Below are 53573 nucleotides of genomic sequence, written 5' to 3'. Positions count from 1 at the left end.
GTCACGAACAGAACTTTTCTTCTGTGGGTCAGGGTAATACTTGGCTGTGAAGTCGGCAGTTGCAGCAGTGGAACGCTAGTCGAAGCGAAGACCGGCAGATGGGTCAGCTCGCTGGCCGGCTGGTTAAAACTCTCTCCCTTCTGGGTTTTGGCAGCGGCGCTAATCATCTTTTTCTCCCATTCAATTCAGTGTTGGTGCAGCACTTGAGTTGTTATGGGCCATGTCCTATGGCCGGGCACACAAGCACTACGCAAGATCGGTACCTATTTACCGGTTGCGTGGTAGTAGGACGGGTGGTAATGCCCAAACTCGGGTTACGCCAATAGCTTAGGCTCTCTTTAATGATGACCCCATGGCAGAGGGCAAAGTTTCGACTTTTTTTTTACGCAGGTGTCTGGATTGCGGATCAGCGGCATTTGATTAACCACTCAAAGTGGCAGATAACAACGCATTTAACCGTCGAATCGCGCTTTTATGGGGCACGCAAACGTACAAAATCGACGCCATACCGTCCGTCTGATTGTTCGACAATCTATCCACGCGGTTCGGTTTCCAGACAAAATCACTCGATTTCAAGGACATTTAACCCAGGAAAATAGAAGTGCCTGCGCCATTTCTCGGTGCGCCGTGGGTGCTTATTGGGGCGGATATGGTTTGTTTTTTGAGCGCGGAAGATTATTTCGCTCGTGACTCAGGTCGAGCCGGCAAGGAAATGAGCGTGTATGGGGAATATAGAATTGCCTGCCGGATTGGCAGGCCTTTGGACAGTATTACTGCTGGACCACTTTAGGTACGATCGACGCAGGGGGATTGCCCCGCATCAGGCTGAAATCGTTCAAGCCTTTTAGGGGGCGCCGATGAGCCGAGGGCGCTCTTTGAAATCGAAACTGACCAGGCTTTTAGTGCAGTACAACTCATCGAAGCTCTGACCTGCCAGGTGAGTATCAAACCAGCGCTTCAATCGGGTGGTGCGTGGCTTACGGCGAGCCTGCAAAGTGATGTCATTTGCAGGCTTGCAGACCGTGAGTGGGTCCAGCCAGCAGAGGCTGAGACTCTTGCAGCAGCAAGATCAAATGGGCGACTTTATTCTGCAGTTGATCGCGTTCATCTTTCAGCTGCTTGAGCTCATCACGACGGATGCTGACATACAGGGTCTGGGGTGGACGTGCTGCTAGTAATGTACCCATTGCTCACCTCGCAAATGGTGTGTTTCAACAACGTTAGCGGGAGGGGGGCGGTAATCATCCAAGCCTTAGCCACCTTTGCCAACCACTCTCGCTGCCGATTCTGATTTCTTTTTCGCAAGAATGGAACTTTTTTATTTTTTATTGTCATGAGTGTTTCCTGATCGCGGAAGCGCGCGTTATCAGGCAGGCTCATCCCGACACCCCAGCCTGTTGCGAACTATGTCCGAGCCCTCTGGACTAACCTTTTATGTACTGCCGGGTTATCAGGTGAGGCATTCCCTTTTCTTTGCATTAAGGAGCACCACCACATGCAACTTGGAATTATTGGACTGGGCCGCATGGGCGGCAATATTGCTAGACGGTTGATGCTCAAGGGCCATTCAACCGTGGTTTACGACTGGGATGAAGCCTCCCGCACCACCCTTGCCAAAGAAGGCGCTACCGCTGTTGCAGATATTGCCGCGCTGGTGGCCGCTCTGGAGAAACCGCGCGCAGTGTGGGTCATGCTGCCAGCCGGCGAGCCGACGGAAGAGACCATCGACGTCCTCAGCCAACTGCTCGAAGCGGGTGATGTGATTATTGATGGCGGTAACACGTTCTATAAAGACGATATTCGCCGGGCCCAGGCCCTCACGCAAAAGCATTTGCACTATATCGACGTGGGTACGTCCGGCGGCGTCTGGGGCCTCGATCGTGGTTACTGCATGATGATCGGCGGCGACAGTGCGGTGGTCCAACGTCTCGATCCATTATTCGACAGCCTCGCCCCTGGCTATGGCTCGGTGGCGCGGACCAAAGGCCGCGACGCTCCCGATGATCGGGCTGAACGTGGCTACATTCACGCCGGCCCCGCAGGCTCCGGGCATTTTGTGAAGATGATTCACAATGGCATCGAGTACGGGATGATGCAGGCGTTTGCCGAAGGTTTTGACATTCTCAAAACGAAAGGCTCCGACAACCTTGCGCCTGAACAGCGCTTTGATCTGAATGTGGCTGATATCGCCGAAGTCTGGCGCCGCGGCAGCGTTGTATCCTCCTGGTTGCTGGACCTGACCGCCGATGCGCTGGTTAGCGATCCGCAACTCGAGGCCTATTCCGGTTCAGTGGCTGATAGCGGCGAAGGACGCTGGACCATTGATGCGGCCATGGAGCAGTCGGTGCCTGTGCCCGTATTGTCCGGCGCGCTGTTTGCACGTTTCCGCTCACGCCAGCAGAGTACCTATGGTGACAAACTGCTTTCTGCCATGCGCTTTGGTTTTGGCGGACATAAAGAAGGACCAAAATAATGGGGCTGCTGCACTCCAAGTCAAAACAAAAGCCTGAGGTTGCACCACCTACGACCTTGTTTCTGTTGGGCGCTCACGGTGATCTTGTCAAACGTTTATTGATGCCCGCGCTCTACAATTTGAGCCGGGACGGGTTGCTGGGCAGTGGCATTCACATCGTCGGCGTGGACCACAACGCAATCAGTGACATCGACTTCGCCAAAAAACTCGAAGACTTTATCCGCCAGGAAGCATCGGGCAAGGTCGCCGAGGGTGGGGCTGAGCCACTGGACCCGGAACTGTGGCGTCAACTCGCCTCGCGGATCAGCTACGTGCAGGGAGACTTCCTCGACGACTCCACCTATAGCGATATGGCCGAGAAGATCAAAGACACTAACACAGGGAATGCGGTGTTCTACCTGGCCACGGCACCCCGTTTTTTCAGCGAAGTCGCCAAGCGCCTGGGCTCGTCCGGGTTGCTGGAGGAGCCCGATGGTTATTTCAGGCGTGTGGTGATTGAAAAGCCATTTGGCTCCGATCTGCGTAGCGCTGAAGCCCTGAACGCCTGCCTGCTCAAGGTCATGACGGAAAAACAGATTTATCGAATCGATCACTACCTTGGCAAGGAAACGGTGCAGAACATTCTGGTCAGCCGTTTCTCCAACGGCTTATTCGAAGCCTTCTGGAATAACCACTACATCGACCACGTACAGATCACCGCTGCGGAAACCGTAGGCGTGGAAACCCGGGGCAGTTTTTACGAACATACCGGGGCGCTGCGGGACATGGTGCCCAATCACTTGTTCCAACTGTTGGCGATGATCGCCATGGAGCCACCGGCCGCCTTTGGTGCTGACGCGGTGCGTGGGGAAAAGGCCAAGGTCATCGGTGCGATTCGCCCATGGTCCGAGGAGGAGGCATTGGCTAATTCGGTGCGCGGTCAGTACACCGAAAGCACGATCGGCGACAAAAGCATTGCTGGCTACCGGGAAGAGCCCAACGTGGCAGCTGACAGCACTACGGAAACCTTTGTTGCCTTAAAAGTCATGATCGACAATTGGCGCTGGGTTGGCGTGCCATTCTATCTGCGTACAGGCAAACGCATGAGCGTCCGCGACACCGAAATAGCCATCTGCTTCAAGCCGGCGCCTTACGCACAATTTCGCGACACCGACATCGAAAGGCTCAAACCCAATTACCTGAAAATCCAGATTCAGCCTAACGAAGGCATGGGTTTCGATTTACTGGCGAAACGCCCGGGTCCGACGCTAGAACTGGAAAGCATCCGGCTTGGCTTTGCCTACAAGGATTTCTTCGAAATGCTGCCCTCCACAGGTTATGAAACGCTGATCTTTGATTGCCTTGCGGGGGATCAAACCTTGTTCCAGCGCGCCGACAACATTGAAAATGGCTGGCGTGCGGTGCAGCCGTTTCTGGATGCATGGAGCAAAAACAGCAACGTCGAGCTGTACAAGGCCGGTGAGGATGGGCCCTCTGGTGCCGATGACTTGTTGACCCGCGACGGACGTGAATGGCACAGCATCGGATGAACAGTCAACGACGACCCCTCATCCAGTTTGTGTTGTGCGATATCGACGGCACCTTGTTGCGCCCCGATCACAGTTTGAGCCCGGCAAATATCGAGGCCATCGGGCAATTACGAGCGGCTGGTATCCAGTTCACCCTGGCCAGCAGCCGTCCGCCCAGGGCGATGCGTCAGCAGGTTGAAGCATTGGGTATCGATCTGCCGACCGTGGCGTTCAACGGAGGTTTGATTACCCACCCCGATGGCCGTGTGATGTCGGCCCACCGCATTCCGCAGGCGGCAGCTATCGCCAGCCTGGCAATGTTTGCCGATCACGCGTGTGCCGTTTGGGTATTCGCCGACGATGAGTGGTTATTGCTCGATCCGAATGGCGCTTACGTTGATCACGAACGTCGTACGCTGGGCTACGACCCAATCCTCGTGCCCAGTTTCGAACCCTACCTGGACCGGATAGACAAAATCGTCGCCGCCAGTGCCGATCACGCGTTACTCAAACGTCTCGAAGCACAAGTGAATCCACACATCGCCGGGCTCGCGCTGGCCTCGCGCTCACAAGTGTATTACCTGGATGTCAACGCCGTGGCGGCGAACAAAGGCGCGGCGCTGGTGACATTGGCTGAGTATGTGGGTGTATCGCTGGCACACACGGCCGCCATCGGAGACGGGGGCAACGATGTCGCGATGTTTCATAAGGCGGGACTGTCGATTGCCATGGGCCAGGGCGAGGAAAGCGTGCGCAGCCAAGCTGACTACGTCACCGGCAGCAACTTGGAGGACGGCGTGGCGACGGCAATCAAACGCTACATTCTGCCAGCCTGAATTTTTGGATACCTACTATGGCCGCACTGATTGAAGACTATGCATTGCTCGGCAATTGCAGGACTGCTGCGCTAGTCACAAAGGACGGTTCGCTGGACTGGCTGTGCTTCCCTCGATTCGATGCGCCAGCCTGTTTCGCCGCTTTGCTCGGTGATAGCGATAACGGCCGCTGGAAAATCAGCCCGAAAGATCCGATCAAGCACACCGAAAGGCACTACCGCGAGGGCACGTTGATTCTCGAAACCTTGTTCGAGACCGACACCGGGCGCGCCATGCTGATCGACTTCATGCCCACGGAAACCGCCAGCAACGTGGTACGCATCGTGGTGGGACTGGAAGGGTGCGTGGGGTTCGAGCTGGACCTGTCCATACGTTTTGATTACGGCAGCAGTGTGCCGTGGGTTGAAATGCGCGATCCGCATACCCTGACGGCTGTTGCCGGGCCTGAAATGTTGGTGCTGCGCACGCCGACAGCATTGCATGCGCTGGATCACCGCACTGGCAGCGACTTTCTGGTCGAGGCTGGACAGCGCAAGGTGTTCGTCCTCAGTCATCAAGCGTCGAATCATCCAGTCCATACCGTTATCGACGGCGAAAAAGCGCTGAAAACAACTGAGCAATTCTGGCGGAAGTTTTCTGATCGATGCCCGGAGGTCGGCCAGTGGTCAGCTCAGGTCAAGCGTTCGCTGATCACCCTCAAAGCACTCACGTATGAGCCTACCGGCGGCATCGTCGCGGCGGTGACAACGTCACTGCCAGAGCAGTTGGGCGGAGAACGGAATTGGGATTACCGTTATTGCTGGCTGCGAGACGCAACAATGACCCTCCTGGCATTCATGAACCTGGGTTATTACGAAGAGGCCAGCGCATGGCGGGAATGGCTGTTGCGCTCCGTGGCCGGCAATCCGGAACAGATACAGATTATGTACGGCCTGGGCGGCGAACGGCGTCTGCCGGAATACGAGCTGCCTTGGCTCGGAGGCTACGAAAACTCACGTCCGGTGCGAATCGGCAACGCTGCGGCGACGCAAATGCAACTGGATGTGTATGGCGAGGTCGCCGATGCCATGACTCAGGCCAGTAAAGGTGGTTTGCCAAGGCCGCCACGCAGCACGGCCATCATCAAGGTGATCATGCCGTTTCTGGAAAATGTCTGGCACCTGCCTGACAAGGGCATATGGGAAATTCGTTCTGAGCCAAGGCACTTCACCCATTCCAAGGTCATGGCCTGGGTTGCCTTCGACCGCAACGCGCACTTCGCTGCCCAAGTGGCTGAAACCGAAGAGGACCACGCATTGGCGCGCCATTGCCGTGCGGTTGCCGATGAAATTCATGCGGACGTGTGCCTCAATGGCTTCGATCCGCAACTGGGCAGTTTTGTACAGACCTATGGTTCGACAGCGCTGGATGCCAGCCTGTTGCAGATCGCCTTGACCGGATTTTTGCCGGCAAATGACCCTCGGGTAATCGGCACCGTTGCCGCGATAGAAAAGGCCCTGATGCAAGAGGGTCTGCTGCTGCGCTACGACAGTGATCGGACGCAGGATGGGGTCTCCGGTAGCGAGGGGACCTTCCTGGTGTGTTCGTTCTGGCTTGCCGATGTATATGTGCTGCTGGGCCGTCATGCTGAGGCCCGCGCGTTGTTTGATCGATTGTGCGGCTTGTGCAATGACGTTGGGTTGCTGGCTGAGCAATATGACGTCTTGGGGAAGCGCATGCTCGGCAACTTCCCTCAGGCGTTCAGTCACATCGGCATTATCAACACGGCGCTGAACCTGCACCGCACGGCGTGCCCGGCCAAGGCACGAGCCAGCGGTTGTGCTGCTACAACCAATAGCTGACCGCGTACCAACCCAAAAGGCCCATGACCACGGTGTAGGGCAGGGCCATCCAGACCATGCGCCCGTAGGACAGGCGTATCAGGGGGGCAATCGCCGAAGTCAGCAGAAACAAAAACGCTGCCTGACCATTCGGTGTGGCAACGCTGGGCAGGTTGGTCCCGGTGTTGATTGCAATAGCCAGTGCCTCGAAGTGTTCACGGCTCATGTGCCCGGAAATAAACGCCTGCTTCACTTCGGTGATGTAAATGGTGGCAACGAACACGTTATCGCTGATAGCCGACAGCAGGCCATTGGCAATGAATAGCATGCCTGGCTGTTGCTCGGGCGGCAGGCTCAGCACCCAGTGGATCAGCGGCGTGAACAGTTGCTGATCGTGAATCACCGCGACGACAGCAAAGAACGTGACGAGCAGGGCCGTGAAGGGCATTGCATCCTTGAATGCCTCGCCGATGCGGCTGTCTTCGGTGATCCCGGTAAACGCCGTGATCAGCACAATTACCAGCAGGCCGATCAGTCCCACTTCGGCGATATGGAACGCCAGCCCGCCAATCAGAATCAGCGCTGACAGCCCCTGCACGATCAAGGCTGCGCGTTGGTCGTTGGTTCGTTCGGCATTATCTTGAGCTGCGTAGTCAGCCAGCACCTTGCGCACGCTGACGGGCAACAAGGCGCCGTAGCCGAACCAGCCCAGTTTTTCCAGCAACACACAGGTCACGAGTCCGGCCACCAACACTGGCAGTGAAACAGGTGCGACATACAGGAAAAACTGGCTGAAATTCCAGCCCATTTCATGCCCGATCAATAGATTCTGTGGCTCGCCAACCAGGGTGCAGACACCGCCGAGTGCCGTACCGACTGCGCCGTGCATTAACAAACTGCGCAGGAACGAGCGGAATTGGTCCAAGTCGGCATGGTGATCGGTGTGCAGGCTCTGATCATCGTTGAATGCAATCGGTTCGCGTGGATTGTTGCCCGAGGCGACCCGGTGATAGACCGAATAGAAGCCAACCCCAGCGCTGATGATGACTGCCGTCACGGTCAGCGCATCCAGAAATGCCGAGAGAAACGCTGACAAGAAGCAAAACATCAACGCGAGGATGCTTTTCGAGCGCACACCGAGCAAGAGACGGGAAAATAGGAACAACAACAGGTCTTTCATGAAGTAGATGCCTGCGACCATGAACATCAACAGCAGGATCACCGGGAAATTGTGCAGCAGTTCGTCATACAGTGCCTGCGGGCTGGTCATCTTCATCAGCAAGGCTTCGATCATCAATAACCCGCCGGGCAGCAGCGGGTAACACTTGAGCGCCATCGCCAAGGTGAAAATAAACTCACCCACCAGCAGCCATCCTGCTGCAACCGGGCCAGCCACCCACAGTAACAGTGGGTTGACGACCAAAAACAGCAGCAGACAAAGCTTGTACCAGCGCGGTGAATGTCCGAGAAAATTGTGCGCGAAGGCGCTGGCCAAAGAGCGGAGCATGGAAAGTCCTTGAGGTAAGACGTGCCGGCAAAGTGCCGTATGCGATGGTCAAGATCAAGCGCGGGGTTTAGTTACAGTCTTTCGGGGGCGGCGCGCTTTACCCGGCCTTGCGAAAGGTAAAGTTGATACGCTGTTCACCCAGCAGCGGATGCTCAGCGTGTTTGAGTGGCAAGACGCCATGGTAGCGCAGTCGGTCTTCTCCGCCCCACACCACCACGTCGCCATGAAACAGCGGGACGCGTTGGGCTTTGTCGCTACGCGCCATGCCGCCAAACAAGAACATGGCCGGGATGCCCAAGGACACCGAGACGACCGGCCACTCATAGTCGAGTTCGTTTTTGTCCTGATGCAAGGACATTTTTGCCCCAGGTGCATAGCGGTTGATCAGGCAGACATCGGGCACGAAGCCTGCAAATCCGGTCTTGCTCGCCGCCGCCTGGGCCAGTTGCATGAACACATCAGGCAAGCCTGGCCATGGGTTGCCGGAGCCTGGATCGATTGGGGTATAGCGGTAGCCGCTGCGGTCAGTGACCCAGCCGAGACTGCCGCAATTGCTCAAGGCCGCCGACATAGTGAAACCACCAGGGGTGACCATATGCCTGAAAGGGGCCTCGCTGAGAACACGCTCCAGCGCAGGCAATAGGTGTTCGCCCCGCGACAGAGCGAATCCCCTGAGGACAAACGAGCGCGGGCCGATGTGTTCAATGCAGGGCGCCGGCAGAGTGTCATCGGCGAACAAGTCAAGGGTGGCAGGCACCGAACGCTCACTTCGAATCATGGGAAGTCTCTGCTGATTCGTCTGTGTGCCCGTCGCTCAAGCGCGACTCAGAGCGCCTTACTGACTTTGACGTCGGTCACTTTATCGTCGCTGCCGTTGTGCATTTTTTCGAGAGTCGCCTTAGCTTCCTCGGAGGAGGCTGATTGCAGCTGAGCAAACTCAAACCGGCGTTCGCCGTTGAGTTTGTAGCTGATAGCGTATTTGGTGGTAGCGGTGGGAGTGCTCACAAGGGATTCCTTTTCTGACACGATTCAAGCGTTATCAGCTCAGCCGGGTTGCCGAACGACGAACAATCTTGATGGTGTGAGTGAACGACGGCTTGCGGCCACCGCCCGTATCGACTTTTCGCCCCGCGGTATCAATGGTGATGTTCCAGAAACCGGTGCTGGGTGCCACAATCTTCGCCGGGAATCTGTCGAAAGCACCGCCGTGGTAAGTGTGGCGGCCGCCGTTCTTGAAACTGCGGAAATTCGCGTCATTCATCAAGCGGATATTGCAGAGCTGGGAACACTCAATGACGACGATGTCGTCTTCGTTGAGATGCTCGCGCTGGTGTACAAATTTCATGGTGTCTCCGAAAAAGGCTTTTTCTGCAAAATCAAAACGATAGCATGAGCGCGCAGGCATTTAATCGCCGATACCCATTTTATTACGTTAATACTCGATAAAAAGTGCCTAAACCCGGATCTAATCGTTCTCAGGCTTGTCGTAGGATTCTAACTGGAGGGATTGTATGAAATTGGCAGTAGTTTTTTTGGCTCTCGCGATGACCGGCTGCGCGACTCTTGAAGAGATTGAGCATACCCCACCTACCATGAGCGTAATTTCCGGCAAGAGCCCGAAAGCCTATGCCGATTGCTTGGTGGGTAAGCTAGCCAATAGCCGCAAGCCGCCGTTGATCGAGGCAAACAATGATGGCTTGCGCGTCATCATTGCGCAAAAATTCAGCTCGGACCCCGCAGCAGTGGTGATGATCGAAAACCGTTCCAGTGGCAGCTCAATCAAGGTCTACGAACGTATCGCGAACATGCCGCTGCGGCCCATGGATGTCCAGAAAGCCGCCACAGATTGCATCTCCGGCTGAAGCCGGAAGCAGGTCTGACGGGGTGGAGAGTTTCGATTGTTTGAGGGATGTATGAAGCGAGAGTTGGTGACGCTGCGGCATGCAGAAGGGAATATTTCGACCACTCACATCATTCAGAATCCGGCCACTGCGGGGGAGTGGATCGTATTTTTCAAGACAAGCGCGGGCACAAGCTTTTTTCTGGTAGATGATGACGACGAAGTCGAGTCTTTCTACCAGTTGGACGAGTTGGTGGTAACCATCCGCGGGCTGGGTATCAAGTTTGCGGAAATTCACCTGTAAAAGCCCTGTCAGTTCAAAAAAACAGTCGACGGGGCATTTTCTGGTGGACGTGAAGTCAGTGCTACTTACAGGTCACGATTACGTTGCGGCTTTTGTAGTTGCCTACGTCGACGCCTAGCGTTTTGTCGCTTTCTTTAGGTTGCGCCGTCCCATTAGTCGCAACAATGTTGTAGCCCGTGCCTGCGCAGGAGGCGTCCGCTTTCTCGTAGCAACTGCTCCAAGACATGGCTTCTCCTGAACAGTCGATGCTCAGGCCCTGCTGGCCGTTGTTCAAGTAGGTATTAGACGCGGTCGCACAGCCGGTGAGCCCCAGTACAGCGATAACTGATAAAAGTTTGTTCATGGTTTCATGCTTCGTGATGAGCGCTATCGAGGAGTGTCTGCCATTTTTTCGACCGACTGATGGCGTAATAGTTGCACGCGAATCATGCGAGATTTACGTCCCGCACACATCGGCATCGCGACCATCGACGATCAGGGTTTAGGGTTGGAGCGGCGGCGCGGGGCTTTGGGTTGGTCTTGCAGGACTGCGGCGACTTCGATGGCTGCGCTTTCCGAGGCGAACGGACCCGCAATAGCTTCGCCAAGGGCATCAGACACCCACCATTGGCCGTCCTGCAATTTGTTGATCAGGTATCCATTAACGCTTTTCACTTCCGACATCATCAATCTCTTTGGATGTTCCAGGCCGTGCATGATAAAGCGCATGTCCACACGCTGCACTTTATTCCCGCACAACCAAGCGGGGTCAACTACGCTTGAGCGAGTCACGGCGCACCGTGTTCAAGGTGTAGGGGCCTTGGCTCAAGTGATTGAATGTGCGCCGTCCGGCAGACAGATTTCGATCATATATGTGATTTGAAGCGTGGACCAACAGTCTTTGAAGCGTGCAATATCTACGATGTTGCGGAACTATATGTGCTGAAATTCCTCTACCAAAGCAGCGGACGGCCAGTGACGGGGCATTGTAAGGTTGCCGCCGCCTGATTAGACTGCGCCGCAAACAGCCACAGCCTTTTTTATTAGGGACTTATATGATCAAGAAATGCTTGTTCCCAGCAGCCGGTTACGGCACTCGCTTTCTGCCAGCGACAAAAGCCATGCCCAAGGAAATGCTGCCGGTGGTCAACAAGCCACTGATCCAATACGGCGTGGAAGAAGCACTTGATGCAGGTCTGAATGAAATCTCCATCGTCACGGGTCGTGGCAAACGAGCTCTGGAAGACCACTTTGACATCAGCTATGAGCTGGAAAACCAGATCAAGGGTACCGACAAGGAAAAATACCTGGTCGGTATTCGTCGCCTGATCGACGAATGCAGCTTCTCCTACACGCGCCAGACCGAAATGAAAGGCCTGGGCCACGCAATCCTCAGTGGTCGCCCTTTGATCGGCAACGAAGCGTTTGCTGTCGTACTGGCCGATGACCTGTGTGTGAACCTTGAAGGTGAGGGCGTTCTGGCTCAGATGGTCAAGCTGCATAAGCACTATGGCTGCTCGATCATTGCGATTCAGGAAGTCGATCCACAGGAAACCAACAAGTATGGTGTGATCGCTGGTGATGAAATCAAGGACGGTCTCTACCGCGTCACTAACATGGTAGAAAAGCCGGCTCCTGAGGACGCACCGTCCAATCTCGCGATTATCGGCCGCTATATCCTGACCCCTGACATCTTCAAATTGATCGAAGAGACTCCGCCGGGCAAAGGCGGTGAAATCCAGATCACCGACGCCCTGATGAAACAGGCCGAGCAAGGCAACGTGCTGGCCTACAAGTTCAAGGGCAAGCGTTTTGACTGCGGTGGCGCTGAAGGCTACATCGAAGCGACCAACTTCTGCTTCGAGCACTTCTACAAGAAGGGCAGCTAAGCATCTGAGTTTCTTTCAGGCTTGCTTATAGGACAAAGCCACCTTCGGGTGGCTTTGTCGTTTCTGGCCAACAGCGCTGACCGACAATGCCGAAGCGGTTATGCTGTTGGCCTGCTAAGGAGACAGCAATGGCCTACGACTTCGACCTTTTTGTGATTGGTGCCGGTTCCGGCGGTGTACGAGCGGCACGTTTTGCCGCCGGTTTTGGTGCGCGCGTAGCGGTTGCGGAAAGCCGATACCTGGGTGGTACCTGTGTCAACGTGGGTTGTGTGCCGAAAAAATTGCTGGTCTACGGCGCTCACTATTCTGAAGATTTTGAGCAAGCCAAAGGCTTTGGCTGGTCGGTCGGTGAGGCCAGGTTCGATTGGCCGACCTTGATTGCCAACAAAGACCGTGAAATCCACCGCCTTAATGACATCTATCGCAACCTGCTGGTTAACAGTGGCGTGACTCTGCTTGAGGGGCACGCCAAGCTGCGCGATCCGCATCAGGTTGAAATCGGCGGTCAGATTTACAGCGCCGAACACATTTTGATCGCGACCGGCGGCTGGCCACAGGTCCCGGAATTCCCTGGAAGCGAACTCGCGATTACCTCTCAGGAGGCTTTTTTCCTCAAACAGCTGCCAAAACGTATCGTAGTGGTTGGCGGTGGCTATATCGCCGTGGAGTTTGCGTCGATCTTCAACGGTCTTGGCGCTGAGGTCACTCAGCTGTATCGCGGCGAATTATTCCTGCGCGGTTTCGATGGTGCCGTTCGGACGCATCTGCAGCAAGAACTGACCAAGCGCGGCATTGATCTGCAATTCAATTCCGATATCGCGCGAATCGACAAACAAGACGACGGTAGTTTGCAGTTGTCGCTCAAGGACGGTCGTCAATTGACCGCCGACTGCGTGTTTTACGCCACCGGGCGGCGGCCGATGCTGGATAATCTGGGGCTGGAAAATACCCGGATCAAGCTCGACAAGGCTGGCTATATCGAAGTCGACGAGCGCTATCAAAGCAGCGAACCGTCGATTCTGGCGATTGGCGACGTCATCGGTGGGGTGCAGCTGACGCCAGTCGCGCTGGCCGAAGGCATGGCGGTTGCTCGGCGCCTGTTCAAGCCTGAGCAGTATCGTCCGGTTGACTACACTCATATTCCAACGGCGGTTTTCAGTCTGCCGAACATTGGTACCGTGGGCCTGAGCGAGGAAGATGCCAGGAAAGCAGGGCACGAGGTTCAGATTTTTGAAAGCCGTTTCCGCCCAATGAAGCTGTCGCTCACCGACAATCAGGAGCGCACGCTGATGAAGCTGGTGGTCGACGTCAAAACGGATAAGGTGCTCGGTTGCCACATGGTCGGGCCAGATGCCGGCGAAATCATCCAGGGCTTGGCCATCGCGTTGAAAGCCGGCGCCACCAAACAGATATTCGATGAAACCATTGGTGTACACCCGACGGCAGCCGAGGAATTTGTCACGTTGCGTACGCCCGTCGCCAGCTAAGCTGGTTAAATATCGCCAGTCATCACTCGAGCTGCAGGATGAGGATTGAGCCATGCAGAAGAAATTTTCAGGACGTGGGTCAGTTTCTTGAGTAGCCACAACCTTTGGGGCGCTGTGCCCTGGAGCGAGGAGGCGCGGTTAGCTGCGCTTGCTCACTTCAACATCCTCGACACGTTACCAGAGCAGGCATTCGACGATATTGCCTGTCTCGCGGCCCAACTGTGCGAGGTGCCGATGGCGCAGATCAATCTGATCGATGCCGGGCGCCAGTGGCCAAAGGCTCAGGCCGGGCTGGCGTTGCCGGAAGTGCTCTTCGCAGATTCCATTTGCGTTCAGACGATTCGTCAGCCCGGCGTGATGATGGTCGCCGATCTGCGAGTGGATCCACGTTTCGCCGATAACCCTCTGGTCGCCAATGCCCCAAACCTGCGTTTTTATGCCGGGACCGCGCTACTCACCGCTGAAGGGCTGCCGCTGGGTACGCTCTGTGTCTACGATGTAGAGCCTCGACATCTTTCCGAGTCGAAGCTTGCCGCTCTGGTCGCCTTGGCACGACAGGTGGTCAGCCAGTTGGAGTTGCGTCGGGCTTTGTACGATCAGCAAGAAGCGCTGCGTGATCTCAATGAGGGTCTGGAGCGGCGGGTGGCAGAGCGCACCCTGGAAATGCTTCGGATCAACGAATTGCTTCAAGTCGAAATGAGAGAGCGTGAAAACGCTGAAGAGGCGTTGCGCCATGCACAAAAAATGGACGCTATCGGGCAACTGACTGGCGGTATTGCCCACGACTTCAACAACATGCTGACGGGCGTACTTGGCGCGCTTGAGTTGATTCAGCGACGCGTCGCCGCCGGGCGCGTAGGGGAAATCGGTCGCTATATTGATGCGGCGATGACCTCGGCCAACCGTGCGGCCTCGTTGACGCACCGACTACTGGCGTTTGCCCGGCGTCAGTCGCTGAACCCGAAGGCGGTGGACGTGAATCGGATGGTGATCTCCATGGAGGAGTTGCTGCGGCGCACGCTTGGCGAAAGTATCGTATTGCGCACTGACCTTCAGGCTCGCTTGTGGCAAGCCAACACCGACGAACATCAGTTGGAAAACGCCTTGTTGAACCTGGTGATCAATGCCCGCGACGCGATGCCTGGCGGTGGACAGCTGACGATCAGAACAGCCGTCGCGCGCATCGATATCCAGCAGGACACGCTGGCGCCCGGTGAGTACGTGCTGCTGAGCGTTGAGGACAGCGGTAGCGGAATGTCGGCCGAGGTGCTCGGTCGTGCCTTCGATCCCTTTTTTACCACCAAGCCGATCGGGCAGGGCACCGGGCTAGGGTTGTCCATGGTTTACGGGTTCATCAAGCAAACCGGTGGTCATGTGCACATCGACAGCGCCGAGGGGCAGGGTGCGCGTATTCATTTGTATTTGCCTTGCCATCTGGAGCGGGGTGAGCGGCATATCGCCGAACACGAAAACCCGAGCCCGCCGCGGGCGCTAAAGGGCGAGCGAGTGCTGGTGGTCGAGGGCGAGGTGGCAGTGCGCACGCTGGTGATCGATGAATTGCGTGAGCTAGGTTACGCGACGCTTGAGGCTGGCGACGGTGAAGCCGCACTCATTGTGTTGCAAGGCCAGGAGCGTATTGATCTGCTGGTCAGTGATGTCGTGCTGCCAGGGCTTGACGGGCAACAACTGGCAGACACTGCCCGACAGCATCGTCCTGATCTGAGTGTGTTGTTCATGACGGGTTATGCGAGTAGTGCTGAAATGTGCGCGGGGTTTCTTGATCAAGGCATGGATATGTTGATCAAACCATTCAGCATCGATGAGCTGGCACTCAAAGTGCGCAAAATGATCGAGCGCGCACGACCTTGAGCGCGAGGGCCTGAGTGTTGATTACAGTTGCGGTGTTGGTATTTCGGACACTTCGTTGATAGCTGAATGAGATGTGCGCAGGTTTTCCAGGGCTAACTCAGCCTTGATCAACTCGAGCTGAAGTGTTTGGTTTGACTGTTGTTGCTCGGTCAGAACCTGTTTTAGCAGATCACTTTCGCTCTGTGCTGCACTCAGGCGTTCTTGCAGTAATGCGCATTGGGTGTGCGTGTGTTGGTACTGCTCGCTCAGACGTGCCGATTGGTTCGTCGCCTTATTCAATTGCTCTTGCCGCGCGCTCAGCTCGCGCAGGGTGCTGCGGGTTTCGGCCAGCAAGCGCTCATTGTCACGGTTCAGTTGGGTGATCTCATCCTGGCGCATCATCGCGCTTTGTTGTGCCTGACGCAGCTCCATCTGCACCTGTTGCAACTGCCCCTCGTGACGACGCTGTTCCTGCTCACGCTGTTCCTTGACTGAGTTGCGATAGTGCTCAAGAGCGTCACGCGCATGCAGGTGTTTTTCCTCCAGCGACCGTATTTGTCCCTCCTTGTCCTGCACGCGAAGCTCAAGATCCTGATGGGCTTGAAAGAGGCGGGCGGTAGTTGTTTGCTCGGTATGCAGCAACTGGCGAGTGGCGTCCAGCGCTGCGTTTTGTACGCGAAGATCATCGCTTTGGGCGGTGAACTGGATTTGTAGCTCGCTCAGCTGGTGCTGTGCTGCCATCAATTCCTGTCGCAGTTCATCCTGTTTAGCTGTAAAGGCGTTTTGCGCCTGGTCGACAAGCGCTTGCGCCTGTTCCTGTAATCGCTGCGCCAGTCGACTCACCAGCTCAGTCAACTCGTCCCCGATCTCGGCCTGTGGCGCATTGCTGCGGGCATCAGTTTCGTCCAATTCCTTCAAATAACGGTGAATGGTCGTCTTCGAGCCGGTGTTACCCATTTCGATACGTACTGCGTCGATGCTCGGGTGCTCGCCGCGGGCAAGCAGCGCGGTGCGTGCCATTTGAACGACTGCCTTGTTTACACCGCCGCGTGCCATGTCGAACTCCTACGATTTCGTACTGTGGTATGTACTCTGTAATTACATACTATATTAATGTGAATTATGCTGCTGTATTTCTAAAAATACACATGGGATATTAAGGTATTATCCAATCCGATCCGCAAAAAACGCGTTTCAACCGCGCTTTTCAGTACACAAACGGAATCTCCAACCATGAATGATCTCGATCGCTACTTATCAGCTGCGATCCGTGACAACACGCGGCGCAGCTACCGGGCGGCCATCGAGCATTTCGAAGTGACGTGGGGCGGGTTTCTGCCCGCGACCAGCGACAGCGTGGCGCGCTACCTGGTGGCGTATGCCGGCGTGCTGTCGATCAACACGCTGAAGTTGCGCTTGTCTGCATTGGCGCAATGGCACAACAGCCAAGGATTTGTAGACCCGACCAAAGCGCCCGTCGTACGAAAGGTGTTCAAGGGTATTCGCGCCCTGCATCCCGCTCAGGAGAAACAGGCTGAGCCACTGCAACTGCAACAGCTGGAACACGTGGTGGCGTGGCTCGATCAAGAAGCCGTACAGGCGCTGGCCGATAACAATCAGCCTGAGCTTTTGCGTTGTCGTCGCGATGCGGCGCTGATCCTGCTGGGATTCTGGCGAGGTTTTCGCAGCGACGAACTGTGTCGCCTGGACATCGAACATGTTCAAGCCGTCGCGGGCTCGGGGATCAGTCTGTACCTGCCACGCAGCAAAAGTGATCGGGACAATCTGGGCAAAACCTACCAGACTCCGGCACTTCAGCGTTTATGCCCGGTACAGGCCTACATCGAGTGGATCAATTGCGCAGCTCTGGTGCGCGGCCCGGTATTCAGAGCCATTGATCGCTGGGGCAATCTGGGCGAAGAGGGCTTGCACGCCAACAGCATCATTCCGTTGCTGCGTCAGGCGTTGGAGCGTGCGGGCATTCCCGCCGAGCAGTACACCAGTCACTCATTACGCCGGGGTTTTGCCACGTGGGCGCACCGCAGCGGTTGGGACCTGAAGTCGCTGATGAGCTATGTCGGCTGGAAAGACATGAAGTCGGCTTTGCGCTACATCGAAGCCACGCCATTCATGTCAATGAGTGGCGGCGCAGAGGCTCCAGTGATTTCTTCTATTAATAAACATCTCTTATAGTGAAAACCAATCAGCGGCATGAGGTTTGCCAATGAGCCCATGCAGCCGGTTGTGCGTAAGATCCGTCTCATAGATTTTTCCAACCACCAGGAGATTCATCGATGCCTATCATCAACAGCCAAGTCAAGCCATTCAAAGCCACTGCGTTCGCCAACAACGCATTCGTCGACGTCTCTGAAGCCGACCTGAAAGGCAAATGGTCTGTCGTATTCTTCTACCCAGCTGACTTCACCTTCGTTTGCCCTACCGAACTGGGCGATCTGGCTGATAACTATGCTGAGTTCAAGAAACTGGGCGTTGAAATCTACGGCGTGTCGACTGACACCCATTTCGCTCACAAAGCTTGGCACGACACGTCCGAGGTGATCAGCAAAGTCCAGTTCCCATTGATCGGCGACCCGACTCACGTGATCTCGCGTAACTTTGATGTGCTGATCGAAGAAGCAGGTCTGGCTGACCGTGGCACCTTCGTGATCAACCCTGAAGGTCAGATCAAAATCGTTGAACTCAACGATGGTGGCGTAGGCCGTGATGCTTCCGAGCTGCTGCGCAAGGTCAAAGCTGCTCAGTACGTTGCTGCTCACCCAGGCGAAGTTTGCCCTGCCAAATGGAAAGAAGGCGAAGCCACTCTGGCCCCGTCTCTTGATCTGGTCGGCAAGATCTAAGTCGACATGCATCGGCTGGGGGCCATGAGCTCTTAAGCACGTAATCCGCATCGCCCCCAAAAACGCCCGGGCGACCATCGCCTGGGCGTTGTTTTTTCTAGCGTACAAAAAAAGGAAATCGCCCTCATGTTGGACGCCACTCTTAAAGCCCAGCTGAAGTCATACCTGGAGCGGGTTACCCTGCCGTTCGAGATCGTTGCATCCCTTGATGACGGCGCGAAATCCGAAGAAATGCTCGCGCTGCTCAAAGACGTCGTCAGTCTGACGCCGCACATCACCTTGCTCGACAGCGGGACTGATGCGCGCACGCCGTCGTTCTCGTTGAACCGCCCGGGAGCCGATATCAGCCTGCGCTTTGCCGGCATCCCAATGGGCCACGAATTCACCTCGCTGGTGTTGGCGCTGTTGCAAGTTGGCGGCCATCCGTCCAAAGCCAGCGCAGACGTTATCGAACAGATTCGCTCGCTCAAGGGCGAATTCAATTTTGAAACCTATTTTTCCCAGTCTTGCCAGAACTGCCCGGACGTCGTTCAAGCCTTGAACTTGATGGCCGTACTCAACCCTGGCATCCGTCACGTCGCCATCGACGGTGCATTGTTCCAGGCTGAAGTCACTGACCGGCAGATCATGTCCGTGCCGAGCGTTTACCTGAACGGTGAATTGTTTGGTCAGGGTCGCATGGGGCTGGAGGAAATTCTGGCCAAGATCGACACAAGCGCAGGTGATAGGCAAGCTGAAAAGCTCAATGCCAAAGACGCCTTTGATGTGCTGATAGTCGGTGGTGGCCCTGCCGGTGCGGCGGCTGCGGTCTACGCGGCACGCAAAGGCATTCGTACCGGTGTTGCGGCTGAGCGTTTTGGCGGTCAGGTGCTTGATACCATGGCCATCGAGAACTTCATCTCTGTTCAGCACACCGAGGGCCCTAAACTGGCCGTTGCGCTGGAAGAGCACGTCAAGCAATACGACGTCGACATTATGAACCTGCAGCGCGCGGATCAGCTGATTCCGGGCAAGGCCGGAGCGTTGCACGAAGTGAAGTTCGCCAGCGGCGCCTCGCTCAAATCCAGGACCGTTATTCTCGCGACTGGCGCAAGGTGGCGCGAAATGAACGTCCCCGGCGAGCAGCAATACCGCAACCGTGGCGTGGCGTACTGCCCACACTGCGATGGCCCGCTGTTCAAGGGTAAACGTGTCGCCGTGATTGGTGGTGGCAACTCGGGTGTAGAAGCAGCTATCGACCTGGCGGGTGTCGTCAGTCATGTCACCTTGCTGGAGTTTGATGTCCAGCTGCGCGCCGACGCAGTGTTGCAGCGCAAGCTCAACAGCCTGCCGAACGTCACGGTGATCACCAGCGCGCAGACCACGGAAGTGACGGGCGACGGCCAAAAGGTCAACGGCTTGCTCTACAAAAATCGCCAATCCGGCGAAACATTGACCATCGAGCTAGAAGGGATCTTCGTCCAGATCGGCTTGCTGCCTAACACTGACTGGCTCAAAGGCACCCTCGAGTTGTCACCGCGCGGCGAGATCGTTGTTGATTCACGTGGCGAAACCTCTATTCCCGGGATTTTCGCCGCCGGTGACGTCACCACCGCGCCCTACAAGCAGATCATCATCGCGCTGGGCGAAGGTGCCAAAGCATCGTTGAGTGCGTTCGATCACTTGATCCGTACTTCTGCACCGGAGTGATTCAGGCGCTTGCGATTAAGGAGCCTCCTGCATGCAGGGGGCTTTTTGATAACAATCGTACTTAGAGGTCAGAGCGGCGTCGGCTGAATGATTTCGACCCAATAGCCATCCGGGTCTTTGATGAAGGCCAGGCTGTTCATGCGGCCATCGGCCAGGCGCTTCTGAAACGGGACGCCCAGGCTTTCGAAGCGTACGCACGCCACGTGAACATCCGGGACTGAGAGGCAGATATGGCCGAAACCGCGCGGGTCGGTGTTGCCGTTGTGGTAGGTGAAGGCCGTGTCGTTCTCGGTACCGTGGTTGTGAGTCAGCTCCAGAATCCCGGGAATGGATTTCATCCACTGGTTGCGAGCGGCTTCACCTGCAGGGATCTGGGCTTTATCCACCAGCGCAAGGAAATACAGGCTGAATTCGGCTTCAGGGAAATCACGTTTTTCAACCAGGCTGAAGCCTAATACGCGGGTGTAGAAATCCAGGGAAGCCGTAATGTCCTTGACCCGCAGCATGGTGTGGTTGAACACAAAGCCCAGTGTCGCGACATCCGGGGTGGCGGTGACGCCGGCAAAGGTGTTCAGTTCGTGCAAGCTCATGGGTATCTCCCGTTAAAAAATCTGTAATCGCCAAATGATACGGGGCAGGGCAGTCGGTGCCAAACCCGGGCGGTGATAAAAAGACGGCAAAGCCTTGTCCGTTGGCGGTGACAGGCTCAAACTTTCCGGCTCATTGTCCTGGTAGTACCGATCATGATTTACCTGCAACGCAGATCATCCTTGATAAGCCTGTGCCTGCTGCTCGGTCTGAGCGGTGTGCATGCGGCCGATGTGATGATCACCTGGCCGAGCGGTTGGGAAGTAGAGCCTTTGCCCCCAGTCGCTGATGCGGCAGCTCAGCCGTCAGTGCAGATGAGACAACGCGCAGTGAAGAATGATCAGAATGGCGACCCGATCATGGTCATGGAGTTGACTCAATCGCGGCTTCAGCCGGGGCATGATGTCAACGTGCAGAGCGTATTGCTGGAAATGCGCAAATCAGTCCAGATCGACTTTGCCCGTGGTGGATTTCAGAGCGTTTGCAGCAAGATCCATAAAAGCACCCTGAGTGATCTTCCGGCGCTGGAAACCACCTGCACCATCACTCAGAACGGCGGGCACGTCATGACTCAGACCCTGGTCGCGGCCGCAAGCCACGACATGGCCTGGTCACTTTCCTACGCGGGCTCTGCCGATGGCTACGTCGCGAGCAAGGAGGAGGTGCAACGCATTAGGGACAGCCTGCACTTGGTGGTTGCGCCGTAAACGTAAAGGCGCGAGCCATCGCTGGCGCCAAATAACAGACAAAAAGAAACCCGCCGAAGCGGGTATTGGGGCGCTAATCCTTTAGCAGTGCTCATCCTGTAAGAATCGATGTGAAAAATGTGTGAAGTGAAAAGTCAGCCCGACTAGTGAGCGCGATGGTGCCGGGCGGGTGCGACTCCCACAATCGGGGTTGAGCTTCTCGGTGCATCGCAGGGCTGACCATTATTAGATGCGCGCAGATGCAGTATCGAATGGCCACTACATGAACTCTCTTCAAGTAAACTGTCTGTTATTATTTTGTTACATTGCCGACTTCTGCGACGAAAGAGAACAGTCAAGTCGAGACCTGAAGGAAAAGTCTGAAATACCTGTATGAATAGGCATCTGTATGAATATGTACCTGATTGAACTACTAGCGACACTCTTCGTGACTATTTTCCTGTCGGAAAGCTGAACCAGTGACTCATTGCCATAGCGGTGAAGTTGACAGGCAATAAAAAGCCCTGCACGGCAGGGCTTTTTAAGTTCGATGATTTGGATCAAGTGCGAAGCCATGAATCTACGGTATCGACACCGTATTGCTCTTTCCAGGCTTTCAGACCACGGTGATTACCACCTTTTGTTTCAATCAACTCACCTGTGTGCGGGTTCTGATAAACCTTCACGACACGTGCCCTGCGGCGTTTTGGACCTGTAGGCGCGACCTGAGACGACGAGCTGTTGGGGTCGAGGATGGCGACGATGTCGCGCAGGCTCTTGCCGTAGCTGCTCATCAAGCCCTGAAGCTTCTGTTCGAATTCGATCTCCTTCTTTAGTCCAGCGTCATTCTTCAAGGACTCCAGCTGTGCCAGCTGTTCTTGAAGGGCTTTTTCTGCTGCGCGAAACTCGGCGAGTCTAGACAAATATGTTACTCCGACAGTGTAGTTGGCTGTTCCCAGCCCGACAAAGCTATAAGCAAGAGCTTCTGGCCGACGCTTTCGTTCAATTCTCTACCACAACCCCTGAGCGAGTTCCTTCTGTGAAGAAACTAACGGCTTGCGGTCAGTCGCGCCCAAGTGAAAAAGGGTAGTTGATAACCCGTTGCGGGTAAATAATGCACTTTTTTTTCGAGTTAGAAAATAGTCTTTATGCAAATGATTATAGTGAGCGCGGAATTTCACTTTGCCGACGCCCTAATTCTTTGTGGTATCAGATGAAGGACCGTGTAAGTAATTTCCGATATTAGCCGCGCGTCGGAAAACCAGGAACATTGGCTTCCGGCGCGTATATCAGAGCACTAGAGGCCCTGTTGAAGCGCAGGGTCATCCGGGTTCTGCTGCTCCAGTTCTGCAAGCAATACCTGAACCTTTTGTAGTTGCCCACTTTCTTGCCAGTAACGAATCAGCAGGACCCGTGCTGCACGATTGGCGGGGTGACGCTGGACGATTTCTTCGAGCTGCTTCTGTGCCGCCTCCAGTTGATCGAGGTCGTGCAAGGCAACGGCCAGGTCATAGCGGTAGCCATTATTTTCCGGCTCAAGCTCCAGCGCTTTTGCCAACGCAAGCAGGGCGTATTCGCTTTGCCCGTGGTGCAGCAGCCATATACCCAATACGTGTTGCAGCGTCGCGGATTTGGGGTTGCGCTCTAGCTGTTGACCCAGCAGCTGCCGAGCCTTGTCAACCTGGCCCTGCTTATCGAATGCGGCAATCTGGGCCAGTCCGGCTTGCAGGTTATTCGGGTCCAGCACGATCGACTGTTCCAGCGCCTTCATGGCCGGAATCTGATCACCGCTGTGCAGATAAAGGGTGGCCAGTTGCAGTTGGCTCTGACTGGTCGGCGGCTGGTCAGCGAGGATGTGCTCATACTCTTCAACGACCTGCTCCAACGGGCCAAAGTACAGTCCCAACTCGTCGGGTGTCAGTCCCAGCAGGGCTTTCGCCGCACTGAAGCGTGTGGCCTGGTCGGTTTCATCGAGCAGAGGCCCCAGCAACACACTGCGCTGACTGCCGGAAACCAGCTTGACGATGGCATCAATCGCCGCCTGTCGGACCGTTAGTGCGCTGTGGTGTAAATCACCATTTGCTAGTTTCAATGCCTGTGGGCTCGGGTAGTTAGGCAACTCTACCAGCAAGTTGACGCGGCGGATGTCAGACAGGTCGGTACGTGACAACTGTTGATAAAGTACCCGAGCGGCTCCCGGCTTACCGTTGTGCGCTTGTTCCAGGGCTTGGGAGTAACCGTGCGGGGTAGCAAAGGTCGGCGGAGTGGAAGGAGGGCTGCGAAACAACAGGAAACCCGCGCCAAAAACTATGATTGATAGCGTGATCGTGTAACCGAGGCGCCACTGACGGCCGGTTTTTGGCTCAGTGGAGGAACCTTTAAAAGGCGGTTTTGGCATACCTGTATCCAGACCATGACGGCTTGCAGCTTCACGGAGTGACTGTCAGCTGTCAAATGACAATCATCCCGACATCCCCGACAGCGTGTTCGGAGGGAGCACAAAAAGCCCCGCGACCGTAAGGAGGCGAGGCTGAAAGGTTAACCGATGAAGTCCATCACTAGAGGAGTTACGGGCATCAGGCCTGTGGCTGCCAGCCACCACCCAACGCCTTGTAAATGGCAACAATTCCCCGATACATCTCGACCTCGGCCTGAGCCTGAGAATCTTCGGCGGCCAATCGCTCACGCTCGGCGTCGAGTAGCACAAGGAAGTCCACTGTGCCTTCGCGGTACTGAATAGACGCCAAGTCAGCAGCGGAACGACTCGCTTCGCTTTGACGCAACAGCGAGATCAGCCGTTGTTGCCGCTTACCATAGTCACTGAAGGCATTTTCCGACTCTTCCAGGGCCAGCAGCACCTGCTGTTCATAGGTGGCCAACGCGCCGTCGGCTTGAGCATCGGCGCCACGAATCCGTGCGCGCACGCTGCCGAGGTCAAACGCGGCCCAGGTAATGCTTGGGCCAAGCGCCCAGGCTTGCGCGGCTGATGAGCCGAGTTGCGAACCGCGTGCGGCGGTGAAGCCCAGGAACCCACTGAGGCTGACGCGTGGGAACAGGTCTGCAGTCGCGACACCGATGCGCGCCGTCGCAGCCGCCAGTTGGCGCTCGGCACTGCGCACGTCGGGACGATGGCGCAGCAGCTCAGTCGGATCGCCGATGGGCAAGGCTTTGGCGATGGCCGGCAATTTAGCCGGGCTCAGGTCGATGGTCAGGGCCTCTGGACGCTCGCCCAACAGCGTGGCGATGCGATTGCGCTGGCGCACTTGTTCTGCTTGCAGTTGCGGCACAGTGGCCTCGACGGCCGCCAGTCGTGCATCGGACCGCACTACGTCGAGCTCATTGCCCACACCGGCTTCACGCAGGTTCACGGTAATGGTGCGCGAGTCCTCTTGGTTCTTCAGGTTGGCCCGAGCAATGCCTTCGCGCAGTTGTGCGCCGCGCAGTTGCCCGTAAGCATCGACCAACTCGGCAGTCATGGTGACCTGAAGTTGGTAAAGATTGGCTTCGGCCACCTCCTGATCGGCGGTGCTGGCTTCCAGTTCACGCTGGATCCGTCCGAACAGGTCGAGCTCCCAGGCCATGTCCAGTCCCAGGTCATAGCGCTCGGTGTTGACTCGTTGGGTCGTGGTCCCCGGTTGCTGACCTTTGCCCAGATCGCTGCTGACGCGGCTGGTGATCACCGGCATGGCATCGTTGCTGATGTCGTCGCGAATCGCACGGGCTGCGCGCAAACGGGCAAAGGCGACGCGCAATTCACGGTTGCCGGTCAATGACTGAGCCACTAGCTGGTTGAGAATCGGGTCATCGAACTGCTGCCACCAGACGGTTTCAAGGTGACTGCGGTCGTAGTGACCTTGTGCCGCTGATTCGACCTTGGCCGGTGCGGTGTCCGGGGTTTTATAGTCCGGGCCGACGGCGCAGGCCGCGAGGGCAAGGACCAGAAGGCTCGGGAGAAAGAGTTTTACGCTCATTGTTGCGCCTCCAGCGTCAGGGCCTTGTCAGCGTTGCGAGCCTGCTTGCGTCCCACATAGTTACGGATCAATACGTAGAACACCGGTGTCAGCAGCAGGCCGAAGAAGGTCACCCCGAGCATCCCGGAGAACACCGCCACGCCCATGGCATGACGCATCTCTGCACCGGCACCGCTGGACAAGACCAGAGGCACAACACCCATGATGAACGCGAAGGAGGTCATCAGGATTGGACGCAGACGCAGACGGCACGCTTCGAGTACCGCAGCCAGCGGGGTCATACCTTCATCTTGTTTGTCTTTGGCAAACTCGACGATCAGGATCGCGTTCTTACACGCCAGGCCCACCAATACGATCAAGCCAATCTGGGTGAAAATGTTGTTGTCGCTACCGGCAATGATCACCCCGACGATGGCTGACAGCAGCGTCATCGGTACGATCAGAATCACCGCCAGAGGCAGGCTCCAGCTTTCATACAGCGCGGCCAACACCAGGAACGCCAGCAGCACACAGAGCGGAAACACCAACAGTGCCGTGTTGCCGGACAAAATCTGCTGATACGTCAGGTCAGTCCACTCGTAGGTCATGCCGTTGGGCAATTCTTCCTTGAGCAGTTTTTCAACGGCGCTCTGCGCTTGCCCGGAGCTGTAGCCGGGCGCGGCTGCACCGTTGATTTCAGCCGTGATGAAGCCGTTATAGTGCATGACGCGATCAGGCCCTGAGGTATCGCTGACCTTGATGAACGTCGCCAGGGGGATCATTTCGCCCACGTTGTTGCGCACTTTCAGTTGACCGATCTGCTCAGCCTCCAGACGGAATTGTTGTTCAGCCTGAACGTTGACTTGATAGGTACGGCCAAAACGGTTGAAGTCGTTGGCATACAACGAACCCAGATAGACTTGCAGGGTGTCGAAGATGTCCGAGATAGCTACACCGTGGGTTTTAGCCTTTTCACGGTCGATAGCGGCATCGACCTGTGGCACGTTGACCGTGTAGCTGGTGAATAACCCGGCCAGTTCAGGCACGCTATGGCTTTTGTTGATGATGTTCTGGGTTTCTTTGTACAGCTCTTCGTAACCCAGGTTGCCACGGTCTTCGATTTGCAGGCGGAAGCCGCCAATAGTGCCGAGACCCTGTACCGGTGGTGGCGGGAAAATCGCCATGTAGGCTTCCTGGATCACTCCGAACTTACCGTTCAAGGCACCGGCAATCGCGCCCGCCGATTCGCTCTTGTCCTTGCGCTCGTCGAATGGCTTCAAGGTCACGAAGACGATGCCCGCGTTAGGGCTGTTGGTGAAGCCGTTGATCGACAGGCCAGGGAAGGCGACCGCACTTTCTACACCAGGCTGTTTGAGCGCGATGTCAGACATGCGTTTGATCACATCTTCGGTACGGTCCAGGCTTGACGCATCCGGCAGTTGAGCAAAGGCCACCAGATACTGTTTGTCTTGTGCAGGCACGAAACCGGTCGGCGTGTTGGCGAAGCCGAACCAGGTCATCACGATCAAACCCGCGTAGACAAACAAGGCGATGCCGCTGCCACGGATAACCCGGCCTACGGTTCCGACATAGCCACGGCTGGCTTTGTCGAAGAATCTGTTGAACGGCCGGAACAACCAGACACCGAACAATTTATCGAGAACTCTGGAAAAGGCATCCTTCGGCGCATCGTGGCTTCTAAGTAACACGGCGGCCAGGGCTGGCGACAAGGTCAAGGAGTTGAACGCGGAGATCACTGTAGAGATCGCAATCGTCAGGGCGAACTGTTTATAGAACTGCCCGGTCAACCCGGAGATGAATCCCGCCGGGATGAACACTGCGCACAACACCAGCGCGGTGGCGATGATCGGTCCGGTGACTTCACGCATGGCGCGTTTGGTCGCTTCGACCGGCGTCAGTCCCAGCTCGATATTACGTTCGACGTTCTCCACCACGACGATGGCATCGTCCACCACGATACCAATGGCCAGTACCAATCCGAACAGCGACAGCGCATTGAGCGAGAAACCGAACATGTGCATCACGGCAAAGGTGCCGATCAGTGAGACCGGAACAGCCACCAATGGAATGATCGAGGCGCGCCAGGTCTGCAGGAACAGGATCACCACGAGCACGACCAGGATCAGTGCTTCGAACAGCGTGTGGACCACTGCTTCGATGGAGCCGCGGACGAAGATCGTCGGGTCATAGACAATCGAGAAGTCCATGCCTTCCGGGAAGTTCTTCTTCAGTTCGGCCATTTTGGCGCGAACTTCGTTGGAGATATCGATGGCATTGGAGCCGGGGCGCTGGAAGATCGGGATAGCCACCGCAGGCTGGTTATTCAGCAGAGAACGTAATGCATACTGGCTGGAGCCAAGCTCGATCCGCGCAATGTCCTTGAGGCGAGTGATTTCCCCTCCGGCGCCGGAGCGGATAATGATGTTTTCGAACTCTTCCTCACTGACCAGGCGACCCTGAGTATTCACCGACATCTGGAAGCTGGTGGCACCCGGCGCAGGTGGCGAACCAAGGGACCCGGCAGCGACCTGACGGTTCTGTTCACGTATCGCAGCCACGACGTCGGTCGCGGTCAGGTTGCGTGAAGCGACCTTGTTCGGATCAAGCCAGACACGTAGCGAATAGTCGCCCATACCAAACAGTTGGACATCACCGACACCGCCCAGACGCGCCAATTCATCCTTGATATTGAGCAAGGCATAGTTGGACAGGTAGAGCATGTCGTAGCGTTTGTCCGGCGAGGTTAAGTGCACGACCATGGTCAGGTCGGGGGATGCCTTGTCCACGGTGATACCAATGCGCGTCACTTCTTCGGGCAGTTTGGGGGTGGTCCGGGTCACACGGTTTTGCACCTGCACCTGAGCGTTGTCCAGGTCAGTACCCAGGGCGAAGGTGATGGTCAGGGTGATTTTGCCGTCAGCGGTGGACTGCGAGGACATGTAAAGCATGTTCTCGACGCCGGTGATCGCCTGTTCCAGCGGTGCAGCCACGGTTTCACCGATGACCTTAGGGTTGGCACCCGGGAAGTTTGCACGCACCACGACGGTGGGGGGCACGACTTCCGGGTATTCACTGATCGGCAGCTGGAACAGTGAAATCGCGCCTGCGATCAGGATCAGCAGTGATAACACCGCTGCAAAGATCGGCCGCGTAATAAAGAATTGAGAGAAGTTCATTATGGTTATCCCTTAACCGCGCGGCGAAGCAGTGCTGGCAAGTTTGGCCGCAAGCTTGGGCTCGACGGGCTTCAAGTTGCTGGCTTCGAGTGCTTGACGTTGCTTGTGCAGGGCGGCTAGGGTTTCGGCGCTGGCCATCATGGCTGTTTCAGGGTCTACCGCTTGCCCCGGGCGAACCCGTTGCAGGCCCTTGACCACGATGGTGTCGTCTTTGCTCAGGCCGCTGCGCACAATGCGTAAACCTTCGAGTTTCGGACCGAGTTCCACGCTGCGGTAGGCCGGTTTATTGTCGGCGCCCATGACCAGCACGAATTTCTTGCCAAGATCAGTGCCGACTGCTTCGTCATTGATTAGCACGGCAGAGTAAGTACCGCTGCCTACCAGCTTGAGACGGGCGTACAAGCCCGGAGTGAATTGGCCGTCGGTGTTATCGAAAACCGCACGGCCTCGGATGGTCCCGGTTTTCGGGTTGACCTGATTGTCGACGAAATTCATCTGGCCCTGATGCGGGTTGTCGCTTTCGTTCGACAGACCGAGGAATACCGGCGTGCTTTGGCCGCGCTGGCCTTTGCGAGCAAGCTCGGTGTATTTCAGATAAACCCGCTCATCGGCATCGAAATACGCGTAAACCTTATCGGTGGACACCACGCTGGTCAGCGGCGTGACATCCGCAGTCACAATGTTGCCAGCGGTGATTTCGGCGCGGCTGACGCGGCCACTGATCGGCGAAGTTACGCGGGTAAAGCTCAGGTTCAACCGAGCCAGATCGAGTTGCGCCTGGATGGCATCGGCGCCGGCTTTCGCTTCTTGGGCGGCGCTGTTGCGCGAGTCGGCGAGTTCGGCGGAAATAGCATTGCTGGTCAGCAGGCGTTGGCCACGCTGGGCTTCATTGCCACTGCGTGTCAAATTGGCGCGAGCTTGTTGCAGTTGGGCTTCGAGGCGACGAACTTCAGCCTGGAAAGGACGAGGATCGATCTGGAATAGCAGGTCGCCTTTCTTGACCAACGCACCTTCAGTGAAAGCAACTTGATCAATCTGGCCAGAAACCCGTGGGCGGATTTCAACGGTTTCCGGCGCCTCAAGGCGCCCGGTGAATTCATCCCATTCATTGACGGGCTGTTCCAGTACCTTGGCCACGGTGACTTTTGCAGCTGCCGGAGCCACAGTCGCAGCGGGATCGCGACCACAGGCGCTGATCACGACCAAGGCCAGGGCCGCAAGAGGGTAGCGCACGTATTTGAATGACTGTGCCATGGGAATAATCCGTCAAATTGTTAAGTTGGCGGATTTTGTTCTGGCGGGTTGTATTGCACGAATCGAATGGGTTGAAGGTCAGTATCATTCAGAATGATATAGACCCGTCGATGAGGCTCTAGTTCAGGCTATCAGGGTCACCAAAGAACATCTGAATACGCGAACGCAGCCATCGTTCCCCTGGGTCATTGTCCTGGGAGCCACGCCACGCCATGTGCAGCTCAAAGCTACGCGTTTCAATCGGTACCTCTTCAGCGCGTACGCCGCCGGCGGCGGCCAGTACATCAGCGGCATAGTCCGGAACGGTCGCCACGATATCGGTACCGGCCAGCAGCGAGGCCAAGCCATTGAACTGTGGCACGGCCAGCACAACATGACGCTTGCGCCCGATTTTTTCCAGGTACTCGTCGATAAATCCGCTTAAATCACCCGAGAACGAGACCAGGGCATGAGGCCGTGTGCAGAAGTCATCCAGGCTGAGTGGGCCTGGTACCGTGTCCGCGCGCAACAACTTGGCCCGGCTAAGGCGCAGCACTTTTCGTTTGGCATTGGCGGGCAGATCCATGGTGTAGCTGACGCCAATGGAGATTTCGCCAGAAGCGAGCATCGCGGGCATCAGGATGTAGTTGACCCGTCGTACCACCAGCACAATGCCTGGGGCCTCGGAGCGCAGACGCTTGAGCAACGAAGGCAAGAGTGCGAACTCCGCGTCGTCGGACAAGCCGATGCGGAATACGGCTGTGCTGGTTGCAGGGTCGAATTCTGCCGCACGACTGACGGCCGTGGAGATCGAGTCGAGCGCGGGGGAGAGCAGCGCGAAAATGTCCACCGCGCGGGCAGTTGGTTCCATGCTGCGTCCGGTGCGCACGAACAAAGGATCATCGAACAGCCCGCGCAGACGTGAGAGCGCCGCACTGATCGCGGGTTGGCCCAGAAACAGTTTTTCTGCCGCACGAGTAACGCTCCGCTCATGCATTAATGTCTCGAAGACAATAAGGAGATTGAGGTCAACGCGACGCAGGTCATTGCGATTCATGAAAGATGATCTCGGGCCATTTGTCGATGCGAGAGGCCATGCCAGCACTCAGGTGTGCGGCCTATCCGCTCAAACACAGTGGCTCGGATAGGCAAACGCGACGTGAATAGTACGAGGAATCAGTAGCGTTCTGCAGTGATAAATTCAACGCCGGTACATTAATCATCAAAATCATAGTGGATCGCGATATAAAGCGGCTGCAAGACGCAAGAAGGCGTTACACCGGGCATTATCGGGTGCCCCGCGAAAGCACTTGTTCGGTCGACGTGTACGGGTGGGTTGCAATGTCGCGATTAGGTGCGAACAATGCCGCCCATAAAAGCTGATTTTTTTGTTTTCTGCAGCCAGATTTGCGCCACACCGGCGCAGCAGAATCAATGACATGCATGTCGACTATTAATAGCCACTGATAGTGTTCCCGGTAAAGCCCGGATAAAGTTCATGGCATTAAAGGTTCATAAGGCGAGGTTCGAAATGTCCCGCACGATCCGTTTTCATCAGTTTGGTCCAGCCGAGGTCCTCAAGCTTGAGGAGCACCCTGCTGCGCTGCCAGCACCCGGTGAGGTGCAAGTGCGCGTAGAAGCGATTGGTATCAGCTGGTATGACGTGCTCTGGCGGCAAAATCTGGCGCCATCGCACGCTCGGTTGCCCGCCGGCATGGGTCATGAAATGGCCGGTGTGGTGTCGGCAGTAGGCGAAGGGGTTGATGATTTGGCCGTGGGTGACAAGGTCGCCAGTTTTCCTGCGGTCAGTCCCAATGAATACCCGGTGTATGGCGAATTGATTGTGCTGCCACGCCTGGCCTTGACCCGTTATCCGGATGTGCTGAGCCCGATTGAAGCATGCGTTCATTACACGCCACTGCTGATGGCTTACTTTGCGTACGTCGACCTGGCACACATCAAGCCAGGGCAGACCGCGCTGGTAACCGACGCCAGTCACTGTGCCGGTCCGGCATTCGTGCAATTGGGTAAAGCCCTGGGTGCAAAGGTCATTGCTGCGACCAAATCTGCTGAACAGCGTGATTACCTGCTGTCGCTGGGCGCGGACAAAGTCATCGTCACGGAGGAACAGGACCTGTTGATGTCCGTCAACAAGTACACCGACAACCGGGGTGCCGATGTGGTGCTCGATGGTTTGGGGGGGCCGCAGATGTCGATCCTCGGCGATGTTCTGGCTCCGCGTGGCAGCTTGGTACTTTACGGTTTACAGGGCGGGAATCAGACGCCATTCCCGGCGTGTGCAGCGTTCCAGAAAAACATTCAGTTCTTTGTACATTGCCTGGGCAACTTCACCGGCAAGCCGGAGCTGGGCATCACTCAGGACGAAGCCGCCGTGCAGCGGGCGTTGCGTGACATCAACCAGCTCACGGCTGATCGGGTTTTGCTGCCGCAGCCTACGCGGGTATTTCCCTTTGCCGAGGTTGTTCAAGCTCATCGTTACATGGACGGTTGTCCCATCGGCGGTCGTGCCGTGCTGCACATCGAACAGGTTTAAATACGGACGTTTATCAACGCCACTGTGCGGGCGCCTCTCAGAGAGTGGTTGCCCTTAAGCGTTCGAACGCGTCACTGGGTAAAAATTGAAGTCTTCCCGTGACGCAAGAGGGTTTTTTTTGTTGTACCTGCTGCACACCCGGTAACGAAGTAACTTCTTGTATCACTGTGCCGTACGTTTAATGCGCTACAACCCATCGTTATAAAATATATACACGCCGTTTAGTGTCGTTTAAATAACGCGCGTCAATCCTGCAACTGTAGATTCGACCTACAATGCACGCGTACTCAGTGGGCTCGGTAATTGCCGGTACATCACTGAAGTATTAAACACGTGTGTTTGTTATTTAGTCGCGTTTGTCAGCCTCTGAACTGCGCTGCTTTTTACTGCGTATCTGTACCTTGCAAACACCTTGGAGACATTGATAATACGTCGGTAATTATTGCTCAGGGAATGAGTCATGGTCGAACAACAATATTTTTCCAGCCCTTCATCGAATCAACGGCCTCAGGCCGACAGCTGGGCGGGCGTGCTTATCAGTCCACTCCGAGGGGCTGCCGATGTGGTTATTCGTCTGTCAGGTGCCGCGCTATGAGTTCTATCCATGAGCAGGCAATGAATTATGTTTACCAACAAGTATTGCAGCGCGTACTCAGTTACTTCACCCGCGCCGAGCGAACAGCGCTTCAGTTACTGATCCAGCGTTTGATCGTGGCGGCCGGGGGAATTGAACGCATCGGAAGTTTCAAAGTAATGATCGCGTTCGGCGGCGGTAAAGACAGCGCCTACACCGTTGCTTTTATGCGGGCTGCGCAATTGAGTATCGCGGGCAGGTCGCCAGCTACCTTCAACTTGCGAGTCGCCACCCTGCGCCACGCAGGTATAACGTCGGCCGTGATGGGTAATATCCATCGCAGTTATTCGGCGTTGTTTCTCTATGACGACCCGCGCGTAGAAGTGTTGATGGTCGATCAACAACAGATTCGACCCTTTCGCGTGGACTTGCCGTTTTCCACGGCGGGGCGTGAGTGCAACCGCTCGGACATGTTATTGACGGGGCATATGACCGCGGGTGACGCTCGTGCGACGTTCTGCAATAGCTGTTACTTGGGGCTGGGCGATTTTTTTGCGCGCGCGGCGTGTTGGGGTACGGGTATCGATGCGTTAGTCAGCGGAGACTCACGCAAAGAGCAAAAGCAATACGCGGCATGGGTCATGCGCCTTGCCGAAGGCTTGGAGGTCCCTGCCTCGGACTGGAGAAATCAGAGTTTCAATGGTGTGCTCAAGACGCTGAACAGTGTCGGTCATGCTTACTATCGCGAGCTGTATGAAGAAGGCGCCGAGCCTGCGGGTCGCCTCGTGGCGTACCCTAATAAATCCGTTGTCCCTGCATTCATTACTATCTTCGATCTGGTCAGTTGCAAAGCGGATGATCATTGGCCTTTGCTGACCGATTTCCTGGGATTCCAGTTCGATGACCTTGCGTTCAGCTTCAGCGAATCCGATTGCGCCAATCCAATGCTGATGGCGCATATGCGTGGCTTGCAGGCTCACTATGTACGCGGTCGTAGCTATCAAGAAGGGATTGCCGAATACCTAGAGGTTGCAAAGGGGTTGATGTGCAAGAAGCAAATGCCCGAGCGCTTGATTGAACAGGCCATGGCGGCCTATGACGGCAATCAAAACATCGAAGGACGCCGTGCACTTGCATCGGCGCACGCACAGGAGGCATTCGGCCTGAATGACGCGCAGTTGGTGTGCCTGTTGTTCGCCCCGTTCGTGGATTCAGGTCGCGCCCTGGAAGCATTCCTGCGCCGTTGTCATCCGGGAATGCTGGTCGCGTTGCCTGACTTGCACAAAGCGTTAATGGGCCTGCAAGTCCCAGAGCAAGTCCTGCAATGGCTGATCGATATCAGTGGGTTGAGCAAAGTCGGCTTGCAAAGCCTTTACCGTAAAAAAAGGGTGGATTTCGGCGATCAGACATCGCTGATCGCCAGGGTCCGCGCCAGTGACCCCGATAAGCGCAGCATTGTGACGGTCGACCCGAAAACGGGCGAGGCCACGGCCGAAATAGTATCTGGGCGCTAAGCGTGATCCTCATGCCGGCAGCGACTCCCGGAGATTGACAGGCGGAAGTTGCTGCGGGCCCGCGCATGTTCTCTGGGGCGGCGATTACGCATAGACGGGGTACAGCTTATGAAAAACAGCGCTTCCAACTTTGCTTATCAGGCCGTGTATTGCTACCTCAACCAGCTGATTGGTGAGGTTAACAGCGGTTCCACGACCAAATTACCGTCATTGCGCGACCTGGCCAAGCGTTTGAAGGTGTCCATATCGACCGTTCAGTACGCCTATTGCTTGCTGGAAAAAGAGGGCCGGATCCGCTCCGTACCCAAATCTGGCTATTTTGCGTTGCCCTGTCTGATGCCATGTCCCAATGGACAACATGACGAAGACCTCCTGGAAAAGCTTTACGCCAATGCTCGTCGTCCGGGTATGTTCGTGCTCAGCGATGATGAGCCGACGATGCTGTCATCGCTCGAAAATCCATTGCTGATGCTCGAACGCGAACTGATTCGTCATTACCCGCGTCAGCTCAACCTGCAGTTCCAGCCCTTTGGGGTACTGGAGTTACGCACGGCGCTGGCCGCACGTTACACCTCCTGTGCGCAGCATTGCTGGCACCCAGACAATGTCTATGTCGGGGCGGATTTGCGTGGGGTGCTGAAAATAGTCCTTGATGCACTGGGGCTTCGGGGCGGTACGGTGCTGGTGGAGTCGCCTTGCTCCTGGACTATCTTGCGCTTGCTGCAATCGTTCGATATCCGCGTGATCGAGATGCCACTAGACAATAGCGGTTGCGTGGACCTGCCTTGGTTCGACCAAACAATGCTTCAGGAGGACATTGGTCTGGCGGTCCTGCCGTCAGTGCCTTGTTCGACACAAGGCAGCTTGATGCAATTGGAAAACCGTCAACAGCTCGCCCGTCGACTGAACCTGAATGGCATTTGGGTTCTGGAAAACGACAGCCTCGGCGAACTCTGCTTCGAGCCGCCGGTGGGCCGATTGCGTGACTGGATCAACCCCGAGCGCTTGTTAGTGTTTTCCGCCTTCGACAAGATCATCGGACCTGAAGCACCTTATGGGTATTTGCTGTGCAAGCATTTCAGTGCTGAGTTGCAACGGCACTTTCTGGTGCGCTCCTTCTGCCTGCCACCCATTCGCCAAAAAGCCATTGCGCGGCTTTACAGCTCTGGACGCATCGATCAACACATCACCGGACTGCGGCGCCTGTTGGAGGATCGCATGCTGACCCTGGCCAGCCTGCTGCATGAGCGTGCGGGGGCCAGCTTGCGTTTTAACCTGCCCGGAGGCGGTGCTGCCATTTGGGCCGAATGCGTTCGGCCGGTGAACATGCGCCGCGTGTTTGACCGCCTGCTCAAGCGGCGGATTTTTATCGCGCCCGGTGAAATATTCAGCCTGCAGGGCTTGCATCAGCAAAACCTGCGGATCAGCTTCGCCTTCGATTGGAATCAGGACATTGGCACGGCGCTCAACACGCTGGACGACCTGTTGCGTCAGGAGAGGCTGTAGTCCCATAGCCGTCAGTGCCCGGCCACTGATCCAATTGTATTTGCCAGCGCCGGGCCATAGCTGGTATCTGTATGCCCATCCAGTACCGGTGCTAAAACGGCTTTTCCTCTCCAGTGACCCTCGATCCTATCCATGACGTCAACGTTGATGACTCCAGCTATGGGGTGGCCGTGCGTGCCTTGTGCGAATTCACGGCCAAGGCGGGCGACCTCGATTTGCGTTTCACCCCGACGCCTACGGCACTGGAAGGCATGGCCGGACACCGCACGGTGGTTGCCCGACGCGGCGAGGCCTATCAAGCCGAAGTCCCACTCAGCGGTGACTACCTGCAACTCAAGGTTCGGGGCAGGGCGGACGGTTACGATCCGGTACTTAACCAACTTGAAGAAGTAAAAACCTACCGAGGCGACTTGAGTGCGATGCCGGCGAACCACCGGCAATTGCACTGGGCGCAAGCAAAAATCTATGGCTGGCTGCTCTGTCAGCAGATGAAGCTGGACGAAGTCACGCTGGCGTTGGTCTATTTCAATATCGTCAGCGAGCAGGAAACGTTGTTTCGCGAACGCTATACGGCAAACGCGCTTCACGTTTTTTTCAACGAGCAATGTGCGATTTTTCTGCGCTGGGCCCAGCAGGAACTGGCTCACACCCATGCCCGCAATCAGGCCTTGGGCGCGCTGGCGTTCCCTCATCCGAGTTTTCGCACAGGCCAGCGAACGCTGGCAGAGTCGGTTTATAAAGCGGTCAGCACCGGCTGTTGTCTGATGGCTCAAGCGCCGACGGGTATCGGCAAAACGGTGGGCACACTGTTTCCAATGCTCAAGGCCGTCCCTGGGCAAAAACTCGACAAAGTGTTCTTCCTCACGGCCAAGACCCCAGGGCGCAAGCTGGCACTGGACGCCTTGAGTGTCATTCGCCGCAGCGCACCGGATCTGGCCCTGCGCGTGCTGGAAATGGTGGCCCGGGAAAAAGCCTGCGAACACCCTGACAAAGCGTGCAACGGCGACTCCTGCCCTCTGGCCAAGGGCTTCTATGATCGTTTACCGGCAGCACGCAACGCCGCAATGGACAAACCATGGCTCGATCAAGCCGGCGTGCGTGAAGTCGCCCGTCAACATCAGGTTTGCCCGTATTACTTGAGCCAGGAACTGGCGCGCTGGGCCGACGTGGTGATCGCTGATTACAACTATTACTTCGATCTCAGCGCCTTGCTGTTCGGCCTCAGCCAGTTCAACCAGTGGCGCGTGGCGGTGTTGGTGGACGAGGCGCACAACATGGTCGAGCGCACGCGGCAGATGTATAGCGCCAGCCTAGACCAGCAGAACCTGAACACCCTTCGCGACGGTGCACCTGAGGCGCTGAAGAAGTCCCTGCAACGGCTCAACCGCGAATGGAATGCGTTGCACAAGGATCAGGTGCTCGATTATCAAGCCTATCCCGTGACACCTGCGCGGTTTTTGCAAAGCTTGAATGTGTGTGTGACCGCGATTGGCGACTATTTCAATGAGCATCCCCACGCCGTCGATGGCGCATTGCAGAGCTTCTACTTTGAAGCGATCCAGTTCGCGCGGATCGCCGAGTTGTTTGATGAACATTTTGTGTTCGATATCAACAAGCGCGAACGGGGTGGAAAGCGCAGCCTGTCGCGGTTGAGCCTGCGCAACGTGGTGCCAGCCGGCTTCGTCCGCCCACGTCTGACGGCAGCGTGCAGCACCGTACTGTTTTCCGCGACCTTGAATCCCCGCCGTTACTACGCTGATCTGCTCGGTCTGCCAGGTAATACCGCGTGGGTCGATATCGAGTCGCCGTTCTCCCGGGAACAGCTGGACGTGCGCATCATCAGTCAGATATCTACCCGATTCACCCATCGACAGGCATCACTGGCACCTATCGTCGAATTGATGGCCTCGCAATTTCAGGCGCAACCCGGCAATTACTTGGCCTTCTTCAGCAGTTTCGACTATCTACAACAGGTCGCTGAGCTGCTGCATCAGCTGCATCCACAGGTTCCGTTGTGGCAGCAATCACGCGGCATGACTGAAAGCGAGCGGCAGGCGTTTCTCGATCAGTTCACCTTGAGCAGCCAGGGCATCGGATTTGCCGTGTTGGGTGGGGCTTTTGGCGAAGGCATCGACTTGCCGGGCGCTCGATTGATCGGTGCGTTTATCGCCACCCTGGGCCTGGCTCAATTGAATCCAGTGAATGAGCAGCTCAAACAACGAATGGCTGCGCTGTTCGGCGCCGGATACGACTACACCTATCTATATCCCGGCGTACAAAAAGTCGTACAAGCTGCGGGCCGGGTCATTCGAGGTCAGGATGATCGTGGGGTAGTGATGCTGATCGACGACCGTTTCGCCGAGCGCAAGGTGCAAAATTTGCTACCTGCCTGGTGGCAGCTGTAAAACGTTCAAGGCCTGACGGATAGATAGCTTAGCGTAGCGGTCAAACTGCCAGTAAACTGCCGCCTCATAGCTCCCCTGCATCTGTCGGGGTGTTGCACACAGAACTTGTTCTTTTTTGTCTTCTTCCCTCCATGGAGGTTTCGTATGAGTCTCAGTCCATTTGCTGGCAAACCAGCGCCAGCAGAACTCTTGGTTGATCTTCCGCGACTGGTAACGGCCTATTACACCGGCCAACCTGACGCATCGGTTTCCACCCAGCGCGTTTCGTTTGGCACGTCGGGTCACCGTGGCAGTTCTTTTGAGCTGAGCTTCAACGAATGGCATGTTCTGGCCATCAGTCAGGCTATCTGCCTGTACCGTCAGGTCAATGGCATTGACGGTCCGTTGTTCCTCGGCGCAGATACCCATGCCTTGTCGACACCGGCCAGTGTCACCGCGCTGGAAGTACTGGCGGCTAACGGCGTGCAGGTCATGATCGCCGAAAATGACGAATACACACCCACGCCGGCGATTTCCCACGCCATTATTTGCTACAACCGAGGCCGCACTTCCGGCCTGGCCGACGGTATCGTTATCACCCCGTCGCACAACCCGCCGGAAAGTGGTGGCTTTAAATATAACCCGCCCAATGGTGGCCCGGCAGATACCCACATCACCAAATGGATCGAGGCAAAAGCTAACGAGCTGTTGGCTGAGAAGGTGCTGGGCGTCACTCGTATGACCTATGAAAGGGCCTTGCGTGCAGACACCACCCACCGCCATGACTACCTCAATACGTATGTCGCTGACTTGAAAAACGTCATCGACATGGATGCTATTCGCGGCGCAAATCTACGTCTGGGCGTTGACCCGCTGGGCGGAGCCGGGGTGCATTACTGGTCGGCGATCGGCGAGCATTACGGTCTGAACCTGGAAGTGGTCAATCAGCACGTCGACCCGACGTTCCGCTTCATGTGCGTGGATTGGGACGGTCGCATTCGGATGGACCCGTCTTCAAACTTCGCCATGCAGGGGTTGATCGGCCTTAAGGATCGCTTTCAAGTCGCATTCGCTTGCGACCCGGATCACGACCGTCACGGCATCGTCACCCCAACGGGTGGGCTGCTGGCACCGAACAATTATCTGGCGGTGTCCATCGATTACCTGTTTCAGAACCGTCCCCATTGGCGTGCCGATGCCGCCATTGGTAAAACCGTGGTCAGCAGCGGCATGATTGATCGCGTGGCCAAACGCCTGGGCCGACGCCTGTATGAAGTGCCAGTGGGCTTCAAATGGTTCGCCGATGGCCTGTTCGATGGCTCCCTGGGTTTTGGGGGCGAAGAAAGTGCTGGCGCCTCATTCCTGCGTCGGGACGGCAGTGTCTGGACCACCGACAAGGACGGCCTGATCCCGGCATTGCTCGCCGCCGAGATCACCGCCCGTAAAGGCCGCGACCCTAGCGAAATCTATCAGGACCTGACCCGGGAACTGGGCGAACCGTTCTCCACTCGCGTGGAAGCCAAGGCTAACCCTGAGCAAAAAGCGCTGCTGAGCAAGTTGTCGCCCGATCAGGTTAAATCCACAGAGTTGGCCGGTGAAACGATCCAGAGCATTCTCAGCCATGCACCAGGCAACGATCAGGCCATTGGCGGCTTGAAGGTCATGACCGAGAACGGCTGGTTCGCAGCACGTCCTTCGGGCACGGAAGACATTTACAAGATCTACGCTGAGAGCTTTATCGGTGAAGACCACCTCAAGCGTCTGGTGGCAGAAGCGCAGGTGTTGGTAGATGCGGCCATCGCACCGAGATGATTGGCAATTTATAAAGGAGGAGAGGGCGAGAGGAGGGTAGATCATGGCTGCCGCGCGGCGTTCTCAACATACGAATCAAAGGTCGATGTTCGAAGCGCGGTATAGACACCCCGGTCTCAAAGCGGCTATCACAACTGAGTAATTTCGAAGAAGTACCCGATTTTTTGACTTCTGGCTTCCCAAACGTAGCGGATGTGTTTGCCCTGCACCGGTATGGATACCGCTGGAGGGCGGAAAGCGGCTATGCACTCATGCCCATTGGCGCGAACGCTGTTGTACAGGAGCCCCCATGATTTCTCCTCACGGAGCTTTTTGGCAAATGCTTGTGCGGGGCTATAGTTGGCAGGATCAGGGTCATGCAGGTGAGCAAAGCCTGCGCGAATATCGTGCATCGGCTTGACGACCTTGTTCACGTAGGTGCGCATGGTCAGCTCGACATCCGGTTCATTGGTCGCAGCGAGGAATCGTTCCTGGTGGAAGCTGGTCTCGGCGATGGCTGCTCTTTGGCTGCTGGCCGCGTAGTAGATACCGAACGTTCCATCGGTGAACCGACTGATCTTTCCAATATGCGTGAACGCGGCCATAACAGGCGTTGAACCGTGTCCGGATACTCGGTCTTCAGGGGCTACCCGGCTGATAAGGCCCACTTCCTCGGCCAGTCGGTCATTGGTCAGAGACTCCAGTGCATACGACATTTGCAGCTCAGCAGGATCCAGGATGTCTTCGAAGAGGGTGATCGGCGGGAACGAACTGCTGATCACACGGTAAGCACTGTCCCACACGGGTATCTCCAACTTCTCAGCCATTATCCGCGGACCCCATCCAGATAACGGCGAACATCTGCAATATCGACCACACGACCGGCCAGCATGTATTTCAGCGCCGTCTGACCGTTGAAGGGGGCAGCCGTGTTCGGACTGTTGACCCAGGCATACACGCGGTCGCGGTTATTGCTGAATATGATGCTGAGCGCCTTGTGAATGCCCATCAGGTAAGAGATGCGCTCCAGCGTATCGTGCGGCAGCCGCACGCTTGGAATGCGTCGGTATTTGTAAAAGGTCGTGGTGCTGATCGACCCCAGCAATGCACGCTGCTGATCGACTGAGCAGTTCCAGTGTTCCATGAGACCGAAAAAAAACTTCAGCGCGACCCGCCCGGCCTCTGGGCTGTCAATGTCATGTGTAGCGCTATGGGCGTGGCTTGCCGTGACCATGAGGACTCTCCTGAGAGATAAATTACTAATCCCAGTGTATTACGCATACGAAAATAAACAAGCCATGTGTACGCATGCGTAAGCTATTGGCGGGCGACTGGATTGAATCAGTTAGCCAGATCACCCTCAAGGAGCATCTCAACGACTTCATCGTCCGCTGGGCGCAGAGATGCCAGATGATCGGATTGGAGCTTTAAGACCTTTCCACGTGTCATTTTCCAACGTGGTACTGGTGCCATATCCCAAAAGAGCTATCTCCTTATGGATAGTTCCCTTGTCGTCCGCTTGTAATACCGTTGGCGTCACTGTCAGTGACTCCCCGCAGGCTGGAGAGTGGCTGACCATAGTGCATGACCAGCGCCCGAGCACGGACCATGCTCCAGTAGTACGATTTAACGCCCCTGCGAGTACAGCTACCGTGCATGTCGCTCGGGAGGCGGCCGGGTGCAGATATACCCTGACAGTCACGCTCAGTCGGACATCGTTTTCTGTTTCTCACCGTGGCGCGCTAACAGGACCTGCCCATCCCAATCTGAATCTGCGGCTCCTTCGCTCCGGGGGATAAGTCGCCCTCCGTCAAGAGCGGCGGCTAGCGTGTTGCGCGGTGCATTCACATAGGACTGTGTCGACGTCAACGTGATGAGGGATAGTGGATGATAGAAACGCTCCTCCACAACTGAACCCATCCAGAGCGGTACGGTACGCCCGTTCGTGAGTTCGAAATCGACGACCCACATTCGAAGCACGAGGCGTGAACGGGTAAGTGCTCCATCACTATTTGGTCGAACGAGCGTCAGGCTGGGGAGGCGGCCACTCGCGAAAAGTGGAATAACCGGAAGGCCTGTTGGGTCGGCTGGGGCGGTAAGCCAGTTCAGGGCATCCACCGGTGTCCAGTCCGCCGAATTAAGCCATCCGTTGCGCTGCAGGGCATCTTGCAAATCCTTCAGGCCTCCGGCCCACTGGAACGTCAGCGGCTCATTCGTCTCGCCAGTGAGATCGATACGCCGTGCCGGCAGTTGCTGCCAACCCGACGCCCACCAATCGGTGGCAGCCATATACGGAGTTCCCACCTTGACGGCGTAGCGGTCGCTGTCGGTCGCATGACTGTTATAGATATTGAGTCCTCCGGTAAGAATCAGAGCTGAACATCCGGCCGCGAGTAGGCTTCTTGGCTCAAGGCGCCTGGCTTGGCGTCGCAGGTAGGACAGTCCGAGCAGCGCGAGCCACGCGGATCCGAATGCCAGTCCCCCGAGCACGTCGGAAAGCCAATGCGCACCAAGGTAGAGGCGTGAGAATGCAATCAGAAACACCAGGGTTGCCGCGCCGAGAGCAACCACGAGACCCCATGCCGGGCGGACCTCGCGCGCGATGAGAAATGCGAGGAAACCGTAGAGCACGACATTGACCGTGCTATGGCCACTGGGGAAGGAAAATGTGCTCCATCCAGAGTAGAGAAGCTCACCGGGTCGAGTTCGATGCAGCGCAACTTTTATGACAGTGTTAAGAACCGAAGCGCCGGCAATCGCAACCAGCCAATAGGCTGCTGTACGCCAGGCGCGTTGCCACATCAGCCACAGCAACACAATAATCGTGACCGCTATCACAACCTTGGTGTCTCCGAGCTCTGTAACAGCGATCATCACCGCATCGCCTGGCACTGTACGAAGATCCTGAAGAGCGTGGTATATCGCGCTGTCTGCGAGCAGCAAGGGGTCACCGGTGATGACATCCTCAAGGATGCCAAGGAAGAGCCAGGCTGCTCCGACGAGAAATACAGCCGACAACGCGAGAGTCCGTGCTTCGGGTCGTGAAGGATCAAGTAAATGGGTGAGACTGCGGCTCAGTCGGGTGTCGTGAGTGCCAGCCCAGCGCTGCAGCCGCCCTAGTGCGTCGATGAAGAAAGGGACGCCGCGACGCACCGTAAAACGTACGATATGCAGGAGCGCCCAGCCCATTGCGAGTAGAACGACCAGCAGGATCGAGAGCGGCTTTGCGGCTGCACCGAGAATACTGAACGTTGCACCGAGGAGCACACCGGACAGAATATGCGACGGAGCCCAAGCGAGCGCCGAGGCAACATTGACGGCATAGAACCGACTGACCGCCATTCCCATCATGCCTGCGAGGAGTGGAATGAAGGCGCGGACGCCCGGAACGAAGCGCGCTAGAAACACACTTTTGGCGCCGTGACGCGTAAAAAATGCCTCGCTGCGTTCAATCAGTTCAGGATGCCGGTTCAACGGCCAGAAACCAAGAATCTCGCGCTGGTATCGATGCCCGAGCCAGAAGGAAAGACCATCGCCTGCTATGGCGCCTAAACTGGCGGCGACCAGCAATGGCCAGAGCAATAACACGCCACTCGGCACCAAGGCACTGAGCGCAAGGATCACGGCTGTGCCTGGAACGACGGCACCGATAATAGGGACTGATTCGGAAAGCGCCAGAAGAAACACCGCCAAGTAGGCGACATGCGGATGCGCCGTCAGGAACTCGATGACCGATGAGACCAAGGACGTCATCATTCTTAGGCTGCCTGTAGAATGCCGGTGATGAAGCAACCAAGGTGCATATCTTCCCGATTGGCTGCGCAACCATTATGAAGCCGGTACCACGGCAGCGAAACTCCACGGCGAGTTTTTAAAGCGTACAAAATGCAGGGGCAACGTTGGTAAAACCAATAAATTGAGTGCAGTTGAGGTCACTAAGCCATCCATGCACCGGTTCCGACGCAGATCACATTCGCCAGAGGTGATCACCGGAAGGCTACGCTTCAGGATTGCCTCGTCGCTCAGCGATTCTCATCGTCCCAGTCCACCGGATGAGTCAACAGATAGCTGCTCACGGCGGCACCTACAGTCGGAAAAAACGCGTGCTCGCCAAGTCGTGCGAACAGCCCGAATCGCTTGAGCTTGTCCTTGACCGGGTCTTTCATTTCAGCAACGCACAACTCGATTTCAGCAGCGTGCAGGGTTTCGATCAATTCAGCCAGCATGTCGGCAGACGTCACGTCCACACTGGTGACCGGCTCCGCCGCAACGACCAACCAATACACGGGAGTAGGGGAGGCAGCCACCGCATCCAGCACTCGATCCTGGAACAGCTCGGCATTGGCGAAAAATAAGGGGGCGTCCCAGCGAAACAGAACCAGCCCTGGGATCAGGCGTGCGCCTGGATAGCGCTTGAGGTCATGGTAGCCCTGAACGCCCTTGACGCGTCCAAGAACCGCTGAATACGGACGCCAGCCATCCCACAGGAATTCGATGACGGCAATCACGATCGCAAGGCCAATGCCCTGAATCGCGCCGAACACGGCCACGCCAACCGTACAGACAATTGACAGCCAGAACTCCCAGCGCTGGATGCGATAAATTCGCTGCAGGTCGCTGATCTCGATCAAGCCAATGGCCGATGCAATCACCACAGCAGCCAATGCGCTGGTGGGTAGATGCTGCAGCATGTCTGGCGCCATCACCAGCAGCAAGGCCACGGCAAGCGCGCCGACGACGCCGGTCAGCTGGGATCTCGCCCCTGCCGCCTCGGCCACAGGCGTACGTGACGAACTGCTGGAGATGGGAAGGCCCTGAAAGAGTCCTGCGGCCAGGTTCGCGATGCCAAGCCCCACCATTTCCTGGTTCGGGTCGACATAGGTGCGGGTCCGCGCCGCATAGACACGCGAGAGTACGCTGGTGTCGGCGAACGAAATGAGGGCGACGGCGCAACCGCCGATCAGGACGGGGACGATATCGGTGGTTTTGATCCAGGGGATGGCGAACGCAGGCAGGCCTTGCGGAAGGGAGCCAAGGGTCAGCACGCCAGCGCGCGCGTCAAGGCCCAGCACGCCAACGACAACGGTCGCCCCTGCCACGGCGATCAGAATGCCAGGCAGGCGCTGGTTGCCCTTGAGCAGCAGGATTACTGCCAGTGTGACCGCACCGACCATGAACGTGGTCCAGTTGGTCTTTCCCTCCACCACCTCTGTGGCGATGGCCCACAGGTTTCTCAGCGGGCCGTCGGTTTCGATCGAAAAGCCAAAGAGTTTGGGCAGTTGGCTGATCAATACGGTCAGGGCTATTCCGTTCATATACCCGTAGCGGATTGGTTTGGAAAGAAGCTCGGTGACGAAGCCAAGACGCGCTACCCCGGCCAGGATGCATACCGTTCCCGACACGATTGCCATCATCCCCGCAAGGACGACCGCACGCTGTGGGTCGCCGCCGGAGAGTGGCAGGATGACGGCGAGGATGACTGCAACCAATGAGGAGTCTGGGCCCAGCACGAGTATCCGACTAGGCCCGAACAACGCGTAAGCGAGTAGCGGGACGATGGTCGCGTACAGGCCATAGATGCCGGGGAGGCCTGAAGCTTGCGCGTAGGCGATGCCGACAGGCACCAGCATTGTGGTCAGCACCAGTCCGGCCATGATGTCGTGCCGCAACCAGGCTATTTGGTATCCGCGCAGCGTGTTGAGCCCCGGGATCCAGCGACCCCAACCGGCCTGATCGCCCGCCTTCACTCGCAGTGCAATCCGCCCCGATTCCGGGAGGGGGGGCGAAGAATTAGAATCGCTCATAAAGCCGTGGCCCCCCAGGTGAGCAGCACTGATGCGTTGAAGTAAGGGCAATCGCGCTTTGAATTGCTGAAAAAAGCATAGCTGCTCGCGCAGCGTACGCTTCAAAGGCTTCGGTGAACATCTTGCGCGGGCAATGGAGGTCAAGCGTTGAATCGAGTTGTTTTCGATCAGCGCGACGCTCGCGATGGACGCATAACATTAAGCGTTGAAATCAGAAAGGTGTGTTGCCCGAACGGTTAAGTAGAGCCTCTGACTTGTTGCTTTTTGAGTGGTTTAAAGGGGCAGGAATCAGACCATCAATTGAGTTCAAGCTGTCCGCTAAAGGCGGCCCGCCACCGCATTGGCTATGCTTCGTCGAGATATCACACCTCGACGATTTCCCACATGGCTGGGGGGCGCAAAAGCGTCAGTAGTGCCAGTCGCAAATGCGGCAAAGGAGCACTCGAAATGGCATCTAGAACAGGTCGATCCAAAGGCAAAGAGGTCAGCAGTGCCGCTGAAGCACCAGCCACTGACGCTGCACAAAAAAAGGCGACAAAGAAGGTACAGAAAAGCGACGTCGGTAAAGCCACTCCAAAGTAAACCTCATCTGCTCGCACTTCCGGAGCGGCTCAGGTGCGCGTGTTGAATGTCAGGCCTGACGGGCTGGACTTCCGAGACAGCATGTATGTCCCCACCTTGGTGGAGGTTCCGATACGAAGGGAACTCAGCGACTACCAGAAGGCAGGTGTACCGATTCTGGACCAAGGGCGTGAGGGCGCCTGTACCGGATACGGTCTTGCGACAGTTGCGCACTATCTCTTTCGTACCCGTAAGTACAAATCTGACCAGACTCAGGTGAGCCCACAGATGTTCTACGACCTGGCCCGTCGCTACGATGAGTGGGCCGGTGTGGACTACGAAGGTTCAAGTTGCCGTGGCGCAATGAAGTGTTGGTACAAGCACGGCGTTTGTACGGCAGCGCAATGGCAGTCCAAAAGCAAGGTGCCGGCGCTGACCGAAAAACTTGCGCAAGAGGCGGCATTACGTCCGCTGGGCGCATATTTCCGTGTCAATCATACGGATATCGTGGCCATGCACGCTGCAATCGCCGAGGTCGGCGTGTTGTATGCTAGCGCCACTGTACATGCCGGATGGAGCGAGGTCAGTGCTGACGGCTATATCCAGCCGTCATCGGATATCCTCGGTGGCCATGCCTTCGCGATCGTGGCGTATGACCAGGACGGCTTCTGGGTTCAGAACTCCTGGGGGGAGGCTTGGGGCCTCGGAGGGTTCGGTCGCGTGCGTTATGACGACTGGCTCACTAACGGGTTGGATGTCTGGGTAGCGCGGCTTGGCGCCCCCATCAACGTGACAGCGGTGGCGCGTATTGCCAGCCCGACAATCGGTACTGCGGCGGTGTCTTCCAGTGAGACGCTCAGGGAAATTCGGCCGCATGTCATCAGCATCGGCAATGATGGCGCGCTCGACCCTCGCGGCGACATTGGCACCACGCTCGGCAGTGTGCGCGAAATTCTCGACGTGGACTTTCCACGAATCACCGAGAAGTGGAACAAAAAGCGCATCGTCGTCTATGCCCACGGCGGGCTCGTCAGCCAGGCCAGCGCGATTGAAACGGTCGCGGGCTATCGACAGACCCTGCTTGATGCAGAGTGCTATCCACTGGCATTTATCTGGAAAACCGACTATTGGACCACCCTGAGCAACATGCTGGCTGACGCAGCCCGGCGCCGGCGCCCCGAAGGCGTCCTGGACGCAACAAAGGACTTCATGCTCGATCGTTTGGACGATGCTCTGGAACCCATTGCGCGCCTGCTGACTGGCAAATCCGAGTGGGATGAAATGAAGAAAAACGCGCTGCTTGCCACCGTTAGTGCCGAGGGTGGTGCACGGGTGGTAGCCGAGGGGCTCGCGGTGCTTGCGAAACAGGGCGTAGACATCCATCTGGTGGGACACAGTGCCGGGAGCATTTTCCTCGCGCCGCTGGTGCAATACCTAGTGTCAAAGGGTGCCATGAATAGTGGTCCGATGGCAGGTAGCAAGGTGGACGGACTTGGAGCAACGGTTGCCAGTTGTCACCTGTGGGCGCCAGCCTGCACTGTGAAGCTGTTCCAAGAGACGTACCTGGAACCCATCCGTGATAAGCGCATTGGGCAGTTCGGCCTGTTTACCCTGACGGACCAGGCCGAACGCGATGACAATTGCGCGCATGTCTACAACAAGTCTCTCCTCTACCTGGTGTCCGATGCCTTCGAGGATCAGGTCCGCATCCCACTCATTCGTCCCGATGGTGAGCCGATTTTGGGCATGGAGAGTTTCATTCGAAGCGATCCGGCACTCAGCGGGCTGTTCCAGTCGGGAGCAAACGCTGATTGGGTGCGTGCGCCCAATGACCTGCCAAAGGGTAATCAAAGTGCCTCCCAGGCGCGGCATCATGGCGACTTCGACAATGATGAGGCCACCGTCCGGGCCACGCTGGCTCGCATACTGGGTCAGCGCCAAACGCCCCAGTCCATGGCTATTCCGCAATCAACTTCCGAGCTGGCGCAGCGCCGGCGGCAGGTGGACCGGGCCAGCACAATCGGACGCCGGTAGCTGTCCACAGGCCTCTTGTGCCAGCGCGATTTCAAGGTGTTGAGTCTGAGGATACGTCTGGGCGCGCTTCCACACATCAATCAACTCTTTGGCAGGGATGCCTCACTCCAGATGCGTTGAGTGCAGTGCGGAACCAATACTCACGCATCTGCATTTCAGGCCAGAGTGTTAATAAATGTTATTTTAAAAAATAACTTCACATAATCAGATCATTGATAGATTATCTGACTAGCCTTTACGACAACCTGAAAACAAGACAAAACAGGATTGCCTCGATGTTCGACAAGGACCCTATTCACGCGTTGAGCGACAGCATCGCGGGCAACGCTTACGCCCTCAATGCCCTGAATAATCTCTACAACGTGGCCTGCCGTCTGCGCCTTACTGGCGCGGAATAAGCCGCTGTTTCCCTTTGGAGTACCCCATGAATAACAAAAATGTCGGTGTGGTTGGTTTGGGCGCGATGGGCCTGGGCATTGCTCGTTCGTTGTTGCGTAGCGGTTTCAATGTGCATGCCTGTGATGTGCGCGCTTCAGTGACGGAGCAGTTTGCCAGCGAGGGCGGCGTAGCCTGCTCTTCGCCATCTCACATGGCCGCTGAGTGTGACGTGATCATTACCGTTGTGGTGAACGCTGACCAGACCGAGGCAGTATTGTTTGGAGAAGGAGGGGCCGTGGCCGCGCTGCGCCCTGGCAGTCTGGTGATCGGCTGTGCCACCGTGGCGCCGACCTATGCCGTGGATTTGGGACAGCGCCTGACTGAGAAGGGCCTGCTGTATCTGGATGCACCGATCTCCGGTGGGGCGGCCAAGGCTGCTGCGGGTGAGATGACCATGATGACCTCGGGCCCGGCGGATGCCTATGCCAAGGCCGAAGCGATTCTTCAGGGCATGGCCGGCAAAGTCTATCGCCTGGGTGACGTTCATGGTTTGGGCTCGAAGGTCAAGATCATCAACCAGCTCCTTGCCGGGGTGCATATCGCGGCCTCTGCCGAAGCCATGGCGTTGGGCTTGCGTGAAGGGGTCGATGCCGACGCACTTTACGAAGTGATCACCCACAGCGCTGGCAACTCCTGGATGTTCGAAAACCGCGTACCGCACATTCTCAAGGCCGACTACACGCCGTTGTCGGCGGTGGATATTTTCGTCAAGGACCTGGGCTTGGTGCTGGATACCGCGCGGGCCAGCAAATTCCCGCTGCCGCTGTCGGCCACCGCTCACCAGATGTTCATGCAGGCTTCCAGTGCGGGCTTTGGTCGTGAGGACGACTCGGCGGTGATCAAGATATTCCCGGGTATCGAGCTGCCGACAGCCAAGCCTGAGCCTGTTTGAGGAATGCACCATGAACACATTCACTGCACGGCCATTGCTGGGCTGTATCGCCGACGACTTCACGGGTGCCACGGACCTTGCCAACATGCTGGTACGCGGCGGTATGCGCACCGTACAAAGCATCGGTATTCCGAGTGCTGACGTCACTACCGGGCTAGACGCCGATGCGATCGTCATTGCCCTGAAATCACGCACCATTCCCGTCTCCGAAGCGGTCGAGCAATCCCTTGCGGCGCTGGCGTGGTTACGTGAGCAAGGCTGCGAGCAGATTTTCTTCAAGTACTGCTCGACGTTCGACTCCACCGCAGCCGGCAATATCGGCCAAGTCAGCGAAGCGCTGCTGGCCGCGCTGGACAGCGACTTTACCCTGGCCTGTCCGGCGTTCCCGGAAAATGGTCGGACCGTTTTTCGCGGTCATTTGTTTGTACAGGATCAGTTGCTCAGCGAGTCCGGCATGCAGCATCACCCGTTGACGCCGATGACCGATGCCAATCTGGTTCGGGTTCTGCAATCGCAGACCGGCCTGAATGTCGGCCTGTTGCGCTACGACACTGTCTCTCAAGGGGTCGACCAGGTGCGTGCGCGCATCGCCAAATTGCGGGCCCAAGGTATCGGCATGGCAATCGCCGATGCCTTGTCGGATAAGGATTTGTACACCCTGGGTGCCGCCTGCGCCGATCTGCCGTTGTTGACTGGCGGTTCGGGATTGGCGTTGGGCTTGCCCGAGAACTTCCGCCGCGCCGGCAAACTGCGTGACTTTGACGCCTCGAAGCTGCCGGCGGTGTTGGGCGGTGAAGTGGTATTGGCCGGTAGCGCCTCCGTGGCCACCAATGGTCAAGTGGCAGCCTGGCTCGAAGCCGGTCGGCCAGCCCTGCGGATTGACCCATTGGCTTTGGCAGCTGGCGAACCCGTAGTGTCCCAGGCATTGGCCTTCGCCCGGAACAACGAACAGACGGTATTGATCTACGCCACCAGTTCGCCGGAAGAGGTCAAAGTGGTGCAGCACCAACTGGGTGTCGAGCAGTCTGGCAGTCTGGTTGAGAACAGTTTCGGTGAAATTGCGCAGGGTTTGCGCCAGAGTGGCGTGCGCCGCTTTGTGATCGCAGGGGGAGAAACCTCGGGTGCCGTGGTTCAGGCGCTGGGTGTGCAGTTGCTGCAGATAGGCGCGCAGATTGATCCGGGTGTGCCGGCGACTGTCAGCAACACGGATGAACCACTGGCCCTGGCACTCAAATCGGGCAACTTCGGCAGCCGGGATTTCTTCAGCAAAGCCTTGACGCAACTGGCGGGAGGCGCGCAATGAGCAAGGAAAACGCATTGCGCGAAGAAATCTGCGAGGTTGGCCGTAGCCTTTATCAGCGCGGTTACACCGTCGGCAGCGCAGGCAATATCAGCGCCCGCCTGGAGGATGGCTGGTTGATAACGCCGACGGATGCCTGTCTTGGGCGCCTCGATCCAGCGACCATCGCCAAGGTCAATCTGGCTGGCGAATGGGTGTCCGGAGACAAACCTTCAAAGACTCTCGCGCTGCATCGCCAGGTCTACGACCGCAACCCGGGCGTCGGTGGCGTGGTGCATACCCACTCCACCCATTTGGTGGCGTTGACGCTGGCGGGTGTCTGGCATCCAGACGACATTTTGCCGCCCTTGACGCCATATCAGGTCATGAAAGTCGGGCACATCCCCTTGATTGGCTACCAGCGACCGGGCTCGCCGAAAGTCGCAGAGCAGGTCGCGCAGTTGGCCAATAGCGTTCGTGGCGTAATGCTCGAAAGGCTGGGTCCTGTGCTCTGGGAGAGTTCGGTATCCCGCGCAAGCTATGCCCTGGAAGAGCTTGAGGAAACTGCCCGGCTCTGGTTGATGAGCAATCCCAAGCCTGATCCGCTGGACCGGGCTGCGCTGGATGAGCTGCGAGAGATTTTTGGTGTGCACTGGTAGAACGCAGATTTAACACGGTAGATCGATAAAGCAGGCCCTGTCCCGGGGACTCGCAACGAGCCTCGAGGGCTCCGGCTGGCCTGACAAAACAATAACAATAACAATAGGAAATCCAAGCATGACTAACCTTCACTGCGGCATTTTCAGATTCAGTGGCAGAACCGTTTCGTTCACCCGGCGTGGGGGGCTTCTGAAATGAGCCCGCTATTCCTGATGATGACCGCCGGACTAGGGATAGCGCTGTTGTTATTCCTTGTGCTCAAGTACAAGTTCCAACCCTTCGTGGCGTTGATGCTGGTGAGCATTCTGGTGGCGTTGGTGGCCGGAGTGAAGCCGGCCGATCTGGTCGCTACCATCGAAGGCGGTATGGGCAAGACCCTGGGCCATATCGCGATCATCATTGCCTTGGGCGCGATGATTGGGCGGATCATTGAGCTTTCCGGCGGTGCCGAGGCGTTGGCCAAGACCCTGATCACGCGCTTCGGTAATCGACGTACGCCCCTGGCGCTGACGGTTGCCGGGTTTATGGTCGGGGTGCCGGTGTTCTTTGAAGTCGGCGTAATCATCTTGATGCCACTGGCCTATGGCGTTGCCCGCACTGCGCGTAAACCGCTGCTGGTGTTTGCGCTGCCGATGTGTGCGGCCTTGCTGACCGTCCATGCCTTCCTGCCGCCACATCCAGGCGCAGTTGCCGCTGCCAGCCAGTTGGGCGCCGATTTGGGTCGGGTGCTGATGTTCGGCCTGCCAATGACTGCGCTGCTGTGCTACATCGGTTATCGCGTAGCGGGGCGCATGACCCGTCGGGTGTACCCAATGACCGATGATATTCGTGCCGAAGTGTATGGTCCGCATGTCACCAACGAGGATCTGGCTGCTTGGTCCAATGGCAACGGCAAGAGCATTGAACGCGCCGCTGTGGCCGCGTCCCACATGGGCCTTGAAGAATCCACCAACAGCATTGTTTCCAAACTGCCACCAGCTCCACCACCAGGTTTCGGTTTGATTGTCAGTCTGATCTTGCTGCCGATTATTTTGATTTTGCTGGGTACGCTATCGACTTCGTTGCTCCCGCCCGAGTCGACCCTGCGCGGGATCATGACTGTGCTTGGCGCGCCGCTGGTGGCGCTGCTGCTGGACACTTTGTTGTGTGCCTGGCTGCTGGGATCGCGTCGTGGCTGGAGCCGCACTCAGGTGTCCGACGTGATCGGCTCGGCGTTGCCCGGTGTAGCGATGGTGATCTTGATTGCCGGTGCTGGCGGTGTATTCGGCAAGGTGCTGGTGGATACCGGCATCGGCGCAGTGGTCTCCGATATGTTACGCACCACCGGTCTGCCGGTGCTCGCTCTGGGCTTTCTACTGACCATGCTGTTGCGCGCGGTCCAGGGGTCGACCACGGTGGCCCTGGTGACCACTGCTGGTATCATCAGCCCACTGATTGCGACCCTCAATCTGACCCCGAACCACATGGCTCTGCTGTGCCTGGCCATGGGCGGTGGCGGGTTGGCAATGTCCCATATCAATGATGCCGGCTACTGGATTTTCACCAAACTGGCTGGGTTGAGTGTGGCCGACGGCCTGCGTACCTGGACCGTATTGACCACATTGCTCGGTACGCTGGGTTTCTGCATTACCTTGCTGATCTGGCCTTTGGTCTAACCCTCTATCCAAGGAGCTACCATGCCTCGTTTTGCTGCCAACCTCAGTATGCTCTACCCGGAACATGAGTTTCTGGATCGCTTCGCCGCTGCAGCCGCCGATGGTTTCGAAGCGGTGGAGTATCTGTTTCCCTACGATTACAGCGCTCAGGAACTCAAGCAGCGCTTGAGCGACAACGGCCTGGTGCAGGCGCTGTTTAATGCGCCGCCCGGCGATTGGGGGGCCGGCGAGCGGG

The 53573-nt window shown here is 56.9% G+C and carries 45 protein-coding genes and 1 pseudogene (1 of these 46 only partly in view); 26 read left to right on the top strand and 20 right to left on the bottom strand.

Translation table 11 applies throughout. The features are described 5' to 3' along the window. A pseudogene (locus QN399_RS16540) lies at positions 1-167 on the bottom strand (starch synthase); the annotation flags it as partial. Positions 168-1001: 834 nt separating this feature from the next. Further along, positions 1002-1187, bottom strand: coding sequence for a DUF6026 family protein (locus QN399_RS16535; protein WP_322179201.1), 186 nt, complete (start codon positions 1185-1187; stop codon positions 1002-1004). A gap of 290 nt (positions 1188-1477) precedes the next feature. Between QN399_RS16535 and gnd the strand changes: the two genes are divergently transcribed. Genes gnd through QN399_RS16515 form a run of 4 tightly spaced genes read left to right on the top strand, consistent with a single transcriptional unit; the run spans position 1478 to position 6658 of the window. After that, entirely contained in the window at positions 1478-2473 is a 996-nt protein-coding gene (gene gnd / locus QN399_RS16530) for a phosphogluconate dehydrogenase (NAD(+)-dependent, decarboxylating) (RefSeq protein ID WP_322217786.1), read from the top strand. Next, complete coding sequence (gene zwf, locus QN399_RS16525) at positions 2473-4002, top strand: glucose-6-phosphate dehydrogenase (RefSeq protein ID WP_322179203.1); 1530 nt, start codon at positions 2473-2475, stop codon at positions 4000-4002. Before gnd ends, zwf begins: the two co-directional genes overlap by 1 nt. Beyond that, positions 3999-4817 (top strand): HAD family hydrolase, encoded by an 819-nt coding sequence (locus QN399_RS16520; protein WP_322179204.1) that lies wholly within the window; start codon positions 3999-4001, stop codon positions 4815-4817. The genes zwf and QN399_RS16520 overlap by 4 nt, the downstream gene beginning before the upstream one ends. Positions 4818-4834: 17 nt before the next feature. Beyond that, entirely contained in the window at positions 4835-6658 is a 1824-nt protein-coding gene (locus QN399_RS16515; RefSeq protein WP_322179205.1) for a glycoside hydrolase family 15 protein, read from the top strand. On the opposite strand, the gene nhaB is transcribed toward QN399_RS16515, so the two are convergent. The 4 genes from nhaB to QN399_RS16495 form a co-directional block, all read right to left on the bottom strand. Further along, positions 6642-8144, bottom strand: coding sequence for a sodium/proton antiporter NhaB (gene nhaB, locus QN399_RS16510; protein ID WP_322179206.1), 1503 nt, complete (start codon positions 8142-8144; stop codon positions 6642-6644). The genes QN399_RS16515 and nhaB overlap by 17 nt on opposite strands. Positions 8145-8241: 97 nt before the next feature. Next, positions 8242-8922 carry a DNA oxidative demethylase AlkB gene (alkB, locus tag QN399_RS16505; RefSeq protein ID WP_330201272.1) on the bottom strand — a complete coding sequence of 227 codons (681 nt, stop codon included), beginning with the start codon at positions 8920-8922 and terminating at the stop codon, positions 8242-8244. Positions 8923-8969: 47 nt separating this feature from the next. After that, positions 8970-9149, bottom strand: a complete 180-nt coding sequence (locus QN399_RS16500) for a hypothetical protein (RefSeq protein ID WP_322179208.1) — start codon at positions 9147-9149, stop codon at positions 8970-8972. 34 nt (positions 9150-9183) lie between these two features. Next, positions 9184-9489 (bottom strand): DUF1883 domain-containing protein, encoded by a 306-nt coding sequence (locus tag QN399_RS16495; RefSeq protein WP_322179209.1) that lies wholly within the window; start codon positions 9487-9489, stop codon positions 9184-9186. A gap of 166 nt (positions 9490-9655) precedes the next feature. Between QN399_RS16495 and QN399_RS16490 the strand changes: the two genes are divergently transcribed. Both QN399_RS16490 and QN399_RS16485 read left to right on the top strand, forming a co-directional pair. Continuing rightward, a complete protein-coding gene (locus QN399_RS16490) occupies positions 9656-10006 on the top strand; it encodes a hypothetical protein (RefSeq protein ID WP_322179210.1) in 351 nt (116 codons plus the stop codon). Positions 10007-10057: 51 nt separating this feature from the next. Further along, positions 10058-10288, top strand: coding sequence for a hypothetical protein (locus tag QN399_RS16485; RefSeq protein ID WP_322179211.1), 231 nt, complete (start codon positions 10058-10060; stop codon positions 10286-10288). A gap of 61 nt (positions 10289-10349) precedes the next feature. Here QN399_RS16485 and QN399_RS16480 read toward each other — a convergent pair whose 3' ends face one another. Beyond that, positions 10350-10631: a hypothetical protein gene (locus QN399_RS16480; RefSeq protein ID WP_322179212.1), complete on the bottom strand. Its 282-nt coding sequence runs from the start codon at positions 10629-10631 to the stop codon at positions 10350-10352. Positions 10632-10762: 131 nt separating this feature from the next. Continuing rightward, positions 10763-10951 carry a hypothetical protein gene (locus QN399_RS16475; RefSeq protein WP_322179213.1) on the bottom strand — a complete coding sequence of 63 codons (189 nt, stop codon included), beginning with the start codon at positions 10949-10951 and terminating at the stop codon, positions 10763-10765. A 371-nt stretch (positions 10952-11322) separates the two neighbouring features. Here QN399_RS16475 and galU point away from each other — a divergent pair, with 371 nt between their 5' ends. From galU to QN399_RS16460, 3 genes are all read left to right on the top strand, one after another. Then, a complete protein-coding gene (gene galU, locus QN399_RS16470; RefSeq protein ID WP_219059733.1) occupies positions 11323-12156 on the top strand; it encodes a UTP--glucose-1-phosphate uridylyltransferase GalU in 834 nt (277 codons plus the stop codon). 128 nt (positions 12157-12284) lie between these two features. After that, positions 12285-13643: a glutathione-disulfide reductase gene (gorA, locus tag QN399_RS16465; protein ID WP_322179214.1), complete on the top strand. Its 1359-nt coding sequence runs from the start codon at positions 12285-12287 to the stop codon at positions 13641-13643. 45 nt (positions 13644-13688) lie between these two features. After that, a complete protein-coding gene (locus QN399_RS16460; RefSeq protein ID WP_323565690.1) occupies positions 13689-15512 on the top strand; it encodes an ATP-binding protein in 1824 nt (607 codons plus the stop codon). Positions 15513-15533: 21 nt separating this feature from the next. Here the strand turns inward: QN399_RS16460 and QN399_RS16455 are convergent, their stop codons facing one another. Then, positions 15534-16547: a DNA-binding protein gene (locus QN399_RS16455; RefSeq protein ID WP_330201271.1), complete on the bottom strand. Its 1014-nt coding sequence runs from the start codon at positions 16545-16547 to the stop codon at positions 15534-15536. A gap of 177 nt (positions 16548-16724) precedes the next feature. On the opposite strand from QN399_RS16455, the gene QN399_RS16450 reads away from it, so the two are divergent. From QN399_RS16450 to ahpF, 3 genes are all read left to right on the top strand, one after another. Further along, the gene (locus QN399_RS16450; RefSeq protein ID WP_322216449.1) at positions 16725-17684 is read left to right on the top strand and encodes a site-specific integrase; all 960 of its coding nucleotides are present in this window, start codon (positions 16725-16727) and stop codon (positions 17682-17684) included. 101 nt (positions 17685-17785) lie between these two features. Continuing rightward, complete coding sequence (ahpC, locus tag QN399_RS16445) at positions 17786-18349, top strand: alkyl hydroperoxide reductase subunit C (protein WP_219059729.1); 564 nt, start codon at positions 17786-17788, stop codon at positions 18347-18349. A 126-nt stretch (positions 18350-18475) separates the two neighbouring features. After that, on the top strand, positions 18476-20038 hold the full coding sequence (ahpF, locus tag QN399_RS16440) for an alkyl hydroperoxide reductase subunit F (protein WP_322179218.1): 1563 nt from the start codon (positions 18476-18478) through the stop codon (positions 20036-20038). Positions 20039-20106: 68 nt separating this feature from the next. Here the strand turns inward: ahpF and gloA are convergent, their stop codons facing one another. After that, on the bottom strand, positions 20107-20628 hold the full coding sequence (gene gloA, locus QN399_RS16435; protein WP_322179219.1) for a lactoylglutathione lyase: 522 nt from the start codon (positions 20626-20628) through the stop codon (positions 20107-20109). Between the two features lie 153 nt (positions 20629-20781). On the opposite strand from gloA, the gene QN399_RS16430 reads away from it, so the two are divergent. Then, a complete protein-coding gene (locus tag QN399_RS16430; protein ID WP_322179220.1) occupies positions 20782-21333 on the top strand; it encodes a DUF4946 domain-containing protein in 552 nt (183 codons plus the stop codon). 539 nt (positions 21334-21872) lie between these two features. Here the strand turns inward: QN399_RS16430 and QN399_RS16425 are convergent. The 6 genes from QN399_RS16425 to QN399_RS16400 all read right to left on the bottom strand — a co-directional run bounded on the left by QN399_RS16425 (position 21873) and on the right by QN399_RS16400 (position 30749). Beyond that, a complete protein-coding gene (locus QN399_RS16425; protein WP_322179221.1) occupies positions 21873-22235 on the bottom strand; it encodes a histone-like nucleoid-structuring protein, MvaT/MvaU family in 363 nt (120 codons plus the stop codon). A 374-nt stretch (positions 22236-22609) separates the two neighbouring features. Continuing rightward, complete coding sequence (locus QN399_RS16420) at positions 22610-23710, bottom strand: tetratricopeptide repeat protein (RefSeq protein ID WP_322179222.1); 1101 nt, start codon at positions 23708-23710, stop codon at positions 22610-22612. A 178-nt stretch (positions 23711-23888) separates the two neighbouring features. Beyond that, positions 23889-25283, bottom strand: coding sequence for a TolC family protein (locus tag QN399_RS16415; RefSeq protein WP_322179223.1), 1395 nt, complete (start codon positions 25281-25283; stop codon positions 23889-23891). Then, entirely contained in the window at positions 25280-28459 is a 3180-nt protein-coding gene (locus tag QN399_RS16410; protein WP_322216447.1) for an efflux RND transporter permease subunit, read from the bottom strand. The genes QN399_RS16415 and QN399_RS16410 overlap by 4 nt, the downstream gene beginning before the upstream one ends. Positions 28460-28471: 12 nt before the next feature. Then, complete coding sequence (mexE, locus tag QN399_RS16405; RefSeq protein WP_322179225.1) at positions 28472-29713, bottom strand: multidrug efflux RND transporter periplasmic adaptor subunit MexE; 1242 nt, start codon at positions 29711-29713, stop codon at positions 28472-28474. Positions 29714-29831: 118 nt separating this feature from the next. After that, positions 29832-30749 carry a LysR family transcriptional regulator gene (locus QN399_RS16400; protein ID WP_322179226.1) on the bottom strand — a complete coding sequence of 306 codons (918 nt, stop codon included), beginning with the start codon at positions 30747-30749 and terminating at the stop codon, positions 29832-29834. 474 nt (positions 30750-31223) lie between these two features. Here QN399_RS16400 and QN399_RS16395 point away from each other — a divergent pair, with 474 nt between their 5' ends. The 5 genes from QN399_RS16395 (at position 31224) to pgm (ending at position 40036) form a co-directional block, all read left to right on the top strand. Next, on the top strand, positions 31224-32246 hold the full coding sequence (locus QN399_RS16395; RefSeq protein ID WP_322216446.1) for a zinc-dependent alcohol dehydrogenase family protein: 1023 nt from the start codon (positions 31224-31226) through the stop codon (positions 32244-32246). Between the two features lie 591 nt (positions 32247-32837). Next, positions 32838-34334 (top strand): hypothetical protein, encoded by a 1497-nt coding sequence (locus QN399_RS16390; protein WP_322179228.1) that lies wholly within the window; start codon positions 32838-32840, stop codon positions 34332-34334. Positions 34335-34442: 108 nt separating this feature from the next. After that, entirely contained in the window at positions 34443-35840 is a 1398-nt protein-coding gene (locus QN399_RS16385; protein ID WP_322216444.1) for a PLP-dependent aminotransferase family protein, read from the top strand. A gap of 113 nt (positions 35841-35953) precedes the next feature. Continuing rightward, a complete protein-coding gene (locus QN399_RS16380; protein ID WP_330201270.1) occupies positions 35954-38245 on the top strand; it encodes an ATP-dependent DNA helicase in 2292 nt (763 codons plus the stop codon). Between the two features lie 144 nt (positions 38246-38389). After that, positions 38390-40036, top strand: a complete 1647-nt coding sequence (gene pgm, locus QN399_RS16375) for a phosphoglucomutase (alpha-D-glucose-1,6-bisphosphate-dependent) (protein WP_322216441.1) — start codon at positions 38390-38392, stop codon at positions 40034-40036. A gap of 128 nt (positions 40037-40164) precedes the next feature. Here pgm and QN399_RS16370 read toward each other — a convergent pair whose 3' ends face one another. Both QN399_RS16370 and QN399_RS16365 read right to left on the bottom strand, forming a co-directional pair. After that, positions 40165-40842, bottom strand: a complete 678-nt coding sequence (locus QN399_RS16370) for an RES family NAD+ phosphorylase (RefSeq protein WP_322179232.1) — start codon at positions 40840-40842, stop codon at positions 40165-40167. Further along, a complete protein-coding gene (locus QN399_RS16365; RefSeq protein ID WP_322179233.1) occupies positions 40842-41249 on the bottom strand; it encodes an MbcA/ParS/Xre antitoxin family protein in 408 nt (135 codons plus the stop codon). The genes QN399_RS16370 and QN399_RS16365 overlap by 1 nt, the downstream gene beginning before the upstream one ends. 74 nt (positions 41250-41323) lie before the next feature. Between QN399_RS16365 and QN399_RS16360 the strand changes: the two genes are divergently transcribed. Then, positions 41324-41446, top strand: coding sequence for a hypothetical protein (locus QN399_RS16360; RefSeq protein ID WP_323567039.1), 123 nt, complete (start codon positions 41324-41326; stop codon positions 41444-41446). Between the two features lie 273 nt (positions 41447-41719). Here the strand turns inward: QN399_RS16360 and QN399_RS16355 are convergent, their stop codons facing one another. Together QN399_RS16355 and QN399_RS16350 are read right to left on the bottom strand one after the other, a co-directional pair. Further along, a complete protein-coding gene (locus QN399_RS16355) occupies positions 41720-43771 on the bottom strand; it encodes a phosphatase PAP2 family protein (protein ID WP_330201269.1) in 2052 nt (683 codons plus the stop codon). A 266-nt stretch (positions 43772-44037) separates the two neighbouring features. Continuing rightward, on the bottom strand, positions 44038-45819 hold the full coding sequence (locus tag QN399_RS16350; protein WP_322179235.1) for a sulfate permease: 1782 nt from the start codon (positions 45817-45819) through the stop codon (positions 44038-44040). A 663-nt stretch (positions 45820-46482) separates the two neighbouring features. Here QN399_RS16350 and QN399_RS16345 point away from each other — a divergent pair. From QN399_RS16345 to otnI, 7 genes are all read left to right on the top strand, one after another. Next, a complete protein-coding gene (locus tag QN399_RS16345) occupies positions 46483-48414 on the top strand; it encodes a C1 family peptidase (RefSeq protein ID WP_330201268.1) in 1932 nt (643 codons plus the stop codon). Positions 48415-48689: 275 nt separating this feature from the next. Then, complete coding sequence (locus QN399_RS16340; RefSeq protein ID WP_322179237.1) at positions 48690-48812, top strand: hypothetical protein; 123 nt, start codon at positions 48690-48692, stop codon at positions 48810-48812. Positions 48813-48838: 26 nt separating this feature from the next. After that, positions 48839-49744 carry an L-threonate dehydrogenase gene (gene ltnD, locus QN399_RS16335; protein WP_322179238.1) on the top strand — a complete coding sequence of 302 codons (906 nt, stop codon included), beginning with the start codon at positions 48839-48841 and terminating at the stop codon, positions 49742-49744. A 10-nt stretch (positions 49745-49754) separates the two neighbouring features. Then, on the top strand, positions 49755-51047 hold the full coding sequence (gene otnK, locus QN399_RS16330; protein WP_330201267.1) for a 3-oxo-tetronate kinase: 1293 nt from the start codon (positions 49755-49757) through the stop codon (positions 51045-51047). Next, on the top strand, positions 51044-51682 hold the full coding sequence (locus QN399_RS16325; RefSeq protein ID WP_322179240.1) for an aldolase: 639 nt from the start codon (positions 51044-51046) through the stop codon (positions 51680-51682). Before otnK ends, QN399_RS16325 begins: the two co-directional genes overlap by 4 nt. A gap of 195 nt (positions 51683-51877) precedes the next feature. Beyond that, on the top strand, positions 51878-53338 hold the full coding sequence (locus tag QN399_RS16320; RefSeq protein ID WP_330201266.1) for an SLC13 family permease: 1461 nt from the start codon (positions 51878-51880) through the stop codon (positions 53336-53338). Positions 53339-53359: 21 nt separating this feature from the next. Further along, a protein-coding gene (gene otnI / locus QN399_RS16315) for a 2-oxo-tetronate isomerase (RefSeq protein WP_322179242.1) crosses the window boundary here: on the top strand, positions 53360-53573 show its 5' end (the start). 569 nt of this gene lie beyond the right edge of the window; the window shows 214 of its 783 coding nt (coding positions 1-214); the start codon lies at positions 53360-53362; its stop codon lies off the right edge, out of view.

The sequence above is a fragment of the Pseudomonas sp. 10C3 genome (assembly GCF_036346185.1).
In the GTDB taxonomy this organism is placed as follows: Bacteria; Pseudomonadota; Gammaproteobacteria; order Pseudomonadales; family Pseudomonadaceae; genus Aquipseudomonas.
Note: the sequence above shows the minus strand (reverse complement) of the source record. Positions and strands in the feature narration are given on the sequence as shown.

What these genes read in the sequence shown, in the direction of transcription:
- QN399_RS16535 (WP_322179201.1), bottom strand. Translation starts at nt 1,187, where the DNA reads ATGGGTACATTACTAGCAGCACGTCCACCCCAGACCCTGTATGTCAGC.
- zwf (WP_322179203.1), top strand. Translation starts at nt 2,473, where the DNA reads ATGGGGCTGCTGCACTCCAAGTCAAAACAAAAGCCTGAGGTTGCACCA.
- QN399_RS16520 (WP_322179204.1), top strand. Translation starts at nt 3,999, where the DNA reads ATGAACAGTCAACGACGACCCCTCATCCAGTTTGTGTTGTGCGATATC.
- QN399_RS16515 (WP_322179205.1), top strand. Translation starts at nt 4,835, where the DNA reads ATGGCCGCACTGATTGAAGACTATGCATTGCTCGGCAATTGCAGGACT.
- nhaB (WP_322179206.1), bottom strand. Translation starts at nt 8,144, where the DNA reads ATGCTCCGCTCTTTGGCCAGCGCCTTCGCGCACAATTTTCTCGGACAT.
- alkB (WP_330201272.1), bottom strand. Translation starts at nt 8,922, where the DNA reads ATGATTCGAAGTGAGCGTTCGGTGCCTGCCACCCTTGACTTGTTCGCC.
- QN399_RS16495 (WP_322179209.1), bottom strand. Translation starts at nt 9,489, where the DNA reads ATGAAATTTGTACACCAGCGCGAGCATCTCAACGAAGACGACATCGTC.
- QN399_RS16490 (WP_322179210.1), top strand. Translation starts at nt 9,656, where the DNA reads ATGAAATTGGCAGTAGTTTTTTTGGCTCTCGCGATGACCGGCTGCGCG.
- QN399_RS16485 (WP_322179211.1), top strand. Translation starts at nt 10,058, where the DNA reads ATGAAGCGAGAGTTGGTGACGCTGCGGCATGCAGAAGGGAATATTTCG.
- QN399_RS16480 (WP_322179212.1), bottom strand. Translation starts at nt 10,631, where the DNA reads ATGAACAAACTTTTATCAGTTATCGCTGTACTGGGGCTCACCGGCTGT.
- QN399_RS16475 (WP_322179213.1), bottom strand. Translation starts at nt 10,951, where the DNA reads ATGTCGGAAGTGAAAAGCGTTAATGGATACCTGATCAACAAATTGCAG.
- galU (WP_219059733.1), top strand. Translation starts at nt 11,323, where the DNA reads ATGATCAAGAAATGCTTGTTCCCAGCAGCCGGTTACGGCACTCGCTTT.
- gorA (WP_322179214.1), top strand. Translation starts at nt 12,285, where the DNA reads ATGGCCTACGACTTCGACCTTTTTGTGATTGGTGCCGGTTCCGGCGGT.
- QN399_RS16455 (WP_330201271.1), bottom strand. Translation starts at nt 16,547, where the DNA reads ATGGCACGCGGCGGTGTAAACAAGGCAGTCGTTCAAATGGCACGCACC.
- QN399_RS16450 (WP_322216449.1), top strand. Translation starts at nt 16,725, where the DNA reads ATGAATGATCTCGATCGCTACTTATCAGCTGCGATCCGTGACAACACG.
- ahpC (WP_219059729.1), top strand. Translation starts at nt 17,786, where the DNA reads ATGCCTATCATCAACAGCCAAGTCAAGCCATTCAAAGCCACTGCGTTC.
- ahpF (WP_322179218.1), top strand. Translation starts at nt 18,476, where the DNA reads ATGTTGGACGCCACTCTTAAAGCCCAGCTGAAGTCATACCTGGAGCGG.
- gloA (WP_322179219.1), bottom strand. Translation starts at nt 20,628, where the DNA reads ATGAGCTTGCACGAACTGAACACCTTTGCCGGCGTCACCGCCACCCCG.
- QN399_RS16430 (WP_322179220.1), top strand. Translation starts at nt 20,782, where the DNA reads ATGATTTACCTGCAACGCAGATCATCCTTGATAAGCCTGTGCCTGCTG.
- QN399_RS16420 (WP_322179222.1), bottom strand. Translation starts at nt 23,710, where the DNA reads ATGCCAAAACCGCCTTTTAAAGGTTCCTCCACTGAGCCAAAAACCGGC.
- QN399_RS16415 (WP_322179223.1), bottom strand. Translation starts at nt 25,283, where the DNA reads ATGAGCGTAAAACTCTTTCTCCCGAGCCTTCTGGTCCTTGCCCTCGCG.
- QN399_RS16410 (WP_322216447.1), bottom strand. Translation starts at nt 28,459, where the DNA reads ATGAACTTCTCTCAATTCTTTATTACGCGGCCGATCTTTGCAGCGGTG.
- mexE (WP_322179225.1), bottom strand. Translation starts at nt 29,713, where the DNA reads ATGGCACAGTCATTCAAATACGTGCGCTACCCTCTTGCGGCCCTGGCC.
- QN399_RS16400 (WP_322179226.1), bottom strand. Translation starts at nt 30,749, where the DNA reads ATGAATCGCAATGACCTGCGTCGCGTTGACCTCAATCTCCTTATTGTC.
- QN399_RS16395 (WP_322216446.1), top strand. Translation starts at nt 31,224, where the DNA reads ATGTCCCGCACGATCCGTTTTCATCAGTTTGGTCCAGCCGAGGTCCTC.
- QN399_RS16390 (WP_322179228.1), top strand. Translation starts at nt 32,838, where the DNA reads ATGAGTTCTATCCATGAGCAGGCAATGAATTATGTTTACCAACAAGTA.
- QN399_RS16385 (WP_322216444.1), top strand. Translation starts at nt 34,443, where the DNA reads ATGAAAAACAGCGCTTCCAACTTTGCTTATCAGGCCGTGTATTGCTAC.
- pgm (WP_322216441.1), top strand. Translation starts at nt 38,390, where the DNA reads ATGAGTCTCAGTCCATTTGCTGGCAAACCAGCGCCAGCAGAACTCTTG.
- QN399_RS16370 (WP_322179232.1), bottom strand. Translation starts at nt 40,842, where the DNA reads ATGGCTGAGAAGTTGGAGATACCCGTGTGGGACAGTGCTTACCGTGTG.
- QN399_RS16365 (WP_322179233.1), bottom strand. Translation starts at nt 41,249, where the DNA reads ATGGTCACGGCAAGCCACGCCCATAGCGCTACACATGACATTGACAGC.
- QN399_RS16360 (WP_323567039.1), top strand. Translation starts at nt 41,324, where the DNA reads ATGCGTAAGCTATTGGCGGGCGACTGGATTGAATCAGTTAGCCAGATC.
- QN399_RS16355 (WP_330201269.1), bottom strand. Translation starts at nt 43,771, where the DNA reads ATGATGACGTCCTTGGTCTCATCGGTCATCGAGTTCCTGACGGCGCAT.
- QN399_RS16350 (WP_322179235.1), bottom strand. Translation starts at nt 45,819, where the DNA reads ATGAGCGATTCTAATTCTTCGCCCCCCCTCCCGGAATCGGGGCGGATT.
- QN399_RS16345 (WP_330201268.1), top strand. Translation starts at nt 46,483, where the DNA reads ATGTATGTCCCCACCTTGGTGGAGGTTCCGATACGAAGGGAACTCAGC.
- QN399_RS16340 (WP_322179237.1), top strand. Translation starts at nt 48,690, where the DNA reads ATGTTCGACAAGGACCCTATTCACGCGTTGAGCGACAGCATCGCGGGC.
- ltnD (WP_322179238.1), top strand. Translation starts at nt 48,839, where the DNA reads ATGAATAACAAAAATGTCGGTGTGGTTGGTTTGGGCGCGATGGGCCTG.
- otnK (WP_330201267.1), top strand. Translation starts at nt 49,755, where the DNA reads ATGAACACATTCACTGCACGGCCATTGCTGGGCTGTATCGCCGACGAC.
- QN399_RS16325 (WP_322179240.1), top strand. Translation starts at nt 51,044, where the DNA reads ATGAGCAAGGAAAACGCATTGCGCGAAGAAATCTGCGAGGTTGGCCGT.
- QN399_RS16320 (WP_330201266.1), top strand. Translation starts at nt 51,878, where the DNA reads ATGAGCCCGCTATTCCTGATGATGACCGCCGGACTAGGGATAGCGCTG.